This window comes from Paracoccus bogoriensis (genome assembly GCF_019431455.1).
GTDB classification, from domain to species: Bacteria; Pseudomonadota; Alphaproteobacteria; order Rhodobacterales; family Rhodobacteraceae; genus Paracoccus; species Paracoccus bogoriensis.
On record NZ_JAHYSR010000016.1, the window covers coordinates 1 to 55,294 of the forward strand.

The window sequence follows — 55,294 nt, forward strand, 5'->3', positions numbered from 1 at the left end:
ACAAATCGCATGGAGGGGCGCGACACGGCTTCACAGATCGCCTCGGCATCAGCGGCGTCCGTCTTGCCGCGCTTGACGTAACCCTTCACATGGCTGGGCTGCATCAAACGGACGTCATGCCCGAACCTGGTCAGCTCGCGCGCCCAATAGTGCGCGCTGGCGCAGGCTTCGATGCCGATCAGGCAGGGTGGCAGGCGCTGAAAAAACTCCAGCATCTGGCTGCGCCGCAACTGGCGCCGCAAGACAACCCGGCCCTCGGCGTCAACGCCGTGCAGCTGGAAAACAGACTTCGCCAGATCGATCCCGAGTGTGGTAATCCTGTTCATGGATGGCTCCCTTTGTTGGTGATGTTCACAGCACCCAACAGGGCACATTGCGATGCCGGAAGCGGGAGCCATCCACCTCATCAGGGGCGAACAATGGCTCGTTCCGGCAAGAATAGCTGGACCTCTACATCTTGAAACCATCAAGGAGGTGCAGCAGGTCGCCACCGAATGGCTGTGGATCTACAATAACGAACGCCTCAACATGGGCATTGGCAGTATCACACCCGCCATGAAGCTGAAAATGGCCGCGTGAGTTCTACGGTCGCGCCCCGTCGAAACGAGGAGGATTACCACGGTACAGGTGGGGACGCCGATGATAGTCCAAGGCAAAGCGCCCCGCCTTGTTTGAAGCGGGGCGTGAACTTTCTTTGCCTTGGAAAAATAACGGGGCGGAGTCCCGGAATGGGACGGGGGCAGCGCCCCCTTGCTGTTATTGCGGGATTTGCGCGGTGATGCCTTCGACGTAGAAGTTCATCGATTGCAGATCGGCATCCGAGGCCGTTTCGCCCTCGGCCAGCCAGACGGTGCCGTCGGCCTTGTTCAGCGGCCCCGTGAAAGGGTGATATTCGCCCGCGGCAATCGCGTCGCGAAGGGCCAGCGCCTCGGCCTTGACGTTTTCGGGGACCGCGTCGCTGATCTCTCCGATCACGACCTCGCCATCGCCGATCCCCGCCCAGCTTGAGCCGCTTTCCCAGGTGCCATCCAGCATCGCCTGCACGCGCTTGATGTAATAGGGCGACCAGTCGTCGATGATCGACGAGACGCGGGGTGTCGGCGCGAAGGCCGCCATGTCGCTGGCCTGGCCGAAGCCGATCGCGCCCGCGGCCTGGGCCTGGGCCAGCGGGGCGGTCGAATCGGTGTGCTGCATGATCACGTCAACGCCTTCGGCCAGCAGGGCGTTGGCGGCTTCGGCCTCTTTGGCGGGGTCGAACCAGCTATAGACCCAGACGATCCGCATCTCGACATCCGGGTTCACCTTGCGGGCATGGATGAAGGACGAGTTGATGCCCTGGATCACCTCGGGGATCGGGAATGACCCGATATAACCGATCTTGTTCGATTGCGTCATATGGCCGGCGATGGTGCCGATCACGGCGCGGCCTTCGTAGAAGCGCGCGTCATAAGTCGCAACATTCTCGGCGGTCTTGTAGCCGGTCGCGTGTTCGAACTTCACGTCGGGGAAGCGTTGGGCGACGTTGATCACCGGGTCCATAAAGCCGAAGCTCGTCGCGAAGATCAGCTTGTTGCCCGCCAGCGCCAGCTGGGTCAGGGCGCGTTCGGCATCAGCCCCCTCGGGGACGCTTTCGATGAAGGTGGTTTCCACCCGGTCGCCGAATTCGGCCTCGATGGCCAGGCGACCCTGGTCGTGCTGATAGGTCCAGCCGCCGTCGCCCACCGGGCCGACATAGATGAAGCCGACCTTCAGCGGCTCGTCCTGCGCCAGGACCGGGGCGGCCAGCGCCATCATCATGGCCGAGGCTGTTGCCAGAAGGGTTCTGCGTTGCATGGGTCTGTTCCTCTGTTGGAAGTGAAGGGCCGCGTTTCAGCGCAGCGCGTGGAAATTCGTGCCAAGCGATCCGGGCGCGCCTGTGCCGGCGCGCCTGCTGAATTTCTGCCGGGCCGAGATGGCGACCAGCACGATGATCGTGGCCAGATAGGGCGCCATGGACAGAAGCTGCACGGGCACCGCCACGCCCGCCGCCTGCAGGCGCAGTTGCAGCACCGTGACGCCGCCGAAGAGCCAAGCGCCCGCCAGCACGCCCGGCGCCGTCCAGTTGGAAAAGACCACGATGGCCAGCGCGATCCAGCCTGCGCCCGCGGTCATCCCTTCGGTCCATTGCAGGACCGTCGCGATCGAGATGAACGCACCGCCGACCCCTGCCATGGCGCCGCCAAAGGCGATCGCGGCCAGACGGGTCAGGCGGATGTTGTAGCCAAGCGCGTGCGCGGCCTCGTGGTTCTCGCCCACGGCGCGCAGGATCAGGCCGGACCGCGTGCGGTTCAGGAACCACCAGACCAGAGGCACCATGACCAGCCCCAGCCAGACGATCCAGTTGATCCGCAAGGGGCCTGCGGGCATCGACGGCGCGCGCACGCCCTCGAAGGGTTTGCCCAGCATGGCGGCAAGGCCCAGGCCGAACAGGGTCAGCGCCAGGCCGGATGCGACCTGATTGGCCAGAAAGACCTGCGTCAGCGCCGCGAACAGCATCGAGATCGCTGCCCCCGCGCAGGCCGCCACCAGAAAGCCCAGAAAGGGGTTGCCGGTCGAATAGGCCGCGCCGAAGCCCGCCAGCGCGCCGGTGATCATCATCCCCTCGACCCCGAGGTTCAGCACGCCCGCGCGCTCCACGACCAGTTCGCCCAAGGCCGCGAACAGGATCGGGGTCGAGGCGCCCAGCAGCAGCAGAAAGACGGAAAGCGGGTCGATCATCATGCCGTGATCCTCCGGCGGATCTGGTAGCGGGTCAGCAGGTCGAAACCCAGCAGGAAGAACAGCAGCATCCCCTGAAAGACCTGGACCGAGGCGGCGGGCAGGCCCATCGTCAGCTGCGCCAGCTCGCCGCCGATATAGGTCAGCGCCAGCAGCAGGCCCGCCAGCAGGATGCCGACGGGATGCAGGCGCCCCAGAAAGGCCACGATGATCGCGGTAAAACCGTAGCCCACGCCGATCCGGTCGGTGATCTGGCCCGCCGGGCCCGCGACCTCGAAAAGCCCCGCCGCCCCCGCCAGCGCGCCCGATAGCCCAAGGCAGAACGCGACCAGCACCGCAGGGCGAACGCCCGCGAAGCGCGCGGCACGGGGCGCGGTGCCTGCGGCGCGGATATGGAAGCCGCGGATATGGCGGCTCATCAGGAACCACGTCGCCAGCACGGCAAAGGCCGCCGCGACGACGCCCCAATGCGCGCCCGTTCCCGCGATCAGTTCCGGGTTCGAGGCCGAGGGATATTGCTGAAGGTTGCGCGAGCCGGGAAAGCCCATCCCCTGCGGGTTGCGCATCGGGCCGAATGCCATCCACGCCGCGATGCGCTGTGCCACATAGACCAGCATCAGCGAGACGAGAATTTCGGACGCGCCGAACCAGTTGCGCAGAAGCGCGGGGATCATCCCCCAGGCCCAGCCCCCCGCCAGACCCGCCGCGACCATGGCCGGGAACAGCCACCACGCCTCTAGCGGGTAAAGCGCCAGCGCGACGGCGGCGCCGGTGATGGCGCCCATGATATATTGTCCCTCGGCGCCGATATTCCAGATGCCGGCGCGAAAGCCGATGGCAAGGCCGCTGGCAATCAGGATCAGCGGCGCGGCCTTCACCAGAAGCTGCGGGCGCGAATAGCCCGAGGCCATGCCGAACAGTGGATCCCAGAAGATCGTGCGGATCGCCGCCACCGGATTGTGGCCCATCGTGGCGAACAGAAGACCGCCCGCGATCATCGTGGCCAGCACCGCCAGCAGGGGCGTGGCGATCTGCCATAAGTTCGAGGCGTTCTGACGCGGGACAAGCTGGATCATATCCGGGCCTCCTCCATGCCATGCGCGCCGCCCAGCATCAGGCCGATGCGGTCCAGCGTCAGGCCCTCGGTCGGGACGGGGGGCGACAGACGGCCTTCGTTCAGGGCGCAGAAACGGTCGGATAGTTCCAGAAGCTCATCCAGATCCTGAGAGATGACGATAACCCCCGCCCCTTGCCGCGCCAGATCCAACAGCGACTGGCGCACGGCAGCGGCCGCGCCTGCATCCACGCCCCATGTGGGCTGGTTCACGACCAGCACGCGGGGCGCCTGCATCACCTCGCGGCCGATGACGAATTTCTGAAGATTGCCGCCCGAGAGCGCGCGGGCCGCGACATGGGGGCCGGGGGTGCGGACATCGAAGTCGCGGATCACCGCCAGCGCGTAGTCGCGTGCCGCGCCATGGTCGATCAGCCCACGCCGGACCAGCCCCTTGCGGGCGCCCGCCGTCAGCAGCGTGTTCTCGATCAGGCTGAAATCGGGGACGGCGGCATGGCCCAGACGATCCTCGGGCGCGGCCAGAAGGCCCGCGACGCGGCGCGGCTCGGGGCCCTTGCCCGACAGGTCGGCGCCTTCCAGCGTGACGGTGCCGGGGCGGCTGGCGACCTCGCCCGACAGGGCGGCCAGCAATTCCTCCTGCCCGTTGCCGGCAACGCCGCCGATGCCCAGGATCTCGCCCGCGCGCAGGGTCAGGGCGATGTCCTTCAGCGCGGTCCCCTCGGCATCGGGGGCAGGCAGCGACAGGCCCTGCACCTCCAGCAGGACCTCGCCCGCCTGACGGCCCGAGCGGTCGATCTGGCGCATCTGGCCGCCGACCATCATCGCGGCCAGGTCGCGGGCCGAATGGGCGCGGGGATCGCAGCTCTCCACGACGCGGCCATGGCGCAGGATCGTGGCGCGGTCGCAATGGGCGCGGATTTCCTCGAGCTTGTGGCTGATGTAAAGGATCGCGGTCCCCTGTGCCGCCAGCTTGCGGAGGGTGGCGAACAGCAATTCGGCCTCTTGCGGGGTCAGCACGCTGGTCGGTTCGTCCATGATCAAGAGGCGCGGGTTCTGCAGCAGGCAGCGGATGATCTCGACCCGCTGACGCTCGCCCGCCGACAGGGTCACGACGCGGCGCGCGGGGTTCAGCGGCAGGCCGAAATCATGGCTGACCTGCGTGATCCGCGCGGCCAATTCGCGCCGGGGGGGCGGGTTCTCCATTCCCAGGGCGATGTTCTCGGCCACCGTCAGCGCGTCGAACAGGCTGAAATGCTGGAACACCATCGCAACACCCGCCGCCCGTGCCGCGCGCGGATCCTGGGGCGCGTGGGGCGCATCCAGCAGGAACATCCGCCCCTCATCCGGGCGCACGAGGCCATAGATCATCTTGACCAGCGTGGACTTGCCTGCGCCGTTCTCGCCCAGAAGGGCGTGGATCTCGCCCGGCCTGACGGCAAAGGAGATGTCGTCATTGGCCCGGACGCCGGGATAGGACTTGCCGATCCCCTCGGCGCGAAAGACGGTCGGCACGGCCAAATCTGTCCCCTTGGTCAAAACGTCACCTGCTTAAACCGCCAATCGCCCGACGCGCAATTGCGCTGTTCGGTCCGGCTGCGATAGTGTTGCGATCATGGCCGAGAAATCCCCCCGATTCATCCATCTTCGCACACATTCCGAGCATTCTTTGCTGGAAGGTGCCATTCCCGTAGGCAAATTGCCAAGCCTTGCCGCCGATGCGGGCATGCCGGCTGTGGCCCTGACCGACACGAACAACATGTTCGCCGCCCTGGAATTCAGCGTGAAGGCCCGTGACAAGGGGGTTCAACCGATCATCGGCTGTCAGGTGACGCTGGCGGCCGAGGCGACCGGCCCGGTTGTCCTGCTGGCGCAGAACCGCGATGGCTGGATGAACCTGATGGCGCTTTCGTCCTGTCTGTATCTGCGCGAAGGCGGCGCGCCGCCTCATGTCACGGTTGAGGAATTGTGCCGCCATGCCAAGGGGTTGATCTGTCTGACCGGCGGCGCGACCGGGCCTCTGGGCCAGTTGATCGCACAGGGGCAGGCCGCGCGGGCCGACGCGCTGGCCGCGCAACTGGCCGAGGCCTTTCCGACCCGGCTCTATATCGAACTCCAGCGCCATCCCGACGAGGACGGCGCCCTGATGCCCGCCGAGGCTGCCAGCGAGGGCGCGCTGATCGACATCGCCTATGCGCGTGACCTGCCGCTTGTGGCGACGAACGATGCCTATTTCCCCAGTCCAAGCATGTATGAGGCCCACGACGCCTTGATCTGCATAGCCGAAAAGGCCTATGTCGATCAGTCCCAGCCTCGCCGTCGTCTGACGCCGCAACATTACTTCAAGACGGCCGAGGAAATGGCAGTGCTGTTCGCCGATCTGCCCGAGGCGCTGGAAAATACCGTCGAGATCGCCCGCCGCTGCGCCTTCGCGGTGTCCAGGCACGCGCCCATCCTGCCGAAATTCGCCGATGATGAGGTGGCCGAATTGCGCCGTCAGGCCCGCGAGGGGCTTGAGGCGCGCCTGAAGGTCATCCCCCACGCCGTCAGCGTCCAGGAATACCACGCCCGTCTGGATTTCGAGTTGGGGATCATCGAACAGATGGGCTTTCCGGGTTATTTCCTGATCGTCGCGGATTTCATCGGCTGGGCCAAGGCGCAGGGCATCCCGGTCGGGCCGGGCCGCGGATCGGGGGCAGGTTCGCTGGTCGCCTATGCGCTGACCATCACCGACCTGGACCCGCTGCGCTATTCCCTGCTGTTCGAGCGCTTCCTGAACCCCGAGCGTGTCTCGATGCCGGATTTCGACATCGACTTCTGCATGGATCGCCGGGAAGAGGTGATCCGCTACGTTCAGCAAAAATACGGCAGGGACCGGGTGGGCCAGATCATCACCTTCGGCGCGCTTCTGTCCAAGGCCGCCATCCGGGATGTCGGTCGCGTGCTGCAACTGCCCTTTGGTCAGGTGGACCGCCTGTCCAAGATGATTCCGGTCGAGGGGGTCAAGCCTGTCAGCATTGCCAAGGCCCGCGCCGACGAACCCCGTCTGCGAGAGGCCGCCCGCGAAGAGGTCGTCGGCCGGCTTCTGGACTATGCCGAACAACTCGAAGGGCTTTATCGCAACGCCTCGACCCATGCAGCGGGCGTGGTGATCGGCGACCGGCCGCTGGACCAGCTTGTGCCGCTTTATCGCGATCCGTCGTCGGACATGCCCGCGACACAGTTCAACATGAAATGGGTGGAACAGGCTGGTCTGGTCAAGTTCGACTTCCTGGGACTCAAGACCCTGACGGTGATCCAGAACGCGGTGGACCTGATCAACGGGCAGGGCCGCCCGCTGCATGTGGCTGCGGACGGGCGGCAATTGTATCAGCCGAGACCGGGGACCGAGAACCAGATCAACCTGATTCCGCTGGACGACAAGGCCACCTATGATCTGTTCGCCAGCGCGCGCACGGTCGCGGTGTTCCAGGTCGAAAGCTCGGGCATGATGGACGCGCTGCGTCGCATGAAGCCCACCTGCATCGAGGATATCGTGGCGCTCGTGGCGCTCTACCGTCCCGGCCCGATGGAAAACATCCCGACCTATTGCGAGGTCAAGAACGGGCAGCGCCCGCTGGAATCGATCCATCCCAGCATCGACCATATCCTGGCCGAAACGCAGGGCATCATTGTCTATCAGGAACAGGTGATGCAGATCGCGCAGGTCATGGCGGGCTATTCGCTTGGCGGCGCGGACCTTCTTCGCCGCGCCATGGGCAAGAAGATCGCCGCCGAGATGGCTAGGGAACGCCCCAAATTCGTGCAGGGCGCGGTGGCCAATGGCGTGCCGGAAAAGAAGGCAGGCGAGGTCTTCGACCTGCTGGAGAAATTCGCCAATTACGGCTTCAACAAATCGCACGCGGCGGCCTATGCCGTGGTCAGTTACCAGACGGCATGGCTCAAGGCGAATCATCCGGTCGAATTCATGGCCGCGGTGATGAACTGCGATATCCACCTCACGGACAAGCTGGCCGTTTATAAACGCGAATGCGACCGCATGGGCATCGAGATCGTGCCGCCCTGCGTCAACCGCTCGGCGCCCACGTTCACCGTGGCGCAGGGGCGTATCCACTACGCGCTCGGGGCGCTCAAGGGGGTCGGGATCGAGGCGATGCGGCTGGTCCATGATGCACGCGGCGATACGCCGTTCAGGGACATCCACGACTTTGCCCGCCGCGTGGACATGAAACGGGTGGGCAAGCGCCCGCTTGAGATGCTGGCTCGCGCGGGCGCCTTCGATGTTCTGGACGAGAACCGCGCGCGCGTGATGAAGTCGCTCGACGGGCTCGTGGCCTGGTCGGCGGCGGTGCAGGAACAGGCGGCCTCCAGCCAGACATCGCTTTTCGGCGCGGGCGAGGATCTGCCGCCGCCACGCGCCCCTTTGGCGCAGGTCTGGCTGCCGACCGAGAAGCTGGGCGAGGAACACAAGGCCATCGGCTTCTATCTCTCGGGCCATCCGCTGGACGATTATCAGACTGCGTTGAAACGCAAGAAGGTGCAGACCCTGAGCGAGCTCTTGCGCGAGGCCGAGACGGGGCCGATGGTCGCCTTCATCGCCGGCACGGTCGCCGCGCGGATGGAGCGTAAATCGGCCAAGGGCACGGCCTACGCCTTTGTCAGCCTGTCCGACCCGACGGGCCTTTACGAAGTGACGTGCTTTTCCGATCTGCTGTCTGCTGCGCGCGACAAGCTGGAGCCGGGGCAGAACGTCGTCCTGCAGGTCAAGGTCGAGCCGTCGGGCGATCAGGTGAAGATGCTGGCCAATTCGGTCAGCCTGCTCGATGATTTTGTCGCCGATGCGGGGGCGGGCTGCCTCGCGGTTGAAATCCAGGGCGCCGACACGATCCCGCGCCTGGCCGAGGTTCTGCGCCGGGTCACGACCGAAATCGCCGCCCCTTCGCGTGCCCGCGGCCCCATCCGCCTGCGGCTGCGCCACGCGGACGAGATCATCGAGATCGAGGTCGCCAATGACGCCCCCCTTACCACGCCAGCCCGCCAAGCCCTGCGCGCCGTGCCGGGTGTGCTGGAGGTCATCGAGGAATGATGGGCTTCTTCGTTGTCCAAATACCCATCTTCGATTCATTCTTCCCCTGGCGCCATGGCCAGTTGTTCCCGCTTCGTGCTAGAGATTGAAAAAACGGAGGCAGCATGAAGGTCATGGGCATTGATCCCGGCTTGCGGAACATGGGCTGGGGTGTGATCGAGGTTGATGGCCTGCGCATCCGCCACGTGGCCAATGGCACAATCCAGTCTGACGGCGCGCAGGCATTGGGCGCGCGGCTGTCGATGCTGTTCCGGGGGCTATGCCAGGTGATTGCGGCCTATCGGCCCGACGAGGCGGCAGTGGAACAGACCTTCGTGAACAAGGATGCGACCGGCACTCTGAAACTGGGCCAGGCGCGCGGGATCGCGCTTCTGGCCCCGGCCGAGGCCGGGATCGCGGTGGGCGAATATGCGCCGAACGCGGTCAAGAAGACCGTGGTCGGTGTTGGTCATGCCGGCAAGGAACAGGTGCAGCATATGGTCCGCGTCCAGTTGCCGGGTGTGCGGTTTGCAAGCCCGGATGCGGCTGACGCGCTGGCCATCGCCATCTGCCACGCGCGCCATATTCAGGGGCGCAGCCTGCGCATGATCGCCGCCGGAAAAGGCGCGGCATGATCGGGCGGATCGCGGGGATCATCCTGCACCGTGCACGCGATCATGTGCTGATCGACGTGCGCGGCGTGGGCTACATCGTCCATGTGAGCGAAAGGACGGCGGCGATGCTGCCTCCGGTCGGACAGGGCGCCGCACTCTATACCGAACTGGTGGTGCGCGAGGATCTGCTGCAACTCTTCGGTTTTCCGACGATGCTGGAAAAGGAATGGCACCGGTTGCTGACCTCTGTTCAGGGGGTCGGCGCCAAGGTGTCGCTGGCGATCCTCGGCACGCTTGGGCCAGAGGGGCTGGGCCGGGCGATCGCGCTGGGCGACTGGTCTTCGGTCCGCAAGGCAAACGGGGTCGGGCCGAAGCTCGCGCAGCGGATCGTGCTGGAGCTGAAGGACAAGGCGCCCTCGGTCATGGCCTTGGGCGGTGCGCTGACCGTCGATGCGGGGGATGTTGCCGGGGGCGGTGGCGCGGAGGCGTCGGGCATCGAACCCGACGCCTCCGCCGCCGCGGCGCCGGGCGCCACGGCGCCCCCTCCGCCAGCCGCAGCCAAAAGGGCCGACGGAAGCTTGAACGCCAGTCAGGCCATGGCCGACGCATTGTCGGCGCTGGCCAATCTGGGCTATGGTCCTGCGGAGGCGGCGGCAGCGGTGGCCGAGGCTCAGGCGGGGGAACCGCGCGCCTCGACCCCCGTTCTGATCCGGGCGGCGCTGCGTCTGTTGGCGCCGAAGGACTAGCGGAGGCTGACGGATGGAAGCGAATATCAGGGTTTTCATGCTCATGGCCGCGCTGACGGCGCTGGTCATGGTTCTTGGCTGGATGCTGGGCGGCGGCGGGGGCGCGGTTCTGGCGCTGCTGATCGCGGGGGGCATGAACTTCTTCGCCTACTGGAACAGCGACAAGATGGTCCTGCGCCAGCAGGGCGCGGTTGAATTGTCGCCCAATCAGGGGGCCGAGCTTTACGCCCTGACCGCCGACCTCGCCCGCCGCGCCGACATGCCGATGCCCAAGCTCTACCTGCTGCCGACCGAACAGCCCAATGCCTTCGCCACAGGCCGCAACCCCGAGAATGCCGCCGTTGCGGTGACGCAGGGCCTTTTGCGCATGTTGAACAGGGACGAGATCGCCGGTGTGATCGCGCATGAGTTGGCCCATATCAAGCATCGTGACACGCTGACCATGACCGTCACCGCCACCATGGCGGGGGCGATCGCCATGATGGGCAACATGATGCTGTTCGCGGGCGGCCGCGACGGGCGCGGTGGCGGGATCGGGGCCATTCTGGCCATGATTCTGGCACCCCTGGCCGCGGCGATGGTGCAGATGGCCATTTCGCGCACCCGCGAATACGAGGCCGACGCGACCGGTGCCGCGATCTGCGGGCAGCCGCGTGCGCTGGCCTCGGCCTTGCAGCGGATCAGCGCGGCGGCGGGCCGCAGCGTGAATGTCCCCGCCGAAAAGAACCCTGCCGCCGCGGCCATGTTCATCATCAACCCGCTTCACGCGCTGAGGGCCGACCGGCTGTTCGCCACGCATCCCCCCACCGAGGAACGAATCGCCCGCCTGATGGCGCTGGAGGGGCGCGCCGCGCCCGTGCGCCCGACCACTTCCAGCCGCATTCCGCGCGCGGGCCGCAACGACCCCTGGTCGCGCGGATGAGCCAACCCGATCCCGTCTTGCGCGCCGACCGGATGGAGGGCGATTCCGAGGATCGCGCTCTGCGACCTCAGGCACTGTCGGAGTTTGTCGGTCAGGCCGAGGCGCGGGCCAACCTGAAGGTCTTCATCGAAAGCGCCAGGATCCGCGGCAAGGCGATGGACCACACGTTATTCTACGGGCCGCCGGGGCTGGGCAAGACGACGCTTGCTCAGATCATGGCGCGTGAACTGGGCGTGAATTTCCGCATGACCTCAGGGCCGGTGATTGCGCGGGCCGGGGATCTGGCGGCGATCCTGACCAATCTGGAAGCCCGCGACGTGCTGTTCATTGACGAGATCCACCGGATGAACCCCGCCGTCGAGGAGGTGCTCTATCCTGCAATGGAGGATTTCGAACTGGATCTGGTCATCGGCGAGGGCCCTGCCGCCCGCACCGTTCGGATCGAATTGCAGCCCTTCACGCTGGTCGGTGCGACGACCCGGCTGGGGTTGCTGACCACGCCCTTGCGCGACCGGTTCGGTATTCCGACCCGCCTGCAATTCTACGAGATTGCCGAACTTGACCTGATCGTGCAGCGCGGGGCCCGGCTGATGGGGATTGACGCCGATCCCGAGGGCACGCTGGAGATCGCCCGCCGTGCCCGTGGCACGCCGCGTATCGCCGGGCGGCTTCTGCGGCGTGTGGTCGATTTTGCTCTGGTCGAAGGCAATGGTCGCCTGACGCGCGCGATTGCCGATCTGGCGCTGACGCGGCTGGGGGTTGACGATCTGGGCCTTGACGGCGCAGACCGGCGCTATCTGACGCTGATGGCGCAGCATTATGGCGGCGGTCCGGTCGGGGTCGAGACGCTGGCCGCGGCCCTGTCGGAAAGCCGCGACGCCATCGAGGAGGTGATCGAGCCCTATCTGCTGCAACAGGGCCTGATCGCCCGCACGCCGCGCGGCCGCCAGCTTGCGCCGCGTGCGTGGCGTCATCTGGGGATCGACGCGCCCCGAATCCCGGCGCAGACGGACCTCTTCGACCCCGAGGACTGAGCACGGCGCCTGGATCCTCGGAAAAGCCGCGCCTGCGTCACGGTATCGGATCGGTCTGATGCAAATTCGTTAATTGCGCGGGTCGTCATTGCCCCATAGACAGACCAAATGAACGATTCGTTTCACCTTTCACTGGACACGATGCTCTGCTTCGATGTCTATGCTGCCAATCTGGCCTTTGGTCGGCTTTACAAGCCGATGCTGGATGAATTGGGCGTGACCTATCCTCAGTTTCTGGTGCTGATCTCGCTGTGGCGCGAGGACGGTCAGAGTGTGGGCACCATCAGCACGGCTCTGGGCCTGGACAGCAGCACCCTGACACCGATGCTCAAGCGGCTTGAACAGGCCGGGCTGCTCAATCGCAAGCGCGACGCCGATGACGAACGCCGCGTCCGCGTCAGCTTGACCAAGGCCGGGCGCGCATTGCAGGGCCACGCGCGCGGCGTGCTGAACCGTATCGAAGAATCGCACGGCCTGAGCCAGGCCGAAGTCCAGAGCCTCCAGTCAGTTCTGAGGCGCCTGCGCCGCGCACTGGCTTCTGCGGCAGGCTGACCCTTGCGTATTCCCGTGCGCCGTTGCATGGGACAGACATGAAGCCCACCGACCAGATCCCGGATATGCAGGCCCTGCGGGCCGAGATCGACGCGCTGGACCGCGACCTGGTGCGCCTGCTGGCGCGCCGCCGTGATCTGATCGACCGCGCGGCTCAACTCAAGGCGGTGAATGGCTGGCCCGCTCGCATCGACGCCCGTGTCGAAGAGGTCGTGGCCAATGCCCGCCGCCATGCGACGGCAGCGGGGCTGGACGCCGACCTGATCGAAACGATCTGGCGGCAGCTGATCGAGGCCGCCATCGCCCAGGAAGAACGCCAGCTTGAACGCAAGGAGCAGCCATGACCGCAGCGATCATCGACGGAAAGGCCTTTGCGGCCGGGTTGCGCGCCCGGATCGCCACCGAGGTCGCCGCCCTCGCGGATCGTGGAATCAAGCCCGGGCTTGCCGTGGTGTTGGTCGGCGAGGATCCGGCCAGCCAGGTCTATGTGCGCTCCAAGGGGCGCATGACGGTCGAGGTGGGCATGGCTTCGTTCGAACATCGCCTGCCCGCGACGACGCCCGAGGTCGAGTTGCTGGCCCTGATCGCCCGGCTTAACGCTGATCCTGCGGTGAATGGCATCCTCGTGCAACTTCCGCTGCCGCGCCATCTGAACGAAGCCGCAGTGATCAATGCGATCGCGCCCGAAAAGGACGTGGACGGGTTCCATATCCTGAATGTCGGGCGTCTGGCCACGGGGCAAAGGGCCATGGTGCCCTGCACTCCGCTTGGCTGCCTGATGCTGCTGCGCGACCGGCTGGGCGATCTGGCGGGCAAACGCGCGGTGGTCATCGGTCGCAGCAACATCGTCGGCAAGCCGATGGCGCAGCTTCTGCTGCGTGACAACGCGACGGTCACGGTTGCGCATTCGCGCACGGCCGATCTGCCCGCGCTCTGCCGCGAGGCCGATATTCTGGTCGCCGCTGTGGGGCGTGCCGAATTCGTCAAGGGCAACTGGATCAGGCCGGGCGCGACCGTGATCGACGTGGGCATCAACCGGACCGAGGCGGGTCTGGTCGGGGATGTCGATTTCACAAGCGCCCTGCCGGTGGCGGGCGCGATCACGCCGGTTCCGGGCGGCGTGGGGCCGATGACGATTGCATGCCTGCTGGCCAATACGCTGACTGCGACAGCTCGCGCAAACGGCCTGCCGGACCCCGAGGGGCTGACCCCCTGATTCCGCCTTAGGGCGCGCATGAAAAAGCCCCGGTCCGGCCGGGGCTTCGTTGTTTCATTGCCGGATCAGGCCGGGGCGGGGTCTCCGCCCTGCACGGGCTTGCCCGTCCTGGGGATCGCCGTCACCGAGGGGATCACGCTGCCCGGCCCGCTGTCATCGCCACCGTCAAGCGGCTCGCCGCGCAGGATCTTGCCGATCTCCTCGCCGGTGAGAGTCTCGTATTCCAGCAGACCCTTGGCCAGACGCTCGAACTCGACCTCTTTCTCGATCAGGATGCGGCGGGCTTCCTGGTAGCCCTCTTCGATCAGGGCGCGGACCTCTTGTTCGATCAGCTCCTTGGTCGCGGCCGAGACCGAGAAGCCGCCGGTGCTGCCGCTATAGCCTTCATGCGCCTCGGAATAGTCCACGGCCCCAACCTTGTCGGACATGCCCCACCGCATCACCATCGCACGGGCCAGCGCGCTGGCCTGCTGGATGTCGCCGGCAGGACCGTTCGACACGCCTTCCTCGCCATACTTGATGATCTCGGCAGCCTTGCCCGCCATGGTCATGGCAATCTTCTGCTTGGCCTCGTCCTTGTGGAAGTTCAGCCGGTCCATCTCGGGCAGGCTGACCACCATTCCCAAGGCACCCCCGCGCGGGATGATCGTTGCCTTGTAAACCGGGTCGCATTTCGGCAGCGACAGGCCCACGATGGCGTGACCGGCCTCGTGATAGGCGGTCTTTTCCTTCTGCTCGGGCGTCAGGACCAGGCTGCGGCGCTCGACACCCAGCATGACCTTGTCCTTGGCGTTCTCGAAGTCCTCCATCGAGACGAAGCGGCGGCCGATCCGGGCGGCCATCAGGGCGGCCTCGTTCACCAGGTTCATCAGGTCCGCGCCCGAGAATCCTGGCGTGCCGCGCGCGATGATGCGCAAATCCACATCGGGGCCGACCGGCACCTTGCGGGCATGGACCGACAGGATCCGCTCGCGGCCCTTGATGTCGGGATTGGGCACATAGATCTGGCGGTCGAAGCGGCCGGGGCGCAGCAGAGCGGGGTCCAGCACGTCCTTGCGGTTGGTCGCGGCGACGATGATGATGCCCTCGTTCGCCTCGAACCCGTCCATCTCGACCAGAAGCTGGTTCAGCGTCTGCTCGCGTTCATCATTGCCGCCGCCAATGCCGACCCCGCGGGCGCGGCCCACCGCGTCGATCTCGTCGATGAAGAGGATGCAGGGCGCGGATTTCTTGGCCTGTTCGAACATGTCGCGCACGCGGGATGCGCCCACGCCCACGAACATCTCGACGAAGTCCGAGCCCGAGATGGTAAAGAACGGCACACCCGCCTCTCCCGCGATGGCGCGGGCCAAGAGCGTCTTGCCGGTCCCCGGAGGGCCGACCAGCAGCGCACCCTTGGGGATCTTGCCGCCCAAACGGCTGAACTTCTGCGGGTTGCGCAGGAATTCGACGATCTCTTCCAGCTCTTCCTTGGCCTCGTCGATGCCGGCCACGTCGTCAAAGGTCACACGGCCGGATTTCTCGGTCAAGAGCTTGGCGCGCGACTTGCCGAAGCCCATCGCCCCGCCGCGACCGCCGCCCTGCATCCGGTTCATGAAGAAGATCCAGACGCCGATCAGAAGCAGGAAGGGCAGCCAGACGCCCAGCATCGACATGAAGCCCGAACTTTGCTGGCGCACGACGCGCACGTCGATGCCGCGATCGACCAGATTGCCGGCCAGTTCCTCGCCCAGGGGGCGGATCGTGGCATATTGCTGGCCGTCCGTGCCGGTGATGGTGACGGTCTCGCCGTCGATAACCACGGCACTGACCTGGTCGTTCTGCACCCGCTGGATGAACTCGGAATAGCTGATCTGGCGGCTGTTGGCGGTGCCGGCCCCGTCGCTGAACATGTTGAACAGCGCCAGGATCATCAGAAACAGAACCACCCAAAAGGCGAAGTTGCGTGCGTTGCCCAAAGTCGGTCCTCCGGCGGGATAAGGTTGGCTTGAAAATAGGGATTATGGGCAAAGGTTCAATGCGCCTTTACCAAGCTGCGGAAATCTGCCGCGCCGCGCAGCGGGGTGACGCGCCATGGTCCTCGTCGCAACAGGATGGGGGCGACCAGCGTTTCGCCCTGCCAGATGGCGGGGCTGGCGGCTGCCTCGTCGCGGGCAAGCCCCGCCTCGCGCCAGGGCAGACGATTCAGGTGCGTCACACCAAGCGCCGCGACATGCTGACCCGGCGCCAACCCCTCGACCAGCCAGCGCCGATCCCAAGGCCCTGAAATCACCGGCAGGGCGCGCCCGGCTGCCGCCGCCTCGCGCGTGATGCGCAGATCGGCGCCTGTGGGCGCGATCAGAGTGCCGTCCAGCGTGACGCGCGCGCCCAGTTCGATCGAGCGCAGGGCGTGCAGAAGCGTCGCGCGGCGCGGCGGGTAGTCGGCACCGGTGATCCAACGGCACGAGGCGACCAGCAGGCGGCGCCTGATCTCGGGCGGGGCCTCGTCGAAGGCGCCGCGTGAAAGGATCAGACGGCCCTGCGCGATCTGCGCGTCCCGCGCCACAAGGGCTGCGAAATCGCACAAGGCATCGCGCGCTTCGGCGATGTGGCGGGCGGCCTGGGCCAGCGGGGCCGCGTCCAGGCCAAGCGTGGCCATCGCGCGGCGGATGCGGACGCGCTCGAAATCGGTGTTCTCATTGCTGGGATCGTCGATCCACGAGACGCCACGCGCCGTCAGCCAGTCGCGCAATTCCTGCCGATGCGTGCCCAGAGCCGGGCGCAGCCAGCGCATCCCGAAGGCATCGCGCCATTCGGCCATGCCCGCCAGCCCGTCGATCCCGGCGCTGCGAACCAGGCGCATCAGCAAGGTTTCGGCCATGTCGTCAGCCGTATGGCCAAGCGCCACGGCGGGCAGATCGTTTCGCTGTGCCCAGCCTGCCAGCAGCCGCAGCCTTGCGTCGCGGGCCTGCGCCATCAGGTTGCCGGTGCGGGTCTCGCGCTGCCAGCGCAAGGTTGCGTGGGACAGACCCAGGGCGCGGGCGGCGCGGCCGACCTCGGCGGCCTCCAGCGCGCTGCCGGGGCGCAGGTCGTGATCGACCGTGGCAACCATGATCCGGCGACCTCGCGCCCATTCCGCCGCGACCTGCATCAGCGCGATCGAATCGCCGCCCCCCGACACGGCCAGGCCAAGCGCGGGCAGATCACCCGCGAGACGGTCCAGCGCGGCCATGATCCGCGCGGCTGGGTCGCCCCCCGGGACGGTCACGCCCCGGCCCTATTCGTGTTCTGCCAGATCGGCCAGCGCCTCGGCGTCAAGCGCAGGGTCCAGCAGCGGGTCCAGCACCCCCAGATCCGCGCTGCCGCAGCCCAGCCGGACCAGCGCGGCCTCGGCCTCTTGCGCGGGGGCGCTACCGGGGAAACGGGCCGGGATCTCGGCCAGGTAGAGGCAGGCGGCGGTGGCGTCGCCCTGAGACTCGATCACGCGGGCGATGCCCAGCAGGCTTTCGCCCGCCCGGCGGCCGTCGGGATCGGCGGCGAAGCCCTCAAGCCAGGTGGTCGCGGCCGCGCGAGGGTCGCCCCCCCGCTCCAGGGCCAGGCCGCGCAGGAACAGCGCCTCGGCGGTCAGGGGGCCTCCGGCATGAGCTTCGGCAACCTGTGCGAAAAGGCGCGCGGCTTCCGACGTGTCTCCGGCCTCGAGCGCGGCGCGGGCGCGATCGAAATCGGCCTGTTCGGCGGCCGTGGCCACGCCGGCGGGACGATCATCCATGCCGGGTGCAGGGGCCGAGGGCGCCAGTTCCGGCGCCAGCCCGCCCATGCCCGAAGGCACGGTCAGCGCGCTGAGATCGCAGGTTTCGTCCAGTTCGCACAGGCGAAATTCCAGATCGGCCAGACGCCTTTCATTGTCGGCGGCGACCCGGTTGATACGGTTCTGCAGCCGTTCGGCCTGATCGGTCAGGCGCATCAGCTGCGCCTCCATCGCGTTCATGCGGTCGATGGCCGATTCTCCGCCCGCCGCCTGGAACCCCTGGGCGCCCGAGGCCACAAGCTCTGCCCGAAGCCGCTGCAGATCGGCACGCAATTCCGCCAGGCTTGTCCGCATATCGGCCAGGTTGGCCTCGCGCTCGGGGCTCTGGGCCGCGGGCGCATCGGCCGCAGGCGCATCGGCCTGCTGGGCCAGCGCGGGGCTGGCCATCGCAAGAAGCAGGGCAACAGGCCAGAGGCGCATCACAGGCCCACCCCGCCATCGCTGACCACCGTCACCGCGCGGCGATTGCGGGCATAGCAGCTTTCATCCGAACAGACCTCGGCCGGCCTCTCCTTGCCGAAGGACAGCGTGCGGATACGCCCCGGGGCAACCCCTTGCGCCACCAGATATTCCTGCACCGCGCTGGCACGGCGGGCGCCAAGCGCAAGGTTGTATTCGCGGGTGCCGGTTTCCTCGGCATGGCCCTGGATGATCGCGGTGAAGTTTCCGTGTCGGTTCAGCCATGCGGCCTGGCGGGACAGGATCGCACGGGCCTCGGGTGTCAGCGTGGTCTGGTCGGCGGGAAACAGCACCGTGTCGCCCACCTGCGCGCGGAAGAACTCGGCGCTGCCCTCGACGCCGATCACACCGCCGGGCAGGTTGCCCTGAAAGACCGCGCCCGCCGCAGTCTGGGCATAGGGGTCGATCACCGGTGGCGCAGGCGGGGCAGGCTGGGCGCAGGCGGCCAGCGCCAGAAGACAGGCGATCAGGGCAGGCTTGGTCGCGGCGTGGGTCATCTTGGCCCTCATGGCAGCAGCGGTCCCCAGGACGGGTCCGAGGCGGCAAAATCCAGTTCGATCGGTCGCATGTTTCGTCCGGTGATGTCCACAGAATGCAACCGAGGCTCGCCGGTTCCCCCGGGGGTGACGCGCGTGAACATCACCACCCGCCCGTTCGGAGCCCAGGTCGGCCCCTCGTCCAGGAAGGACTCGGTCAGCATCTTCTCGCCCGAGCCGTCGGTGCGCATCACGCCGATATGAAACCGGTCGCCGATCCGCTTGGTGAAGGCGATCATGTCGCCGCGTGGAGACCAGGCCGGGGTGCCATAGCGGCCGTCACCGAAGCTGATCCGCTGCGGCTCGCCGCCATCGAGGCCCATGATGTAAAGCTGCGGAGTCCCCGAGCGATCGCTTTCAAAGACGATGCGGCTGCCATCCGGGCTGAAGCTGGGCGAGGTCTCGATCGAGGGTGCGTTGGTCAGCGGCCGCTGTCCACCCGTTGCAACATCCATCAGCCAGATGTCGGAATTGCCGCCCTGTTCGCGCGAATAGGCGATGCGGCGGCCATCAGGGCTGAAGGCGGGGGCAAAGGCCATGGCGCCCGGATCCTGCGTCAGCGGGCGCGAGGTCACGCTGGCCACGTCCAGCAGGCGGATCTGCGGAAAGCCGCTGTCATAGCTGGTAAACAGGATCTGCCGCCCGTCGGGCGAGAATTTCGGCGCCAGAACCAGCGAGGCGCCGTCGGTCATCCAGCGGATGTTCGCGCCGTCGTAATCCATCACCCCGATGCGCTTGATGCGGGCATTCTTGGGGCCGGTCTCCTGCACGAAGGCCACGCGGCTGTCGAAATAGGGCCTTTCGCCGGTCAGGCGGGTATAGATCTGATCGGCGATCTTGTGGGCGGCGCGGCGCCAATCGGCGGCGCGGGCGTCGAACTGCATCCCGTCGCCCTGGGGCTGGCCCGTGAACACGTCGAACAGCCGGAAGCGGACGCTGATATCCTCGCCCGCCTGCGTCACCTCGGCGGTGACCAGAGCCTGGGCATTCACCGCGCGCCATTCCTCGTAGCTGATTGCGTCGGAAAAACCGGCGGGGCGGGCGGGATGGGCCTCGGCGGGGATCTCGCGGAAGAGACCCGTCCCGGTCAGGTTGTCGGCCACCACCTGACGCACCCGCGCGGCCAGTTCGGCATCGCCGTGAAAGGCCGGGATGGCGATGGACATGGGCTCGATCACGCCGTCGGTGATCTCGATCCGCAAGGGGGCGGTCTGGCCCATCGCAGGCAGGGCGGGTGCGCCGACGGCCAGGATCGCCGCAAGGGCAGGGGCAAGGGTCAGCTTGTGGAACATGGCGTCCTCATACCGTGATCGGGCGGCAGGCTGACACCTGACGCCAGGGGTCGTCAGAATTCAACGCCTCCGGGGCGAAAACTTACCTCGACATCGCGCCAGCGGGCGTATTTTTCTGCGGGCAGGGCATATCCGGCGCGCCCGCACATCAGGATCGCGCGCCGCGCCACATCGAAGGCCTGCTGCGCGGCGTTGGGCGAACCCCCATGGAAATCGGCTATTCTCATGCTGGCCGGCTCGGGAACGCCGTCCGGCCCAAGCGAGAAGGCAACTGTCACGCTGGTCTGCGCGGCCTCGACCGACAGCGCTCCGACGTTCCAGCACCGCTCGATGGCCATGCGCAGCCCTTCGCGCTCGGCCAGCGAAAGGGGCGCGCCGACGGGCAGACCGCCAAGGGAAGCATCGTTCTGCGGCTCGGGCAGGGGAGTGGCGCTGATCCCTGAGGGCGCGAACTGCATCGCGTCGGGTGCGGGCGCCTCGCCACCATTGCCCGACAATGCGCCTGCAAGGGCCGCAGCCAGCGGGTCCAGCCCGGCCGAAGCGCCGTCGCCGCCCTCGATCCGCTGGCGGTCGCCCCCAAAGGCATCCCCGGTCGAGGCCGTATCGGTCCCGCCAGCGCCTGCGTTATCCTGTTGGGCCTCGCGCAGCGCATCCTCAAGCGCGCGACGGTCGGCCGCTTCACGCTCGGCAGCGGCGCGGCGTTCGGCCTCGGCGGCTTCGGCGCGGCGGCGTTCCTCGGCCTCGCGTTCGGCTGCGGCGCGGCGTTCGGCTTCGGCGGCTTCGGCGCGGCGGCGTTCCTCGGCCTCGCGTTCGGCAGCGGCGCGGCGTTCGGCCTCGGCGGCCTCGGCACGGCGGCGTTCCTCGGCCTCGCGTTCGGCAGCGGCCTGACGCGCGGCGGCCTCTGCCGCCTCACGCTCGGCCAGGCGGCGGTTGAAGGCCTCGACCAGATCGTCCGGACGCTGCTGAGGGCGGGGCGAGACAGCCAGCGCCAGCGCAGAGCGCGGCGGCGCAGGGGCCTCGAGCGACGGCGTGGCGCCCGGCCGGGGCGCGGTCTCGGCGGCGGCAGGAACCGAGGGGCTTTCGGCGGGCGACTCGGTCTGCACGGCAGGAGGCTGGGCCAGATCGCTCGCCACCGCGACCGGCTCTCGCGCGGCGAAATCGCCGAGGTCAGGGGCCGGCTCGGCGGCGTCGGGCTGGGCCAGTTCGGCGACATCCCGAGCCTCGGGCGCGGTCGAGCTTGCGGGCGCCTCGGCCCCTTCGTCGCCCGTTGGCGTGGGCAGGCTGGCCACCGCCGTCGCATCCGGCGCGACAGGTCCGGCCCCGCGGGATGCGGCAGCCAGCGCCTCGAACTCGGAGCCGCTGATGGTCGAGACCTGCGTGCTGCGTATCGGCGGCAAGCTCTGCGGCCGGAACAACGCACCGCCCAGCACCGCCCAGAGGATCAGCGCACCATGCGCCACCCCCGAGACCCACCGACCGATGCGTTCTTCCCGTTCGCTCATGGCTCAGCCGTCCATTCGTGGGCCGCCGGTCTCGGTGACCAGGACGATATCGGTGATGCCCGCCGAATTCAGCGCGCCCATGATCTGGACCACGCGCGCATAGGGGATTGCGCCATCCGCGCGCAGGAAGACCCGGCCCGATTGCCGATCGGCCAGGATCGCCCGCAGCCTTGCGACAACTTCGTTATCGGCGACCGGCAGATCCATTACCAGGATCTGACCATCCGCCGGAACGGATATGACCAGCGGCTCTTCCTGCTCGGTCGGGACGGCATTGGCAGCAGTCTGGGGCAGGTTCAGCGGCACCCCCGCCGTCAGCAGCGGGGCGGCCACCATGAAGATGATCAGCAGGACCAGCATGACATCCACAAAGGGAGTCACGTTGATGTCCGACATTGGCGCGTTGCGCCGCCTGCCACGCCCCTTGCGGGCCTCGCGCTTGACGACCGAGGCGCTCATGCGGCGGGCTCTTCGATCTGGCGCGACAGCAGGCTGGCGAATTCGTCGGCGAAATTCTCCCAGTTGCCGGTGATGCGATCGGCGTCGCCTGACAGCTTGTTGTAGAAGATGACCGCCGGAATCGCCGCGACAAGGCCAAGCGCGGTCGCCAGCAGCGCCTCGGCGATGCCGGGGGCAACGACGGCAAGGCTGGTATCCTGGCTCAGCGCGATGCCCTCGAAGGCGGTCTTGATCCCCCAGACCGTCCCGAACAGCCCGATGAAGGGCGATGTCGAGCCGACCGTCGCCAGGAAGGACAGGCCCTTGAACAGGCGGGCTTCCTCGCGCTGGATGGCGATGTTCATGGCGCGGTCGATGCGTGCCAGAGAACCGGGGATCAGATCACCGCTGTCGCGCTGGCTGCGATTCCATTCCGTCATGCCCGCGGCAAAGATGCGCTCGGGCGCGCTGCGCGGGCGGTCTCCGATCCGGTCGAACAGGTCGTCCAGCGGCTCGCCCGACCAGAAGGCGCGATCGAAGGCTGCCATATCGCGGCGCGCGCGCGCAAAGACCAGGTATTTCTGGATGATGATCGCCCAGGCCCAGAACGAAGCCAAAAGCAGAATGATCATCACGACCTGCACCGTCAGCGAGGACTGAAGGAACAGCCCCACGGCCGAAAAGTCGATGGCCTCGCCGGCCTGAATGGTTTCCATCTTCACTGCCTCGTCGTCATGGACCTGCGGCATATCCTGCCGGGTTGGTCGCCTTTTACTCCGTATTCGCGGCGGGTTTCATCCCCTTCGGCAACACAAAGGTGTCACCTTGCTGCCGATCCGGGCAGGCTGTGTCGCTGTCGCTTCTCAGGCAAGGGGCCGGGAATGCGCCAGCCTCTCCTGCGCCGGGGTCAGGCAGCCAGAACGCTGCATAATGCGTCGGGCAGGCGGACAGCTCGGCCCGAAGCATCCAGGCAGGCGATGGTCACGATGGCCCGAAACAGCACCAGATCGTCGCGCAACACCTCCTGCGTCAGCACCAGCCGTGCGGGCCGCATTTCGGTCAGCGCAGTGGTGATCTCCAGCACGTCATCGAACCGTGCGGGAGACAGATAATCGGCCTCGACCCGGCGGACGGCAAAGACGAGTCCGCGATCCTCCTTCAGCGCGCGCTGGTCCAGCCCCAGATCCCGCAGCCAGTCCGACCGGCCGCGTTCGATGAATTTCAGGTAATTGGCGTAATAGACGATACCGGCCAGGTCGGTATCCTCGTAATAGACGCGCAGCCGGATGCGGTGGCTCATGACCGGGCCGCCGCCATCCGGGCCGCCAGCCTCAAGGCATGGCTCGGGTCGCGGCTGGCCACCGGCAGGACTGGATCATAGGCCGCCCGAATCAACGCCGCCAAAGAGACCGAAGGCTGAACGTCGCGCGCGAAATTCAGCGCCGACCGCATCATGACCGCCTCGGCCAGCTGGGCCGGATGGGCCTCGGCCAGTGCACCGGACATGCGCAGAAATCCCAGACAGGCCCGGATGCCGCCATCCGCATCGAACCGGAAGATACGATAATGATCCGCGCCGCGGCCGCCCGATGCCGCCGCCAGCCGCGCAGGCAATCCCGCCTGCCCGGTCAGGGCATCCAGATCCGGCACATCCTCCAGTTCCTGCCAGTCGCGCAGGAAGAACAGCATCAGATTGGCCCCCATCTCGGGGTCCGTCTCGGCCAGCGGATGCCTGGCATGGGCAAAGCCAGCCCTTATGGCGCCGCGAAAGATGTCCAGGCTCTGATCGGCCAGACCAAAGATCACCGGTGCCACGGGTCGTCCCCACCGGGCGCAGGAAAACTGCCCGTCCTGGCCGGTAAACAACCGCTCGATCTCGTCTGCGTCCATCATTCATTCCGCTCAGCGGGCCTGCTTTGCCTTGGCTCCAAATATCCGGGGGCCGTCCGCAGGATGGCGGGGGCAGAGCCCCCTCCGCACCCTCGGCATCGCGCAGACCTTGGCGCCTCAGGCGACGATCGTCGCCTCGGTCGCGGCGCGCAGTTCGGCCTCGGTCACGCCATCGGCCAGTTCCACGATTCGCAGCCCGCCCGGCACAACGTCCAGAACGCCGAGATTGGTGATGATACGGTTCACCACAGCCTTGCCCGTCAGAGGCAGCGTGCAGGCCCGCAGCACCTTCGATTGGCCCGCCTTGTTCGTGTGGTCCATCACCACGATCACCCGGCCCACGCCCGCGACCAGGTCCATCGCGCCGCCCATTCCCTTGACCAGCTTGCCGGGAATCATCCAGTTCGCCAGGTCGCCCTCTTCTGAGACTTCCATCGCGCCAAGGATCGCTGCCGCGATCTTGCCGCCCCGGATCATCCCGAAGCTGGTCGCGCTGTCGAAATACGCGGTGTGAGGCAATTCGGTAATCGTCTGCTTGCCCGCATTGATGAGGTCGGGATCCTCCTCGCCCTCATAGGGGAAGGGGCCCATGCCCAGCATTCCGTTTTCGGATTGCAGTGTGATGTCCTTGTCGCCCACGTGGTTGGCCACCAGCGTCGGGATGCCGATGCCGAGGTTGACATACATGCCGTCCTGAAGCTCCTCTGCGGCCCGCGCCGCCATCTGGTCGCGATTCCAAGGCATCATGCGGTCTCCTTCTTGCGAGTGGTGCGCTGCTCGATGCGCTTCTCGTGCTGGCCTGCGATGATCCGGTGAACATAGATGCCGGGCAGGTGGATGTGGTCGGGGTCGAGACTGCCGCGCGGGACGATCTCTTCCACCTCGGCCACGCAGACGCGGCCGCACATCGCCGCAGGAGGGTTGAAGTTCCGCGCCGTCTTGCGAAACACCAGATTGCCCGTGTCATCGGCCTTCCACGCCTTGACGATCGAGAGATCCGCCACGATCCCGCGTTCGAGGATGTAATCCTGGCCGTCGAAGGTCTTGACCTCCTTGCCTTCGGCGATGACCGTGCCGACGCCGGTCCTGGTGTAGAAACCCGGAATGCCCGCGCCGCCCGCGCGCATCCGTTCAGCCAAGGTGCCCTGCGGGTTGAATTCCAGCTCGATCTCGCCCGAGAGATATTGCCGCATGAATTCGGCATTCTCGCCGACATAGGAGCTGATCATCTTCCGGATCTGGCGCGTTTCCAGAAGCTTGCCCAGCCCGAACCCGTCCACGCCGCAGTTGTTGCTGGCAATCGTCAGATCCTTCACGCCCGAGCGCACCAGCGCGTCGATCAGCAATTCCGGGATCCCGCAGAGCCCGAACCCCCCCGCCGCAATGAACATCCCGTCATGCAGCAGCCCGTCCAGCGCCGCATCCGCAGTCGCATAAACCTTTTTCATGGGCCTCCCCCTGTCTGTGTTTCTGCACCTGCACACTAGACGCGGTGCACTCGCTGTCAATCGGCGGCCTGCGCGGACGTGGTCTTCGCGCCTTTCGGCTTGGCCGCCGTCCTGGTCCCGGCGCGCGACTTGGGTTTGGCAGCCTTCGTTGCGGCGGCTTTCTTCGCGGCTTTCGCGGGCGACCTGGCCACTTTCGCCGCGATCAGCTCCAACGCCTGCTCGAGGGTCAGATCCTCGGGCGTCGTGTCGCGGGGCAGGGTGGCGTTGACCTTTGCCCATTTGACATAGGGACCGTAGCGGCCGTCCATCACCTGGATCGGGCCGCCTTCGGGATGATCGCCCAATTCGCGCAAGGGCGCGGCGGCGGCTGTGCGGCCGCGTGTCTGCTTGGCCGCCAGAAGTTCGACCGCGCGGTTCATGCCGATGGTAAAGACCTCGTCCACATCGGCGATATTGGCATATTTCGAGCCGTGTTTCACATAGGGGCCGAAACGTCCGATGCCGGCTTCGATGGGCACGCCATCTTCGGGATGCGGGCCGACCACGCGCGGCAGCGACAAGAGCTGCACCGCACGATCCAGATCCAGCGACGCGGCGTCCCAGCCTTTCGGGACCGAGGCGCGGGCCGGTTTCGGGTTCGATTCGGTCGCCTCGCCGCGCTGGACATAGGGGCCGAAACGTCCGGTCCTGAGCATGATCGGATCGCCCTGATATTCGCCCAGCAGGCGGTCGCCGACCGGGGCGTCCTCATCTGGCGCCGAAAGCGGACGGGTATAGCGACATTCGGGATAGTTCGTGCAGCCAATGAAGGCTCCGCCCGATCGCGCGGTCTTGAGGCTCAGCCGTCCCGCCCCGCAGAGCGGGCAGGCGCGCGGATCGCCGCCATCGGCGCGCGGGGGATAGAGATGTGGGGCCAGCGCGTCGTCGATTTCACTGAGAACCTCGCTGATGCGAAGGTCGGATGTGCCCTCTATCGCTTTTGAAAAATCCTTCCAGAAGCGCGCCAGAACGTCGCGCCAGGCCCGCTCACCCGCGCTGATCTCGTCCAGTTCATTTTCAAGATCGGCAGTGAAATCGTAACTGACATAACGCGGGAAGTATTTCAGCAGGAAAATCGTGACCAGCCGGCCCTTGTCCTCGGGGATGAGGCGGTTCTTGTCCTTGCGGACATAGTTGCGGTCCTGGATCGTGGTCACGATGCTGGCATAGGTCGAAGGGCGACCGATGCCCAGTTCCTCCATTCGTTTTACAAGCGTGGCCTCGGTATAGCGAGGGGGTGGCTGGGTGAAGTGCTGCCGCGCGGCAACGGCGGCGTTCTCGTCGGTCAGCAAGCCGGGCGCAGCTTTCTGGCCCGCGGGCGCGGACAATGTTTCGCCGCCCTTGTCACGGGCCTTGTCCAGTTCCGCGGCGAAGGCCGAGCCGACCAGGCGCGCGGCCTCGCCCTCGGTGATGGCGGGCAGACGAGCGCCGTCCTCGCCTTCGTCATCGTCGCGGCCCTGGTCATAGACGCGCAGGAAGCCGTCGAACAGCATCACCTGACCTGTCGCGCGCAGGCCGACCTGGTTGTCGGGGCTGGCGATCTCGACGGTGGTCCGCTCCAACCGGGCGGCTTCCATCTGGCTGGCGATGGTGCGCTTCCAGATCAGGTCGTAGAGTTTCCGCTGGTCCTCCGCGCTGACCGTCAGCCGGTCGGGCGACATCATCATGTCGGTGGGCCGGATGCATTCATGCGCCTCTTGCGCGTTTCTGGCCTTGTTCTTGTACATGCGCGGCGATTTCGGCAGGTAATTCTCGCCGAACTTCGCCCTGATCGCGTCGCGCGCCGACATGACCGCCTCGGGGGCCATGTCGATGCCATCGGTTCGCATATAGGTGATCAACCCGGCTTCGTAGAGCCGCTGCGCCGCCGACATGCAGGCCTTGGCGCCCATGCCCAGCTTGCGGCTGGCCTCTTGCTGGAGGGTCGAGGTCATGAAGGGCGGCCACGGATTGCGGCTGGCGGGTTTCGCCGCGACGCTGACGACCTGCAGATCGCGGCTGGCCACTGCGCTCAGCGCCATCGCGGCCCGATCCTGATCGGTCAGATCGAAGCGTTCCAGCTTGCGTCCTGCCAGCGAAACCAGCGTGGCGTCGTATTCCTCGCCGGCCGGTGTCGCCAAGCGGGCATGGACGGACCAGTATTCACGGGCCTTGAAGGCCTCGATCTCCATCTCGCGGTCCACGATCAGGCGCAGGCAGACCGACTGCACCCGACCCGCCGACCTGGCGCCCGGCAGCTTGCGCCACAGCACCGGCGAGAGGTTGAAGCCCACCAGATAATCCAGCGCCCGGCGGGCCAGATAGGCATCGACCAGCGGCTGGTCGATCTGGCGCGGGCGGGCCATCGCCTCGGTCACGGCGGACTTGGTGATCGCGTTGAAGGTCACACGGTTGACCTCGGCGCCCTTCTTCAGGGCAGGGGCCAGCGCTTCCAGCAGGTGCCAGCTGATCGCCTCGCCCTCGCGGTCGGGGTCGGTGGCCAGGATCAGCGATTGATCGTCCCTGAGCGCGTCCTTGATCGCCTTGATATGCTTCTTGCTATCCGCCGCGATTTCCCATTTCATCTCGAAATCATGTCCGGGATCGACGCTGCCATCCTTGGGGGGCAGGTCGCGGACATGCCCGAAACTGGCCAGAACACGGTAATCCCCGCCCAGATATTTCTCGATCGTTTTGGCCTTGGCCGGAGATTCGACGACGACGACGGGCATGGATTCCTCGGGCAACTGCGATGGGGCGGCAACATGGGTGCGAGGCGCGGTGCTGTCAACGGCTCTTGGCCGCCCGCCCTTGGCCCGTCAGCAGAGGGCGATCCGCCCGCCCGGCACCCGTGTCACCCGTCCCTCCAGTTCCAGCGCCACGATTGCGGCATTGGCAACCGATACCGGGACGCCGAGGTCGCGGATCAGATCGTTCTCGTCCGTGGGCGAGGGCGACAGGCGCGAAAGGATGCGCCTTTCCAGATGCACAGGGCCCCCACGATCGCGTCCGGAGGGGGCAACCGCCGGACCGCCGGTCGCCCGAGCTTGCCTTGCGGCTTGGGCCGGAACGTCCGCGCTGATCGCAGGCGGCTGCGGGGGGCGCCGCCCAGGATGCGCAGATTCTCGGGCTTGCGTTACCTGGGCAAGCGCCTCTGCGACATCCGCCGCGCCGCGCACAAGAAGCGCGCCGTCACGAATCAGCGCGTTGCAGCCGGCTGCGCGCGCATCCATCGGGTGACCCGGCACCGCCATCACCTCGCGCCCCTGATCCAGAGCGTTCTTCGCGGTGATCAGCGTGCCCGAGCGATGCGCGGCCTCGATCACCACGACTGCGCGCGATAACCCCGAGACGATGCGGTTGCGCGGCGGGAAATGACGCGCTGCCGGTTCCGTCCCGGGCGGCTGTTCCGAGATCAGCGCGCCCTTCTCGGCGATTTGCGCGGCCAGAACAGCGTTCTCGGCGGGATAGATGACATCGACGCCGCCTGCCATCACGGCGATGGTTCCGGTGGGCAGGGCGGCGTTGTGGGCGGCCGTGTCGATCCCCCGCGCCAGCCCCGCCGCCACGACCAGGCCCTGTTCGCCAAGCCCCGCCGCCATGCCCCGTGCCATCCGCAGCCCCAGCGACGACGCATTGCGTGCCCCGATCACCGCCACGACATCGCGCGCCAGACATGCGGGATCGCCGCGCAACCACAAGATCGGGGGCGCCCCCTCGATCTGGCGCAGGGCAGGCGGGTAAAGCGGCGAATCGCAACGGATCAGCCGTGCTCCTGCACGGCGGCCGGCCGACAATTCGGCGGCGGCGACACCCTCGGGGCACGTGTTGTAATCCTCGATCCCGGCGGCGGCGGCGATTTCGGGCAGGGCGCGGAGGGCCTCGGACGCGCTGCCATGTTCGGCGATCAGGCGGTGAAACGTCGCAGGCCCCACCTTGCGCGAGCGGATGAGCCGCAAGACCGTCAGATCGTCATCCCGCATGGTCGCGGGTTCCTGGGGGATTGCGTGCAATGCGGACCCGTTCATCAAGCTGCCTCCGACTCATCCGCTCTCACTTCTAGCGCGGAGGTCGTTAACAACCCGTTACCGGCGCCGCGCGGTTCAGGCGGCCGAGCCGCCCACCGTCAGCCCTCCGATCAGCAGCGTCGGCTGGCCCACGCCCACCGGCACCCATTGACCCTGTTTGCCGCAATTGCCGATGCCGGGGTCCAGGGCCATGTCATTACCGATGGCGCGCACATGCCGAAGCGCCGTCGCCCCGTCTCCGATCAGCGTCGCGCCGCGCACCGGGTCTCCGACCACGCCGTTCTTCACGCGATAGGCCTCGGTGCAGGAAAAGACGAACTTGCCGTTGGTGATATCCACCTGACCGCCGCCGAAGCCCACCGCATAGATGCCGTCCTTCAGATCGGCCAGGATCGCGGCCGGATCGGCGTCGCCGCCCGGCATGTAGGTGTTGGTCATGCGCGGCATCGGCGCATGGGCGAAACTTTCGCGCCGGCCATTGCCGGTTGGTTCCACGCCCATCAGGCGGGCGCTCTGGCGGTCCTGCATGTAGCTTACGAGGATGCCATCCTCGATCAGCACGTTGCGCGCGGGGGGCGTGCCCTCGTCGTCGATGTTGATGCTGCCGCGTCGGTCCGGGATGGTGCCGTCATCGACCACGGTCACGCCCGGAGCCGCGACACGCTGGCCTAGCAGGCCGGCAAAGGCGCTGGCCTTCTTGCGGTTGAAATCGCCCTCGAGCCCGTGGCCGACGGCCTCGTGCAACAGGATGCCCGGCCAGCCCGGCCCGAGAACCACGTCCATCACCCCCGCCGGCGCCGCGACCGAGCGCAGGTTGACCAAAGCGATGCGCAGCGCCTCGTGCACCTGGGCGCGCCAGTGGGCGGGCTCCATCAGACCCGCCAGCGAGACACGCCCGCCGCCGCCTGAACTGCCGGTTTCGCGCCGGTCATTGTTTTCGACGATCACTGCGACATTCAGTCGCGCCATGGGGCGGATGTCGCGCACAAGGCTCCCCTCGGGGCGCAGGATCATGACCTCTTGCAGGGCGCTGGCAATGCTTGCGGTGACCTGCACGACGCGCGGGTCAAGGCTGCGGGCATAGTCGTCGATCTCGCGCAGCAGCGCGATGCGCGCGGCGATGCCGATGCCCTCGGCCGGGTCGATCGCGGGATAGAGCGCGACCGGACGCATCGGCGCAGGGTCGGCCAGCATGCCGCCGCCCGCGCCCACCGCCAGACGCGCCGTTTCTGCGGCACGCCGCAGCGAAGCCTCGGAGATGTCGGTCGAATGCGCGTATCCCGTGACTTCGCCGCGCACGGCGCGCAGACCGAAGCCCTGGCCCGCCGTCGCGCTGGAATGACGCAGCCTGCCATCGTCGAAGGTCAGTGCCTCGCTGTGGCTGCGTTCCAGAAACAATTCGCCATCCTCGGCGCCGGCCACCGCCTCGCGCAGGATCGACAGCGCGCGGTCGCGGTCCAGCAGTTCGGCAAAGGGGTCGAAGGTCGCTTCTTTCATGTGGACTCCTTGCCGGGTCATGGTGCGCGGCAGCGCGTCGCGTTTCCAAAATCGCCGGTTTTCCGTAGGTATCACTTGCCCGAGAGGGCGATATATGGTCATAGAACGGCCATTGTGAAAGGAAAAGGGGCAGCCTTGCGGCCGCCCCTGCGGCTGTTCAGGCCGGGCCAATGCAACGGGATGGAACGATGGCAAGAGCGATGATTCGCGGGGCAGTCGCGGCAGCTACGGGTTTTGCGACTGCGGGCATGTTGACCGGCGCGGCGCTGGCGCAGGACGTGTTGGGCGAGTTGCCCTCGATCGGCAAGCCAGTGGCGCGCGGAACCGGGTTCCACCCGGCTGCGACCGAACTGGCGCGTGACCAGCAATGGCTGGACAACTTCGTGCTGTATATCATCACGGGGATCACGCTTTTCGTCTGTGTGCTGCTGCTGATCGTGATCTTCCGCTTCAACGCGCGTGCGAACCCGGTTCCGGCGAAATTCACCCACAATACGCCGCTGGAAATCGCTTGGACGCTGATTCCGGTGCTGATTCTGGTCGCGATCGGCGCCTTTTCGCTGCCGATCCTGTTCCGCAGCCAGGAAATGCCGGAAAATCCGGATGTGGTCGTCAAGATCATCGGTCACCAGTGGTATTGGTCCTACGAATATCCTGACAATGGCATCGCCTTCGATTCGCTGATGCTGGCCGAGGATGAGCTTGCCGATTACGGCTATGCGCCCGACGAATACCTGCTGGCGACCGATACGGCGATGGTTGTTCCGGTCGGGCAGAACGTGCTGGTCCAGATCACCGCCAGCGACGTGATCCATTCCTGGACGATCCCGGCCTTTGCTGTGAAGCAGGATGCCGTTCCGGGGCGCATCGGCCAAGCCTGGTTCAATGTCGAGAAGGAGGGCGTCTATTTCGGCCAGTGCAGCGAGCTTTGCGGCATCAACCATGCCTATATGCCCATTGTCGTGAAGGCGGTCAGCCCCGAAGTCTATGCCGCGTGGATTGTCGAACAGGGCGGCACGCTTGGCGACGAGGCTCCTCAGACCGCCTCGCTGGACACCGCCGCCGAGATCACTCTGGCTCGCGCCGAGTGATCTGACGACCCAGGTCGGGGCTGATGCCCCGGCCAAGGAAGGATGTGGACGCGCGATGACCGACATCAACGCCTGCCAGGCCGCCCCCGAGGCCGAGTTCAACGACTACATCGCCCTGCTGAAGCCGCGGGTGATGTCGCTTGTGGTGTTCACAGCCTTCGTGGGCCTGTGGGTTGCGCCGGTGGACGTGCATCCGTTTCTGGCGTTCTGCTCGGTTCTGTTCATCGCGCTGGGCGGCGGGGCCTCGGGCGCGCTGAACATGTGGTACGACAGCGACATCGACGCGGTGATGCGCCGCACACAATCGCGCCCCATCCCCGCCGGCCGGGTCCAGCGCGGCGAGGCGCTGGCGGTCGGGCTGGCCCTGGCGGGCCTCTCGGTCATGATGCTGGGGCTGGTGGCAAACTGGTTTGCAGCCCTGTTCCTGGCCTTCACGATCTTCTTCTACGCTGTCGTCTATACGATCTGGCTCAAGCGCTGGACGCCGCAGAATATCGTCATCGGCGGCGCGGCGGGCGCCTTTCCCCCGATGATCGGCTGGGCCTGCGCGACGGGCGGCGTCTCGATCGAGTCGCTGCTGATGTTTGCGCTGATCTTCTTCTGGACGCCGCCGCATTTCTGGGCCCTCGCATTGTTCATGCGCGATGACTACAAGGAGGCCGGCGTCCCGATGCTGACGGTGACGCATGGCCGCCCGGTGACGCGCCGCCATATCTTTGCCTATACGCTGGTCCTGGCGCCCTTTTCTTTGTGGCTGGGCTTCACCTCGGTTGGGGGGGCGCTTTATCTGGCGGTGGCGGTGGTGCTGAACGCGGCGTTCGTTCGGGGTGGCTGGCAGATTCTGCGGCGCAGCGAAGAGGCGGCGCGCGCGGATGACTTCGCTGTGGAAAAGCGCGTCTTCAAGCTGTCTCTGACCTATCTCTTCCTTCATTTCCTGGCGCTGCTGGGACAAAACTGGTTGGGGGCGTGGTGATGCAACTTAGGGTGGAGCACGAACTGCATGGCCGACGCCGGTCGCGCAATGTCGGATTGGGCATCGTTCTGATCGCCTTTGTTGCGCTGGTCTTTGCGCTGACCGTGGTCAAGGTCCGGCAGGGACACATGCTGGAGGCTTTCGACCACCAGCCCCGTCTTAGCCTGCTGCCTGCAGAGGAACCTGCCGAACCTGCCCCGAACCCGTCACAGGAGGCGGCAGAATGATGAAACGCATGAGCCCCGAAGGGCGCACCGCGACCAGGCTCGTCGGCGTCGTCATCACCATGGGCGCCCTGTCATGGGCCGCAGTTCCATTCTACGACTGGTTCTGCCGCGTCACCGGCTTTGGCGGGACCACGCAGGTTTCGGTGGCGGTGCCTGATCAGGTGCTGGACGAAATCGTGCGCGTGCGCTTCGATTCCAATACCGACCCGAACCTGCCCTGGACCTTCCGCCCGTTGCAGAACCGCATGGATGTCCGCATCGGCGAGAACGGCTTGGCCTTCTACGAGGCGATCAACAATTCCGACGTGCCGATCACCGGCACGGCCAGCTATAACGTCGCGCCAGAGATTTCGGGCTACTACTTCAGCAAGATCGAATGTTTCTGCTTTACCGAGCAGACCCTTCAGCCGGGCGAGCGGATCGAGATGCCGGTCAGCTTTTTCGTGGACCCCGACATCGTGAAGGACCGCGACGCAAGCTGGGTGCGCGACATCACGCTGTCCTATACCTTCCACCGGACCGAGCCCCGGCGCGCCGCGCTTGACACGGACAGGGCCGAGACCATCAACTGAGACAAGACTTCGAGGGAGCCGACGGGGATCCGCCATGGCGCATACCAAGAACCACGATTACCATATTCTTCCGGCCTCGATCTGGCCATTTCTCGCTTCGGTGGCCGTTTTCGTCATGCTGTTCGGCGCCGTCGCCTGGATGACGGGCGAGGTGACGCTGTTCGGCGCGCCGATCACCGGTCCCTGGATGTTCCTGATTGGCCTAGTCGCCACGACCTATGTCAGCTTTGCCTGGTGGGCCGACGTGATCCGCGAGGGCGAGGCCGGCGACCACACCCCCGTCGTGCGTCTGGGGCTGCAATACGGCTTTATCCTATTCGTGATTTCCGAGGCGATGCTGTTCGTGTCGCTGTTCTGGAACTTCATCAAGAACGCGCTGTATCCGATGGGCCCCGAAAGTCCGCTGCGGGACGGCGTCTGGCCGCCCGAAGGCATCGTGACCTTCGACCCCTGGCACCTGCCCTTTATCAACACGCTGGTCCTGCTGTTGTCGGGCGTCGCCGTGACCTGGGCGCACCATGCCTGGGCGCATGAGGGCGATCGCAAGGTGGCAATCAACGGCCTGGCTGTCGCCGTGGCCCTGGGCGTGATCTTCACCGGGCTTCAGGCCTACGAATACAGCCACGCGGCCTTTGGCCTGGCCGATACGGCCTATGCCTCGGCCTTCTACATCGCGACCGGCTTCCACGGCTTGCACGTCATCATCGGCACGATCTTCCTGGCTGTCTGCCTGTGGCGCTTCATGAAGGGCCAGATGACGCAGCATCAGCATGTCGGCTTCGAGGCCGCCGCATGGTATTGGCACTTCGTTGACGTGATCTGGCTGATCCTGTTCGCCGTGATCTACGTCTGGGGCAGCTGATCCTCGCCATCAGAGAAACGGGCGCGCGGGGAACAGCCCCGCGCGTTTTTCGTTGTCCAAGATCGGAAATGCCATGCGCCGCTATCTCGCACCGCTCGTTGTGGGTATCCTGGGTTGTGCCGTCCTGATCCAGCTTGGCCTGTGGCAGCTTGATCGGCGCGATTGGAAAGAGGGCCTTCTGGCCGAGATCGTCGAAGGCATCAATGCGCCCCCCGTGCCTCTTCCCGACCAGATCGACCCGTCGATGAAATACCTGCCGGTCATGGTCAGCGGCACCACCACCGGCGCCGAGATCGATGTGCTGTCCCATACCCGCGAACAGGGCGCGGGTTATCAGATCGTCTCGCGCTTCATCACCGATGACGGGCGCGCGATCCTCGTGGACAGGGGCTTCGTTCCGCAGCAGATGCGCCGCGTCGAACGTCCGCCGGTCCGGTTGCAGATCACCGGAAATCTGCATTGGCCGCAAGATGCCAGCGCCTCGACCCCTGCGCCGAACCTGGACGAGAACATCTGGTTCGCCCGCGATGTCGAGCAGATGGCCGCAACGCTGGACACACTGCCGGTGCTGGTCGTGGCCAGTTTCGTGCAGGGCGACAATCAGGGCGCGCGCCCGATCCCCGTCGCGGTCGAGGGGATTCCGAACAATCATCTGTCCTATGCCATTCAATGGTTCCTGATCGCGGCGACCTGGGCGGTGATGACACTGGCGTTGATCTGGCGTATCAGGCAGCGCAAATACTGAAGGACGAATGATGCGTTACGTTTCGACCCGCGGGCAGGCCCCGGTTCTGAACTTCCAAGAGGCGATGTTGTCGGGGCTGGCGCGCGATGGCGGTCTTTACCTGCCCGAAACCGTCCCCGCCCTGGACGGGATCGAGTCGCTGGACGGCCTGTCCTATGAAGAGGTCGCCTTCCGCGTGATCCGTCCCTTCACCGGCGACAGCTTCACCGATGAGGAATTGCGCGGCGCCATCGACCGGGCCTATGCGCGCATCAGTCATGCCGCCCGTGCGCCGCTGGTCCAGCTGGCCCCCGGTCATCACCTGCTGGAGCTGTTCCACGGGCCGACCCTGGCCTTCAAGGATTTCGCGATGCAGCTGATCGCGCAGCTCTTCCAGATCGCGCTGAGGCGGTCAGGGGAGCGCATCACGATTGTCGGCGCGACCTCGGGCGATACCGGCAGCGCCGCTATCGAGGCATTCCGCGGCATCGACAATGTGGATGTATTCATCATGTATCCGCATGGCCGCGTCAGCGAGGTGCAGCGCCGTCAGATGACGACGCCCGCTGCTGAAAACGTGCACGCGCTGGCCGTGACCGGGCATTTCGACGATTGCCAGGCGCGGCTGAAGGATCTGTTCAACGATCATGTCTTTCGCGACGAGGTCGGTCTGGCCGGGGTGAACAGCATCAACTGGGCACGCGTCGTGGCGCAGATCGTCTATTACGTCACGGCCTGCGCCTCGCTGGGGATGCGGCAGACGGATTTCTGCGTGCCGACCGGTAATTTCGGGGACATCTTCGCGGGGTCTGTCGCGCGCCGCATGGGCCTGCCGGTACGCCGCCTGATCGTGGCCACGAATCAGAACGACATCCTGCATCGTGCCCTGACGACCGGCGATTATCGCGTGGGCGAGGTCGTGCCTTCGATCAGCCCGTCCATGGATATCCAGGTCAGCTCGAATTTCGAGCGTGCGCTATATCTGGCCTATGGCCAGGACGCGGGCGCGATCCGGCAACTGATGGAGGAACTGAAGGCGGGCGGCTTCTCGATCAGCCAAGGCGCGCTGGAGACGCTGCGCGAGGAATTCCGTTCGGGCCGCGTCTGCGAGGACGAGACGCTGGCGACGATCGCCCGCATCCGCAACACGACGGGCGAGGTTCTCTGCCCGCACAGCGCCATCGGTGTGGCCGTGGCCGAGAGGCATCTTGAACCGGGCGTCCCGATGGTCACGCTGGCCACCGCGCATCCGGCCAAGTTCCCCGACGCGGTCGCGCGCGCCACCGGACTGCGCCCCCCCCTTCCGCCGCATATGGAAGGCCTGTTTGACCTGCCCGAGCGCGTGACACGGGTCGAAAACGATGTCGATGCGCTCAAGTCGCTGATTCGCGAACGGAGAACCCGGTGAACGACGCCATCATCACGACCCTGTCCAACGGGTTGCGCGTGGCGACGCTTGCCATGCCAGGCCTGCATTCCGCCGCGCTCGGCATCTGGGTGACTGCGGGCGGCCGCAACGAGCGGGCCGAACAGAACGGTATCGCGCATTTTCTGGAACACATGGCCTTCAAGGGCACGACGCGCCGCAGCGCCTTGCAGATCGCCGAGGCGATCGAGGATGTGGGCGGTTACATCAATGCCTATACCTCGCGCGATGTGACCGCCTACTACGTCCGCGTGTTGGAGGACGGTGTCGATCTGGCCTTCGACGTGATCAGCGACATCGTTCTGAACCCGGTCTTTGATCCGCGCGAGATCGAGGTCGAACGCGGCGTGATCCTGCAGGAAATCGGGCAATGTCTGGACACGCCCGACGACATCATCTTTGACTGGCTGCAAGAGGCCGCCTATCCCGACCAGCCGATGGGCCGCACGATTCTTGGGCCGGCGGAATGCGTCAGCCGCTTCGGGCGCGCCGATCTGGCACGTTTCGTGGCCGAGAATTACGGGCCTGGCCAGATGGTCATATCGGCTGCGGGCGCGGTTTCGCATGATCGCATCCTGGCTCTGGCCGAGGCCGCGTTCGGCCACCTGAAGCCCGTGGCCCAGGCCCCGCGCGAGGCGGCGCGCTGGCAGGGCCGCGAGACGCGCCACGTCAAGCCGTTGGAACAGGCCCATTTCGCGCTGGCCTTCGAGGGGCCGAGCTATCTGGCGCCCGATTTCTATGCGGCGCAGATCTTTTCCTCGGTGCTTGGCGGGGGCATGTCCTCGCGCCTGTTTCAGAAGATCCGCGAGGAACGCGGGCTCTGCTACACGATCTTTGCGCAGTCCGGGTTCCACGACGATACCGGTATGTTGACCATCTATGCCGGGACTGGCGCCGACGATCTGGCCGATCTGGCGAACCTGACCATCGACGAAATCAAGCGTGCTGCCGAGGACATGACCGAGGCCGAACTGGCTCGCGCCCGTGCCCAGTTGCGCGCCAGCCTGCTGATGGGGCTGGAAAGCCCCTCGGCTCAGGCGGAACGCATGGCGCGGTCCTTGGCGGTCTGGGGCCGCGTGCCCAACGCCGCCGAGGTGGCTGATCGTATTGCCAGCGTCAGCCTGGCCGATATCCGCGACCATGCCATCGGGCTGATCGGCTCTGCGCGGCCTGCCTTGGCGCTATATGGCCCGGTTGATGCCGCGCCGACGCGCGAGGATCTGCTGCGAAGGCTGGCCGCATGATGCTGCTGAGGCGTCGCCCGATCCGGCTGGAGGCCGAGCGGATCGTGCTGCGCCTGCCCATGCATTCCGATTTCAATGCCTGGACCGCGCTGCGGGCCGAAAGCCGCGATTTCCTGACCCCGTGGGAGCCCGTCTGGTCGCGCGATCACCTGTCCCGTAAAAGCTTCACCAACCGCGTCCACTGGGCAGCGCGGGCGGCGCGGGCAGGGACCGGCTTTCCCTTCTTCATCACGCGCCGCGCGGATGGTGCACTGCTGGGCGCGGTGACGCTGGACAATGTCCGGCGCGGTCCAGCGCAATCGGCGACGGTGGGATACTGGATCGGTCAGCCCCATGCGCGACAGGGCTACATGCGCGAGGCCCTGGGCGTGCTGGTCCATTACGCCTTCACCACGCTGGATCTCAGCCGGATCGAGGCCGCCTGTCTGCCCGAGAATGCCGCCTCGCGCGGGGTGCTTGAACAATCGGGCTTCAAATACGAAGGCGTCGCGCAGAGCTATCTGCAGATCGACGGGCGCTGGCGTAACCATGTGCTCTACGCCAATCTGCGCAGCGACCGGAGGGGTCGCACCGATGTCCGCTGACCTGAACCCAGCCGATGAACGCCTGGCCGCCCGCCTGCCTGCGGGGGTGCTGCGCGAACCCTCGCCCGCCTATACCGAGGAACCGCGCGGCCGCTTTCACGGGCAGGCAGGACTGGTCGCCGCCCCCCGCGATGCCGAGGAATGTGCCGCCATCATTCGTGCTTGCGCGGCAGCGCGCGTGCCGGTCGTGCCGCGCGGCGGCGGCACCGGGCTGGTCGGCGGTCAGGTCATGCCTGACGGGCCTGCACCGTTGATCCTGTCTCTGGAACGCATGGCCGCGATCCGCGCCACCCACCCCGACGAGGGCGTGATGATCGCGGAAGCGGGCGTCACGCTGCAAGCCGCGCGGGATGCGGCGGCGGCTGTCGGGCGGCAGTTTCCGCTGTCTCTGGCCTCGCAGGGCAGCGCCCGGATCGGCGGGGTGCTGTCCACCAATGCGGGCGGGGTGAACGTGCTGCGCTACGGCAATGCACGCGCGTTGTGTCTGGGGGTCGAGGCCGTGCTTCCCTCGGGGCAGGTCATGCGCGACCTCAAGCGGCTGCGAAAGGATAATACCGGCTACGACCTGCGTGACCTGCTGATCGGCGCAGAAGGCACGCTTGGCATCATCACCGCCGCCGCGCTGGTCCTGGCCCCGATCCCGGCCGAGACGGGCGTGGCGCTGATGGTCGTGGACAGTCCCGAAGCCGCGCTGTCCCTGCTGGCGCAGGCGCAGGCGCGCCTGGCGGGCGGCGTGACCGCGTTCGAGTTGATCTCGGGTCAGGGGCTGCATTTCCTGGCCGAGGCCTTTCCGCAGATGCGCCAGCCCTTTGCGCCCATCCCCGACTGGATGGCCCTGATCGAGGTCGGCCTGCCCGCCGGCCTGTCCTCGGCCCGCGCACTGGAAGGGCTGTTCGATGCCGGTCTTGCCGCCGGTCTGGTCCATGACGGCACCATCGCGCAATCGGGCCGGCAGGCCGCCGATCTGTGGGCGCTGCGCGAGCATATCCCGCTGGCCAACCGCCATGTCGGCGCGATTGCCAGCCACGACATCAGCCTGCCCTTGTCCGAGATCGCGGCCTTCCTGCGTGACGCGGGCGCCATGATCGCGGCCGAGGGCGACATGCGCATCAACTGTTTCGGACATCTCGGCGACGGCAATCTGCATTACAACCTGTTCCCCGCGAAGGGCCGCAAACGCGAGGAATACGACGGGCAGCGCCGCGCGCTGTCGCACAGCATTCATCAGATGGTGGTGGAACGCGGCGGCTCGTTTTCGGCCGAACACGGGGTTGGGCGGCTCAAGACGACCGAACTGGCGGCATGGGCGGACCCGGCTCGCCTGGCCGCGATGCGCGCCATCAAGCAGGCGCTGGACCCGGCGGGCATCATGAACCCCGGCGCCGTTCTGATCTAGGCCCCCTCGAAGGCGCAGAGCGTATGGACGGGCATTCCCAATGCCTCCAGCGCCTTGCGCCCGCCGAGGTCCGGCAGGTCGATGACGAAGGCGCAGCCCATCACCTCGGCCCCTAGCCGCTGGCACAGCTTGATTCCCGCCGCCGCCGTGCCGCCCGTGGCCAGCAGGTCATCGACGATCAGCACCCGCTCGCCCGCGCGCAGGGCGTCGTCGTGGATCTCCATGATCGCCTCGCCATATTCCAGCTGATAGGCTTCGCTGATGACGGTGCCGGGCAGCTTGCCCTTCTTGCGGATCGGCACGAAACCAACCGACAGCTGATGCGCCACCGCGCCGCCCAGGATGAAGCCCCGCGCCTCGAGGCCCACGACCTTGTCGATGCGCTGCCCGGCATAGGCGTGCAGCAACTGGTCCACCGCCATCCGGAACCCGCGCGCATCCGAAAACAGCGTTGTCACGTCGCGGAAAATAATTCCCTCATGCGGGAAATCATGGATGCTGCGGATGTAATCCTTGACCTCGCGGTTCATGCGGGGCGCTCCATTTCGTAGATTTCGGTGACAGCGGTGTAGTCCTTGTAACCCAGCCGTGCCAACCAGCCCCCGGCAGGGCGTGGATCGAAGCGGCCATCGACGATGCAATCCTCGCGCAGGTGAATCCCGGTGACCACTCCGAAGACCGCAAGATTGCTTTCGCCCGCCAAGGGCAGGATCTGCGTCAGGCGACACTCCAGCGCGGCCACGGCCTGCGCGATACGTGGGCAGTCGATGGTCTCGCAAGGAAGGCTTTCCACGCCCGCAACCTCGAATTCGTTCATCCCTGCTGGCAGGGGGGCCGAACTGGCATTCATCGCAGCTTCGGTGTCCCGGCTGGCGATGTTGATGCAGAATACCCCGCTTTCGATGATCTGCGCGACGCTGTCCTTGGTGCCGGGGCGGTCGGGCTTGGCCCCGGTCGAGGCGAACATGACCTGCGGCGGCACATAGGCGACCGCGTTGAAGAAGGAATAGGGCGCCAGATTGTCACCCAGCTTGCCTCGGGTCGAGATCCAGCCGATTGGCCGCGGTGCCACGATGGCGTTGAACGGGTTGTGGGGCAGGCCGTGTCCGGCTTCGGGTCGATAGAACATGGGCGGCCTCCTGTCGCGTTTGGACGCCAAACTGCCACTGCTTTTCCCGCTGTGCAATGTTCCGCCTGCGCCCCAGCCGTGATAAGGGGCCTCCCCGAACCCAGGAGGCGCGGCAATGTATCAGATCAGCCCCGAGACCAGTGCCGACTCGCCCGAGGTCGAGGCGCTCTATGATCTGTGCTTCGCGCCCGGACGCAAGGCGTTGTCCTCGTATCGGCTGCGCGACGGTGTGCCGCCGGTGGCTGAACTCTGCCTTCTGCTGCGTCAGTCCGGGGTGCTGATGGCGGCGATCCGGCACTGGCCGGTCCGGGTCTCGGATCAGCCGGTTCTGCTGCTGGGTCCGATCGCGGTCCATCCGACGGCACAGGGTGAGGGGCTGGGTGGGCTGCTGATGCGCAGCAGCCTGTCCCGGGCACGCGATCTGGGTTGGAGCCGCGTTCTGTTGGTGGGCGACGCGCCCTATTACAGCCGCTTCGGCTTTTCGCGCCTCGACGGGGTCGTGATGCCGCCGCCCACCAACCCCGAGCGCGTCCTGGGGCTGGAACTTCAGCCCGGCGCATGGGTTGGTATCACCGGAGAGGTCACGCGCGACCTCTCAGGCCAGCCCTGCCCATGAACCCAACCCACTGTGCCGATGAGTGACCGCTCGCCTCAGGACCGCTCGCCTCAGATCGCAGCCCAGATCCTGCCGCCGATCACCGATCCGTCGATCCATGCGCAGATCGCACGGCTTGCGCAAAGCCGCCGGCAGGCCGGTGGGCCGCTGATCCGGCTTATTGCGCGGATCGGTCAGGGGGGCGAGACGGCCGCAACGCATTTGCCGCCCCGCCTTGCGCTCAGGCTTGAAAAAGCGACAGAACAGGCACTGATCCGCGCCTTCCGCGTGGCAAGGGCCAGCCGCACGACACTTCGTCCCCGCAGCGACCGCTTCAACCGCATCGGCGCAACGCTGATCGGCGGCGCCGCGGGCGCGGCCGGCATCACCGGGGCGCTTCTGGAACTGCCGGTCACGGTGACGCTGCTGATGCGTTCGATCCTGGACATCGCCGACGAACACGGTCTTGACCCCGAGGACGGGGATCTGCGTCGCGAGGCCCTGCTGATCCTCGCGGCCCGCCCGCCTTCGCGCGACCTGGCACACTCGCCGCTTTCCGGTCTTGCCATCCCGCTGGCAGGGCAATCCAGCCAGGCCCTGATCGCGGCTGCTGCCCCGCGCCTGGCCGCGATGCTTGGGCAGAAGCTTGCCCTGCAATCGGCCCCGGTCATCGGTGCGGTGGCGGGCGCTTCGATCAATCACGCCTTTCTGGGCTATTATCAAAGCCTTGCGCGCGTCCATTTCGGGCTGCTTCGCCTTTCGCGAGAGACCGGCCTCCCACCCGAGGCGCTGGAAGACGCCTTCATCGCCGCATATTGTCCCTGATCTTTGCCTTGGTCCAAATATCCCGGGGGCCGGGGTCTGGCCCCCGGCGGCGGCGGGCCGCAGCTAGGTATCGACGTCTGTGGTGTTCAGCGTCAGGGCGCTGACAGGCGCCTCCAGATCAGCGGTGCTCAGCGCGGCGGCAGGTCGCGCCAGACGCGCCTTGGTCACCCAGAACAGCCGCTCCTGCGCGCGGGTAATGGCCACATAGGTCAGCCGCTTCCACAACGGCACCCCGGCCTCGTTCCGGTTCGACCATGCGGCCGCGGCGATGTCGGGCGCAAAGACCTGCACCTGCGGCCATTGGCTTCCCTGCGCCTTGTGGATGGTGACGGCGGCGCCGTGCAGGAAGGTGGCTCCCATCCGCGCGGCATAGGGAATGAAGGGTTCCTCGGCATCCGGCATCTCGATCTTCACGATCGAGGCCGCCGACAGGCGCGGATCCTCGGCGCCGATCACATGCAGCCGCGAAAAGCCGGGCTTGCGACCGGGGCCCAGATAGACGACCTGCGCGCCCTTGATCAGCCCCCGCGCCTCCAGATCGATGCGCTTCTTGCGGTGCTTGAGCGGCAATTCCAGCCCGTCGCAGATCAGCGGCTCGCCCGGCAGCAGCGCGTCGCCCGGCGCGCCATAGGCGCTGCGGAAGGCGTGGATCAGCCGGATGCGCGTCGCGTTGCGCCAGACAAGGACCGGGCTGCGCGCCATCAGGTCACTCTCGACCCGCTCGGCCCAGACCACGCGATCGTCGCGCCGCGCCGCGTCCCGCACCAGGCTTTCAAACGCGTCGAACCCCAGTTTCTCATCCGCCAAGGCATGGGCCAGATCCAGGATCGGGTTGTCGTCAGACTGGCGGTGGATGCGGTTCAGGTAAAGCCGTTGCCGGGGTGCCAGCCGGTCAAAGACCATCTCGCCCGATTGCCCGACCGGAGCCAGTTGCGCGGGGTCGCCGAACAGGACCAGCACGGGAAAGATCTCGCGCAGATCCTCGAACTGGCGTTCGTCCAGCATCGAGGCCTCGTCGATCAGGCCGACATCCAGGCCCTCCTCGCGGCGTTTCCAGCCGCGGATGAAATCCGAGCCGCGCAGACCTGCCGCGGCCAGCGCGCCGGGGATCGAGCCGTGCTGGTCGTGGAAGGCGCGGATGCGGTCCAGAGCGGCATCGTCCAGCCCCTCGATCTGGGGCTTCACGCCGGATTCGGTCAGCCATTCGGCGATCTTCTCGTATTCGGGGTCATAGACGGGGGTATAAAGAATACGGTGAATGGTCGTCGCCGGAACGCCACGCATCCGTAGCACGAAGGCCGCCTTGTTCGTCGGCGCCAGGATTGCCACACTGCGGCGGTCCTTGCGGCGCCGCCCCTCCCAATCGGGACGGATCAGCTCCACCCCGGCCTGTAGCAGGGCCTTGGTCAGCTGCGACAGCAGCAGCGTCTTGCCGGACCCGGCCTTGCCGATCACGGCCACGACACGCCCCTTGTCCTGGGTCGCGGGCTGCAATTCCTCGGCGGTGATGTCGATGCCCGCCGCGCCGAAGGTCTCGGCCAGCATGTCCCAGGCTTCGGCCTGATCGGGCGACAGGGTCGGGGCGGGCACGGTCTTTCTCATGGCGAAAGCCTTATCCAAGCGGGGCGGAAAAGCGAAGGGGCTGCGCCGCGCATGGCTCTGAAACGCAAGACGCCGCCCCAAGGGGCGGCGCCGCGGAAGCCGTGAGGCGTCGGATCAGAAGCCGAGGCCCGCGTATTTCGACTTGAACTTGGACACGCGGCCACCGGTATCCATCAGGCGCGACGAGCCGCCGGTCCAGGCCGGGTGCGAGGTCGGATCAATGTCCAGCGACATCGTCTCGCCTTCCTTGCCCCAGGTCGAGCGGGTCTGATAGACCGTGCCGTCCGTCATCTTGACTTCGATCATGTGGTAATCGGGGTGAATGTCTTTTTTCATCGGATGACCTCGATTCAGGCTTGGTCGCCGGACAGGGGGCGATAGTTGCTCTTTTCGGCGATACGGGCCGACTTGCCGCGGCGGTCGCGCAGGTAATACAGCTTGGCGCGACGGACCTTGCCGCGACGCACGACCTCGATCGAATCGATGTTGGTCGAATAGAGCGGGAACACGCGCTCCACGCCTTCGCCGAAGCTGATCTTGCGGACCGTGAAGCTGGCGCCGATGCCGCTGCCGCCTTTGCGCGAGATGCAGACGCCTTCGTAGTTCTGCACGCGGGTCCGGGTGCCTTCGGTCACCTTGTAGCCGACGCGGATCGTGTCGCCGGCCTTGAAATCGGGGATGGTCTTGCCAAGCTCCTTGATCTGCTCGGCTTCGAGTTGTGCGATCAGGTTCATCGCCGGGGTTCCTCTTGATGCTCGCGGTGAGCCCGCGATTGGTCTGATGCGCCCGAGAGCTGTCGGTCCTTTGCCGGGTCCATACCGTCCTGGTATGCCCGCCACAGGTCGGGGCGGCGTTCCTTGGTCAGCCGTTCGGCCTCACTGGCCCGCCATGCAGCGATGGCCGCGTGATTTCCCGACAGCAGAACCGGCGGAATGTCGCGACCTTCCCAACGGGCGGGCTTCGTGAACTGGGGGGCTTCCAGAAGGCCCCTGTTGCCGATGGAAAAGGATTCCTCGGCCAGCGAATCCTGATTCCCCAGCACGCGCGGTATAAGTCGGACCGTCGCGTCGATCAAGACCTGAGCGGCGATCTCACCACCGGTCAGGATGTAATCGCCAATGCTGACCTCCTCGATGTCGTGGGCGTCCAGCACGCGCTGGTCGATCCCCTCGAACCGGCCGCAGATCAGCGTGACGCCCGGCCCTTGCGCCAGGGCGCGTGCGCGGGCCTGCGTCAAGGGCTTGCCGCGCGGCGACATGTAGATGACCGGCAGGCCGGGGCCCGCCTCGCGCAGCGCCGCGTCCAGCACGTCGGGGCGGATCACCATGCCCGCCCCGCCGCCCGCGGGCGTGTCATCCACATTGCGGTGCTTGCCGATCCCGAATTCGCGCAGGGGAATGGTCTCAAGGTTCCACAGACCCTGCGCCAGCGCCTTGCCGGTCAGCGACAGGCCCAGAATGCCGGGGAAGGCCTCGGGGAACAGGGTGATGATGCGGGCGGTCCAGGCGCCACGCACCTGCGGCTCGGCCATCAATTCGCGGGGGCGCAGACTGGGGCGGATCGTCAGCCGCCCGTGGGATTTCGGCGTCTCGGTCATTCTGGGCCGTCATCATCCGAGGCGCCGGGCGGATCGGCGACGATGCGGCCCGCCGCCAGATCGACCGTCGGCACGATGGCCCGCGTGAAGGGCAACAGCAGCACCTGCGCGCCGCCCACGATTTCCAGGATATCGCCTGCGCCGTGATCATAGATAGCGCGCACGCGGCCCAGGGGCGCGCCGCCGGTATCCACGACCTGAAGTCCGATCAGGTCGGCATGATAGAATTCGTCATCGGGCAGCGAGGGCAAGGCCGCGCGCGGGGCCCAGAGTGTCGTGCCCTTCAGCGCCTCGGCATCCTCGCGGCTGGCCACGCCGGACAGGCGCGCGCCAAGGCCGCCGGTGACGGGCCGCGTCAGGGTCACGGTGAAGCTGCGGCTGCCGTTCTCGGTCGTCAGCGGACCATAAGAGGCGATGTCAGAGGGTTCGGCGCAGAAACTTTTCAGGCGCACCTCGCCACGGACCCCGAAGGCCCCGGCGATCGCGCCGACGCAGATCTTGTCGCTCATGGCAGGGCGGTTCCCTTGGGGGGCGAAAAGGACGGCCCGGCGCGGGGCCGGGCCGTCACGGGATCATTCGGCGTCGGCGGTCGCCGCGGCGGCCTTCTTGGCGCGCTCTTCGGCGCGGGCCTTGGCTTTATTGCCGGGCTCGGCCTTCTTCATGTTCTTGCGCTCGGTCTTTTCGGTGACGCCGGCGGCTTCCAGGAAGCGGGCCACGCGGTCGGTCGGCTGCGCGCCTTCGCCCAGCCAGTATTTCACGCGCTCGACGTTCATCTTGACGCGGTCTTCGCTGTCTTTCGCCAGAAGCGGATTGTAGGTGCCCAGCTTCTCGATGAAACGGCCGTCGCGCGGCATACGCGAATCCGAGGCGACGATCGCGTAATGGGGACGTTTCTTGCTGCCACCACGGGCAAGGCGGATCTTCATGGCCATCGGTAGTCTCCTTTGAATGGCGGTCGGGCGAATGCCCTCAGGACTGGTATTGTTCGTGGTGCCGGATCACTTCGGCGATCACGAAGTTCAGGAATTTGCGCGCGAATTCCGGGTCTAGATCGGCCTCGCGCGCGAGGCGTTCCAGCCGTTCGATCTGGGCGGCTTCGCGCGCGGGATCGGACGGAGGAAGGTCGTGTTCGGCCTTGAGGCGGCCGACGGATTGGGTGTGCTTGAACCGCTCGGCCAGAGTATAGACGAGGATCGCGTCCAGCCGGTCGATGCTGGCGCGGTGTTCCTTGAGCAGGGTCGCGGCGCGGGTGGCTGTGTCCGTCACGCGATCTCTCCAAGCCGTTCATGTCGTCCAAGTCCCGCAGGAACGACTCGTGCATCGGTCGGGCGCGGCCCTCGCATGGGGCGGCATAAGGAAATCAGGGTCATGGGCGCGTCACTTCTTGCCGAACAATCCGCCGAGGCCGCCGGGTAGGCCCGCCCGGCCCAATTGCCCGCCAAGACCCTTGGGGTCGGCCAGCATCTTCTGCGCCTCGGCCATCTTGGCGGGGTCGAGATTGTCCAAGTCAGGCAGCCCGCCGCCCTTGCCGGTCATCGCGCGCATGGCCTGCTTCATCAGCCCGCCCTTGCCCATCTTGCCCAGCTTCTTCATCGTGTCGGCCATCTGCTTCTGCATCTTGAGAAGCTTGTTCAGGTCGGCCACCTCCAGCCCCGCGCCGGCCGCGATCCGCTTCTTGCGGCTGGCCTGAAGCATGTCGGGATTGGCGCGTTCCTTCTTGGTCATCGAATTGATCAGCGCGATCTGGCGGCGGATGACGCTGTCGTCATAGCCCGCGGCCTCGGCCTGTTTGGCCATCTTGGCCATGCCGGGCATCATTCCCATGACCGAGGACATCCCGCCCATCTTCTGCATCTGCTCAAGCTGGCCGCGCAGGTCGTTCATGTTGAACAGACCCTTCTGGAAGCGCTTCATCATGCGCTCGGCCTGTTCGACCTCCAGCACCTGCTGGGCCTTTTCGACCAGGGCCACAATATCGCCCATGCCAAGGATGCGGCCCGCGACGCGCTGCGCGTCGAAGGTTTCCAGCGCGTCCATCTTTTCGCCCAGACCCACGAAGCGGATCGGCTTGCCGGTGATGGCGCGCATCGACAAAGCCGCACCGCCGCGCCCGTCACCATCCATCCGGGTCAGAACGACGCCGGTGATGCCCACCTTGCCGTCGAATTCGGTCGCCACGTTCACGGCGTCCTGACCGGTCAGGCCATCGACGACCAGCAACGTCTCGCGTGGCTGGGCGATGTCACGGACCTGCTGGACCTCGGCCATCAGGGCCTCGTCGATGTGCAGGCGGCCGGCCGTGTCCAGAAGCACCACGTCATAGCCGCCAAGCCCGGCCTGGGTCTTGGCGCGCTGCGCGATCTGGGGCGCGGTCTGGCCCGGCAGGATGGGCAGCGTGTCCACCCCGATCTGCTGGCCCAGAATCGCAAGCTGGTCCATCGCCGCCGGGCGGTTCGTGTCCAGCGAGGCCATCAGGACGCGCTTCTTCTCGCGCTCTTTCAGGCGCAGGGCCAGTTTCGCGGTGGTGGTGGTCTTGCCCGAGCCCTGCAGGCCAACCATCAGGATCGTGGCGGGAGGGTTGTCGATCCGCAGCGCCTCGGGGGCGTCGTCGCCCTGCAAAACCTTGATCAGTTCGTCATGGACGATCTTGACGACCTGCTGGCCTGGCGTGATCGACCTGGTAACAGCCGCGCCCGTCGCCTTGGCCGTCACGGCCTTGACGAAGCTGCGCGCCACCGGCAGCGAGACATCCGCCTCGAGCAGGGCGACGCGCACCTCGCGCATGGCGGCGGTGACATCCTCCTCGGACAGCGCGCCCTGCTTGGTCAGCCGGTCGAAGACGCCGCCTAGACGGTCGGATAGGGTCTCGAACATGGCCGGGCCTCCTTCGGTCCAAAACGATATTGCCCCCGTGGGCGCGACGCGCTGACGGGGGGCGATCCCCGCCTTGCGCGGGGACCGGAAGGGCAGTCCTTCCGGGAATCCGTGTCCCCTTACGAAAAAACCCGGCCCGAGTCAACGCAAGGGCGTCGAACCGGGCCGGGTGCGTTTCGTGAGAGGGGTGGCCGGCGATCAGGCGGCGATCTGTTCCAGCGCCTCGGCGGCGCGGGCCATGCCGGCATCACGGTCGAGGGCCAGGCCGTCAGCGGGCACGAACGTCACGTCGGTGATGCCAAGGAAGCCCAGCATGTGGCGCAGATAGCCCGAAGCGTGGTCGTAATCCGAGCCGAACGGTGTGCCCGCGGCGGTATAGGCCACGAAGGCGCGCTTGTTCTTCAGCAGGCCCTCGGGGCCTTCGGCGGTGTAGCGAAAGCTGATCCCGGCGCGGGCGATCTGGTCCAGCCAGTTCTTGAGTTGCGCGGGTAGCGAGAAATTATAGACCGGCAAACCGATCACCAGCGTATCGGCGGCCTGCACTTCGGCCAGAAGCGCGTCCGAGGTGGCCACGATCGCCTGCTGTTCGGGGGTCGGGTTCTCGATGCCCACGCGGACGGCCTGGAACCAGGCGGTGTCAATGGCCGGCACGCCCTCGTTCAGGTCGCGATAGGTCACGGTCGCGCCGGGATTGGCCGCTTTCAGCCGCGCGACGATGTCGGCGGTCAGTTGGCGCGACACCGACGCATCGCCGGTAATCGCGCTGTCGAGGTGGAGGATATGCATGAAGGGCCTCGTCACTTTGCTGTCAGATGCTGCGTCGCGGCACATATGAGGCTATGAACCAGCGAACAGAAGTCGGATTATCGCGCAGGAACTGTGCAGGAGCGCACAATATGCGGATCGAGACTTGGGACGACATCCGGGTGGCCCTGGCCGTGGCGCGGGCGGGCACGGTCAGCGGCGCGGCGGCAGAACTCGGGGTTCATCATGCCACCGTGATCCGGCGGATCGACATGCTGGAAAAGGCGCTCAAGGCGCGGCTGTTCCAGCGTCATTCGCGCGGCTACACCCTGACCGAGGCCGGGCGCGTCATGCTGGCCGCCGCCGTGGCCGCCGATGAACGATTTTCCCAGATGGCCGCGCAGATCGCCGGATCGGTCCAGCGGATCGAGGGCGATCTTCTGGTCACGTCGCTGCCCGAACTGGCCGAGCGGATCATGCCGCGCCTGACCGATCTGATGCGCGCCCATCCCGATCTGCGGATCAGCTATGTCACCGATGTGCGGCTGTTCCGGCTGGATGTCGGCGAGGCGCATGTGGCGATCCGCGCGGGCGCCAGCCCGACCGAGCCCGATTACATCGTCCGGCCCCTGGGGCAGATGCAGCACGTCCTTTACGGCAGCCCCGAATACGTCGCCCACCACGGCACCACCGACGATCCGCGCGCGCATCGCTATGCGCTGCCGGGCGTTGAGGGTGCGGGGGCGCCCTTCATGCGCTGGCTGACGGCGCGGATCGGGCCCGAAAATATCGTGCTGACCAGCAATGACGGCGCCGCGCGCGAAGCGGTCATCCGCGCGGGGCTGGCCATCGGCGCGGTCGCGCCGGGCCAGGAACGGGGGCTGGTGCCGGTGATGAGCCACCCGGAATGGGTTTCGTCTCTATGGTTGGTCACGCATGTCGATCTGCACCGCACACCCAAGGTCCAGGCCGCGCTGACGGCGCTGCGCGGCGCCTTCGACTGAGGCCTGCGGCATTCGCGCCGCATTGGCCGCGCGGGATGCGCCAGACGGCTTTTCATCACCTCACGCGGTCGTTAGGGTCCGCTGCAGCAAGGGGACAAGAGGCGGCCTGTGGCGCATATCATCGTTGTCGGCAACGAAAAGGGGGGCTCGGGGAAGTCCACGACCTCGATGCATGTGGCGACGGCGCTGGCACGCATGGGCTACCGGGTGGGCGCGCTGGATCTGGACGTGCGCCAGCGCAGCTTTGCCCGATATCTGGAAAACCGCGCCGCCTTTGCCGCGCGCGAGGGGCTGCGCCTGCCCACCCCGGCCATCGGCACGATCGGTGGCGGCCCGGACCCGCTGACCCCGGCGCTGGAGGCGCTGGAGAAGGAATGCGACTTCATCCTGCTGGACTGCCCCGGCTCGCATACCAGGCTGAGCCAGATGGCGCATACGCTGGCCGACACGCTGATCACGCCGCTGAATGACAGTTTCATCGACTTCGACCTGCTGGCCCGCATGTCCCCCGAGGGTGAGATCCTGGGGCCGTCGATCTATTCCGAGATGGTCTGGAACGCGCGGCAATTGCGCGGGCAGGCGGGCGCGCGGCCCATCGACTGGCTGGTGCTGCGCAACCGGCTGGGCACGCAGCAGATGAACAACAAGCGCCGCGTCGGCGGCGCGCTGGCGCAGCTGTCGCGCCGGATCGGCTTTCGCGTCGCGCCCGGCTTTTCCGAACGCGTCATCTTCCGCGAATTGTTCCCGCGCGGTCTGACGCTGCTGGACCTGAAGGATATCGGCGTCGAAAGCCTGAGCATGTCGCATGTCGCCGCGCGCCAGGAATTACGCGACCTGATCAACGAATTGCGCCTGCCCGAGGTTACGGTCAGCTTCTAGCGCGCACCCCAAAAAACAATATGCAAGAGATCCCGCACTGCAAGGCAGGAGGCCGGCCTGTGATCGGCTGTCCGGGCGGCGTCGGGGGCGCCACGACAGGCGGATCAGAGCGCGGCGGGCGTGGTGACGGTGCCGCCGGCCTTGCGCGCCATGCCTTCCCGGCGGCAGATCGAGATGGCTTCCTCGCGGGTCATGCCCTCGGGGAAGGACACGGGCTCGTCCCACATCACGATCTGCGGCAGGTAGAGCTGGCACACGACCGGACCCCTATCGGAATTCACCGTGACGGGAGGACGCTCGAACTGGGTGGGCGAGCAGGCGCCGAGCAGAACGCTCAGGCCGAGAACGGGTGCAAACTTGTACATCATAACCTTGATAACCTTGGTCCATGTGAGGGCGATCAGGAAAGTCGTGGCCGATTCCGGCGTCCCGACGACAAGGTCACGAAACGGCCATCGGCGGCAAGCCCAGCCAGACTTGCCGCCGATGTCGAGAAGTGTCTGAATTGTCACAACTTATGCGGTAGTGCGCTGCCCATCATGCCAGCATCGCGACCGGATTTTCCAGATGTTTTACGATCGCATCAAGCAATTGCGCACCAAGCGCGCCGTCGATCACGCGGTGATCGACCGACAGGGTCATCGACATGACGGTGCGGATGACGACCTGCCCATTCTCGACCACAGGGGTCTGGATGCCCGCGCCGACCGCCAGGATCGCGCCATGCGGCGGATTGATGACGGCGTCGAAATTCTCGATCCCGAACATGCCCAGGTTGCTGATTGCGAAGCTGCCGCCCTGGTATTCGTGGGGGGCAAGCTTCTTCGATCTGGCGCGCTGGGCCAGATCCTTCATCTCGCCCGACAGGGCCGAGAGCGATTTCGATTCGGCGTCCTTCAGGACCGGCGTGAAGAGCCCGCCCTCGATCGCGACGGCCACCGCCACATCCGAGGGCTTCAGCTTGAGGATGCGGTCGCCTGCCCAGACGGCATTGGCGTCCGGCACCTCTTGCAGCGCCAGCGCGCAGGCCTTGATGATGAAGTCGTTGACCGACAGCTTGACGCCGCGGGATTCGAGCTTCCTGTTCAGGGTCGCGCGGAACTCCATCAGCTCGTCCAGCTTGGCCGAGCGGCGCAGGTAGAAATGCGGGATCGTCTGCTTGGCTTCGCCCAGACGGGCGGCAATGGTGCGGCGCATCCCGTCCAGCGCGACCTCGGTCGTCTCGCGGTCGGCATAGATCTTGAGGATCGCGTCGGCCGAGGGGCCCTTGGGCGCCGGGGCGGCAGGGGCGGGGGCCGCCTGTGCGGCGGGGGGGGCCGCAGCGGGGGCGGGGGCAGCGCCGGGTTTGGCGCTTTCGACATCGGCCTTGACGATCCGGCCGCGCGGGCCAGAGCCCTTGATCTGCGACAGGTCCAGCCCCTTGTCGGCGGCGATGCGGCGGGCCAGGGGCGAGGCGAAGATGCGCCCGCCCTGATCGGCCTTGCCCTTGTCGCCGCCGGCGACCGGCGCGCCGATCGGGCCGCCATAGCCCTTTTCGGCGGGGGCGGGTTCGGCATCGGCGGCAAGTGCCGGGGCCTCGGCCACCTTGATGTCGCCCGCCGTTTCACCCTCGTCCAGGAGCACCGCGATGGGAGTGTTCACCTTCACCCCGGCGCTGCCCTCGGCGATCAGGATCTTGCCGATCCGGCCTTCATCGACGGCCTCGAATTCCATCGTGGCCTTGTCGGTCTCGATCTCGGCGATGATGTCGCCGGATTTCACCTCGTCGCCTTCCTTGACCAGCCATTTGGCCAGGGTGCCTTCCTCCATCGTGGGGGACAGCGCGGGCATCAGGATTTCCGTGGGCATCGCGTGGCTCCCTTAGCGGTAGGTGACTTTTTTCACCGCCTCGACCACTTCGGCCGGGGTGATGAGGGCGTGCTTTTCCAGATTGGCCGCATAGGGCATCGGCACGTCCTTGCCGGTGCAGTTGATGACGGGCGCATCCAGATAATCGAAGGCGTTTTCCATCACATAGGCCGAGATGTGGTTCCCGATCGAGGCGACGGGGAAGCCCTCTTCCACGGTCACGAGACGGTTGGTCTTTTTCACCGAGGCGATGATCGAGCCGTAATCCAGCGGGCGCAGGGTGCGCAGGTCGATCACCTCGGCCTCGATCCCCTCGGCGGCCAGTTTGTCGGCGGCTTCCAGCGCATGGGCCATGCCGATGCCGAAGCTGACGATGGTCACGTCGCTGCCCGCACGGGCGATGCGCGCCTTGCCGAAGGGGATGGTGAAGTCGGGCAGGTCCGGCACCTCGAACGAGCGGCCATAAAGGATCTCGTTTTCGAGAAACACGACCGGGTTCGGGTCGCGGATCGCCTGCTTCATCAGACCTTTGGCGTCGGCGGCGCTGTAGGGCATCACGACCTTGAGTCCGGGGATCTGCGCATACCAGGCGGCGTAATCCTGGCTGTGCTGGGCGGCCACGCGGGCGGCGGCGCCGTTCGGGCCGCGGAACACGATCGGGCAGCCCATCTGGCCGCCGGACATATACAGCGTCTTGGCGGCCGAGTTGATGATATGGTCGATGGCCTGCATGGCGAAGTTGAAGGTCATGAACTCGACGATGGGGCGCAGACCGGCCAGCGCGGCGCCGGTGCCGATGCCCGCAAAGCCGATCTCGGAGATGGGCGTGTCCACGACGCGGCGGGGGCCGAACCTGTCCAGCAGGCCCTGGCTGACCTTGTAGGCGCCCTGATATTCGCCGACTTCCTCGCCCATCAGGAACACGGTCTCGTCGCGCTCCATCTCTTCGGCCATGGCCTCGCGCAGGGCTTCCCGCACGGTCATGGTCTTCATCTTCGTGCCCTCGGGCCAGTCGGGGCTGTGATCGGGTTCGGGGGTCTTGACCTGCTCGACGGCCGAGGCGCCGGGTTGATCGTCGGCCTTGGCCTCTTCGTCGCTGGATCTTGCCTGCGCGGGGGCAGAGGCAGGGGCCTTGATGTCCTCGGCGCTTTCGCCTTCCTCGACCAGCACGGCGATGGGGGTGTTCACGGCTACGCCCTGTGTGCCTTCGGCGATCAGGATCTTGCCCAGGATGCCCTCATCCACGGCCTCGAATTCCATCGTGGCCTTGTCGGTCTCGATCTCGGCGATGATGTCGCCGGCTTTCACGACATCGCCTTCCTTTTTCAGCCATTTCGCCAGAGTTCCCTCTTCCATGGTCGGAGACAGGGCGGGCATCAGAATTTCGGTTGCCATCTTGCGTCCCCCCTCAGGCGTTCTGTTCGGCGCTGCCCTGCGGCAGGTCGTCGGCGTAGATGTCGGTCCAGAGCTCGTCCAGCGACGGTTCCGGGCTTTCCTTGGCGAATTCGGCGGAATCGTTGACGATGTCCTTGATTTCCTTGTCGATCGCCTTCAGCTCGTCCTCGGTCGCGTGGCCGCCGGTCAGCAGCAGGTCGCGCACGTTCTCGATGGCATCGCGTTCGTCGCGCATCTTCTGCACTTCCTCGCGCGAGCGATACTTGGCCGGGTCCGACATGGAATGGCCGCGATAGCGGTAGGTCATGACCTCGAGGATGTAGGGGCCCTTGCCCGCACGGCAATGTGCCACGGCCTTTTCGCCCGCCGCCTTGACCGCCAGAACATCCATGCCATCAACCTGTTCGCCGGGAATGCCGAAAGCCTCGCCCCGACCGAACAGCGTCGTCGATTTCGTCGAGCGCCTGACCGAGGTGCCCATGGCATACTGGTTGTTCTCGATCACGAAGATCACCGGCAGATCCCAGAGTTCCGCCATGTTGTAGGTCTCGTAAACCTGGCCCTGGTTCGCGGCGCCGTCGCCGAAATAGGTGAAGGTGACGTTGTCGTTGCCCAGATACTTGTCGGCAAAGGCAAGGCCCGCGCCAAGCGGCACCTGCGCCGCCACGATGCCGTGGCCACCATAGAAATGCTTTTCGCGGCTGAACATGTGCATCGAGCCGCCCTTGCCCTTGGAATAGCCGCCCTCGCGCCCGGTCAGTTCGGCCATGACGCCGCGCGGGGTCATGCCGCAGGCCAGCATGTGCCCGTGGTCGCGATAGCTGGTGATG

The 55,294-nt window shown here is 66.5% G+C and carries 57 protein-coding genes and 1 pseudogene (1 of these 58 cut by a window edge); 23 read left to right on the plus strand and 35 right to left on the minus strand.

Features of this window, described 5'->3' with window-relative positions:
- A partial coding sequence (locus KY389_RS09175) for an IS110 family transposase (RefSeq protein WP_219830626.1) occupies positions 1–326 on the minus strand: 326 nt, incomplete at its 3' end.
- A 130-nt stretch (positions 327–456) separates the two neighbouring features.
- Between KY389_RS09175 and KY389_RS09180 the strand changes: the two are divergent.
- A pseudogene (locus tag KY389_RS09180) lies at positions 457–579 on the plus strand (IS3 family transposase); the annotation flags it as partial.
- A gap of 177 nt (positions 580–756) precedes the next feature.
- On the opposite strand, the gene KY389_RS09185 reads toward KY389_RS09180, so the two are convergent.
- The 4 genes from KY389_RS09185 to KY389_RS09200 are packed head-to-tail and all read right to left on the minus strand — an operon-like array spanning position 757 to position 5,344.
- The gene (locus KY389_RS09185) at positions 757–1,833 is read right to left on the minus strand and encodes a BMP family ABC transporter substrate-binding protein (protein WP_219830627.1); all 1,077 of its coding nucleotides are present in this window, start codon (positions 1,831–1,833) and stop codon (positions 757–759) included.
- 36 nt (positions 1,834–1,869) lie between these two features.
- Complete coding sequence (locus KY389_RS09190; protein WP_219830628.1) at positions 1,870–2,760, minus strand: ABC transporter permease; 891 nt, start codon at positions 2,758–2,760, stop codon at positions 1,870–1,872.
- Positions 2,757–3,833, minus strand: a complete 1,077-nt coding sequence (locus tag KY389_RS09195; RefSeq protein ID WP_219830629.1) for an ABC transporter permease — start codon at positions 3,831–3,833, stop codon at positions 2,757–2,759. The genes KY389_RS09190 and KY389_RS09195 overlap by 4 nt, the downstream gene beginning before the upstream one ends.
- Positions 3,830–5,344, minus strand: coding sequence for an ABC transporter ATP-binding protein (locus KY389_RS09200; RefSeq protein ID WP_219830695.1), 1,515 nt, complete (start codon positions 5,342–5,344; stop codon positions 3,830–3,832). The genes KY389_RS09195 and KY389_RS09200 overlap by 4 nt, the downstream gene beginning before the upstream one ends.
- A gap of 100 nt (positions 5,345–5,444) precedes the next feature.
- On the opposite strand from KY389_RS09200, the gene dnaE reads away from it, so the two are divergent.
- The 8 genes from dnaE to folD all read left to right on the plus strand — a co-directional run bounded on the left by dnaE (position 5,445) and on the right by folD (position 13,978).
- Complete coding sequence (gene dnaE, locus KY389_RS09205; RefSeq protein WP_219830630.1) at positions 5,445–8,915, plus strand: DNA polymerase III subunit alpha; 3,471 nt, start codon at positions 5,445–5,447, stop codon at positions 8,913–8,915.
- Between the two features lie 104 nt (positions 8,916–9,019).
- Positions 9,020–9,529, plus strand: coding sequence for a crossover junction endodeoxyribonuclease RuvC (ruvC, locus tag KY389_RS09210; protein ID WP_219830631.1), 510 nt, complete (start codon positions 9,020–9,022; stop codon positions 9,527–9,529).
- Complete coding sequence (gene ruvA, locus KY389_RS09215; RefSeq protein ID WP_219830632.1) at positions 9,526–10,254, plus strand: Holliday junction branch migration protein RuvA; 729 nt, start codon at positions 9,526–9,528, stop codon at positions 10,252–10,254. Before ruvC ends, ruvA begins: the two co-directional genes overlap by 4 nt.
- Before the next feature lie 13 nt (positions 10,255–10,267).
- Positions 10,268–11,176, plus strand: a complete 909-nt coding sequence (gene htpX / locus KY389_RS09220) for a zinc metalloprotease HtpX (RefSeq protein WP_219830633.1) — start codon at positions 10,268–10,270, stop codon at positions 11,174–11,176.
- The gene (gene ruvB / locus KY389_RS09225) at positions 11,173–12,210 is read left to right on the plus strand and encodes a Holliday junction branch migration DNA helicase RuvB (RefSeq protein WP_219830634.1); all 1,038 of its coding nucleotides are present in this window, start codon (positions 11,173–11,175) and stop codon (positions 12,208–12,210) included. The genes htpX and ruvB overlap by 4 nt, the downstream gene beginning before the upstream one ends.
- A gap of 108 nt (positions 12,211–12,318) precedes the next feature.
- The gene (locus KY389_RS09230) at positions 12,319–12,762 is read left to right on the plus strand and encodes a MarR family winged helix-turn-helix transcriptional regulator (protein WP_219830635.1); all 444 of its coding nucleotides are present in this window, start codon (positions 12,319–12,321) and stop codon (positions 12,760–12,762) included.
- A 38-nt stretch (positions 12,763–12,800) separates the two neighbouring features.
- Positions 12,801–13,106, plus strand: coding sequence for a chorismate mutase (locus tag KY389_RS09235; RefSeq protein WP_219830636.1), 306 nt, complete (start codon positions 12,801–12,803; stop codon positions 13,104–13,106).
- Complete coding sequence (folD, locus tag KY389_RS09240; protein ID WP_219830637.1) at positions 13,103–13,978, plus strand: bifunctional methylenetetrahydrofolate dehydrogenase/methenyltetrahydrofolate cyclohydrolase FolD; 876 nt, start codon at positions 13,103–13,105, stop codon at positions 13,976–13,978. Before KY389_RS09235 ends, folD begins: the two co-directional genes overlap by 4 nt.
- A 65-nt stretch (positions 13,979–14,043) precedes the next feature.
- Here the strand turns inward: folD and ftsH are convergent, their stop codons facing one another.
- From ftsH to tldD, 15 genes are all read right to left on the minus strand, one after another.
- Complete coding sequence (ftsH, locus tag KY389_RS09245; RefSeq protein WP_219830638.1) at positions 14,044–15,936, minus strand: ATP-dependent zinc metalloprotease FtsH; 1,893 nt, start codon at positions 15,934–15,936, stop codon at positions 14,044–14,046.
- 56 nt (positions 15,937–15,992) lie between these two features.
- Positions 15,993–17,225, minus strand: coding sequence for a tRNA lysidine(34) synthetase TilS (gene tilS / locus KY389_RS09250; RefSeq protein WP_343222936.1), 1,233 nt, complete (start codon positions 17,223–17,225; stop codon positions 15,993–15,995).
- A 9-nt stretch (positions 17,226–17,234) separates the two neighbouring features.
- Complete coding sequence (locus tag KY389_RS09255) at positions 17,235–18,185, minus strand: tetratricopeptide repeat protein (RefSeq protein ID WP_219830639.1); 951 nt, start codon at positions 18,183–18,185, stop codon at positions 17,235–17,237.
- Positions 18,185–18,721, minus strand: a complete 537-nt coding sequence (pal, locus tag KY389_RS09260) for a peptidoglycan-associated lipoprotein Pal (RefSeq protein WP_219830640.1) — start codon at positions 18,719–18,721, stop codon at positions 18,185–18,187. The genes KY389_RS09255 and pal overlap by 1 nt, the downstream gene beginning before the upstream one ends.
- Before the next feature lie 8 nt (positions 18,722–18,729).
- The gene (gene tolB, locus KY389_RS09265; protein WP_219830641.1) at positions 18,730–20,052 is read right to left on the minus strand and encodes a Tol-Pal system beta propeller repeat protein TolB; all 1,323 of its coding nucleotides are present in this window, start codon (positions 20,050–20,052) and stop codon (positions 18,730–18,732) included.
- 53 nt (positions 20,053–20,105) lie between these two features.
- Positions 20,106–21,554 carry a flagellar biosynthesis protein FlhF gene (locus KY389_RS09270; RefSeq protein ID WP_219830642.1) on the minus strand — a complete coding sequence of 483 codons (1,449 nt, stop codon included), beginning with the start codon at positions 21,552–21,554 and terminating at the stop codon, positions 20,106–20,108.
- A 3-nt stretch (positions 21,555–21,557) separates the two neighbouring features.
- A complete protein-coding gene (locus KY389_RS09275) occupies positions 21,558–22,013 on the minus strand; it encodes an ExbD/TolR family protein (protein ID WP_219830643.1) in 456 nt (151 codons plus the stop codon).
- Complete coding sequence (gene tolQ / locus KY389_RS09280) at positions 22,010–22,714, minus strand: protein TolQ (protein ID WP_425517175.1); 705 nt, start codon at positions 22,712–22,714, stop codon at positions 22,010–22,012. The genes KY389_RS09275 and tolQ overlap by 4 nt, the downstream gene beginning before the upstream one ends.
- Positions 22,715–22,899: 185 nt before the next feature.
- Positions 22,900–23,292, minus strand: a complete 393-nt coding sequence (ybgC, locus tag KY389_RS09285; RefSeq protein WP_219830645.1) for a tol-pal system-associated acyl-CoA thioesterase — start codon at positions 23,290–23,292, stop codon at positions 22,900–22,902.
- A complete protein-coding gene (locus tag KY389_RS09290) occupies positions 23,289–23,885 on the minus strand; it encodes a hypothetical protein (RefSeq protein ID WP_219830646.1) in 597 nt (198 codons plus the stop codon). Before KY389_RS09290 ends, ybgC begins: the two co-directional genes overlap by 4 nt.
- A 114-nt stretch (positions 23,886–23,999) precedes the next feature.
- Entirely contained in the window at positions 24,000–24,626 is a 627-nt protein-coding gene (locus KY389_RS09295; RefSeq protein WP_219830697.1) for a CoA transferase subunit B, read from the minus strand.
- Positions 24,626–25,330, minus strand: coding sequence for a CoA transferase subunit A (locus tag KY389_RS09300; protein ID WP_219830647.1), 705 nt, complete (start codon positions 25,328–25,330; stop codon positions 24,626–24,628). Before KY389_RS09300 ends, KY389_RS09295 begins: the two co-directional genes overlap by 1 nt.
- Positions 25,331–25,386: 56 nt before the next feature.
- Positions 25,387–28,080, minus strand: coding sequence for a type I DNA topoisomerase (gene topA, locus KY389_RS09305; RefSeq protein WP_219830648.1), 2,694 nt, complete (start codon positions 28,078–28,080; stop codon positions 25,387–25,389).
- Positions 28,081–28,167: 87 nt separating this feature from the next.
- Positions 28,168–29,331, minus strand: a complete 1,164-nt coding sequence (dprA, locus tag KY389_RS09310) for a DNA-processing protein DprA (RefSeq protein ID WP_246588050.1) — start codon at positions 29,329–29,331, stop codon at positions 28,168–28,170.
- A gap of 120 nt (positions 29,332–29,451) precedes the next feature.
- Positions 29,452–30,873 carry a metalloprotease TldD gene (gene tldD, locus KY389_RS09315; RefSeq protein ID WP_219830650.1) on the minus strand — a complete coding sequence of 474 codons (1,422 nt, stop codon included), beginning with the start codon at positions 30,871–30,873 and terminating at the stop codon, positions 29,452–29,454.
- A 188-nt stretch (positions 30,874–31,061) separates the two neighbouring features.
- On the opposite strand from tldD, the gene coxB reads away from it, so the two are divergent.
- From coxB to KY389_RS09365, 10 genes are all read left to right on the plus strand, one after another.
- Positions 31,062–31,964 carry a cytochrome c oxidase subunit II gene (gene coxB, locus KY389_RS09320; RefSeq protein ID WP_219830651.1) on the plus strand — a complete coding sequence of 301 codons (903 nt, stop codon included), beginning with the start codon at positions 31,062–31,064 and terminating at the stop codon, positions 31,962–31,964.
- A 55-nt stretch (positions 31,965–32,019) separates the two neighbouring features.
- Positions 32,020–32,937 (plus strand): heme o synthase, encoded by a 918-nt coding sequence (cyoE, locus tag KY389_RS09325; RefSeq protein WP_219830652.1) that lies wholly within the window; start codon positions 32,020–32,022, stop codon positions 32,935–32,937.
- Positions 32,937–33,164, plus strand: coding sequence for a hypothetical protein (locus tag KY389_RS09330; protein WP_219830653.1), 228 nt, complete (start codon positions 32,937–32,939; stop codon positions 33,162–33,164). The genes cyoE and KY389_RS09330 overlap by 1 nt, the downstream gene beginning before the upstream one ends.
- Entirely contained in the window at positions 33,161–33,736 is a 576-nt protein-coding gene (locus KY389_RS09335) for a cytochrome c oxidase assembly protein (protein WP_246588051.1), read from the plus strand. Before KY389_RS09330 ends, KY389_RS09335 begins: the two co-directional genes overlap by 4 nt.
- A 34-nt stretch (positions 33,737–33,770) precedes the next feature.
- Positions 33,771–34,598: a cytochrome c oxidase subunit 3 gene (locus KY389_RS09340; RefSeq protein ID WP_219830654.1), complete on the plus strand. Its 828-nt coding sequence runs from the start codon at positions 33,771–33,773 to the stop codon at positions 34,596–34,598.
- A 73-nt stretch (positions 34,599–34,671) separates the two neighbouring features.
- Complete coding sequence (locus KY389_RS09345; RefSeq protein WP_219830655.1) at positions 34,672–35,343, plus strand: SURF1 family protein; 672 nt, start codon at positions 34,672–34,674, stop codon at positions 35,341–35,343.
- Between the two features lie 10 nt (positions 35,344–35,353).
- Entirely contained in the window at positions 35,354–36,730 is a 1,377-nt protein-coding gene (thrC, locus tag KY389_RS09350; protein ID WP_219830656.1) for a threonine synthase, read from the plus strand.
- Positions 36,727–37,992 (plus strand): M16 family metallopeptidase, encoded by a 1,266-nt coding sequence (locus KY389_RS09355; protein ID WP_219830657.1) that lies wholly within the window; start codon positions 36,727–36,729, stop codon positions 37,990–37,992. The genes thrC and KY389_RS09355 overlap by 4 nt, the downstream gene beginning before the upstream one ends.
- The gene (locus KY389_RS09360) at positions 37,992–38,576 is read left to right on the plus strand and encodes a GNAT family N-acetyltransferase (RefSeq protein ID WP_219830699.1); all 585 of its coding nucleotides are present in this window, start codon (positions 37,992–37,994) and stop codon (positions 38,574–38,576) included. Before KY389_RS09355 ends, KY389_RS09360 begins: the two co-directional genes overlap by 1 nt.
- Positions 38,566–39,972 carry an FAD-binding oxidoreductase gene (locus KY389_RS09365; RefSeq protein WP_219830658.1) on the plus strand — a complete coding sequence of 469 codons (1,407 nt, stop codon included), beginning with the start codon at positions 38,566–38,568 and terminating at the stop codon, positions 39,970–39,972. Before KY389_RS09360 ends, KY389_RS09365 begins: the two co-directional genes overlap by 11 nt.
- Here KY389_RS09365 and KY389_RS09370 read toward each other — a convergent pair.
- Both KY389_RS09370 and KY389_RS09375 read right to left on the minus strand, forming a co-directional pair.
- A complete protein-coding gene (locus KY389_RS09370; protein WP_219830659.1) occupies positions 39,969–40,502 on the minus strand; it encodes an adenine phosphoribosyltransferase in 534 nt (177 codons plus the stop codon). The two genes, KY389_RS09365 and KY389_RS09370, sit on opposite strands and share 4 nt — an antisense overlap.
- Positions 40,499–41,101, minus strand: coding sequence for a flavin reductase family protein (locus tag KY389_RS09375; protein ID WP_219830660.1), 603 nt, complete (start codon positions 41,099–41,101; stop codon positions 40,499–40,501). Before KY389_RS09375 ends, KY389_RS09370 begins: the two co-directional genes overlap by 4 nt.
- 115 nt (positions 41,102–41,216) lie before the next feature.
- Between KY389_RS09375 and KY389_RS09380 the strand changes: the two genes are divergently transcribed.
- The gene (locus KY389_RS09380) at positions 41,217–41,717 is read left to right on the plus strand and encodes a GNAT family N-acetyltransferase (RefSeq protein ID WP_219830661.1); all 501 of its coding nucleotides are present in this window, start codon (positions 41,217–41,219) and stop codon (positions 41,715–41,717) included.
- An 18-nt stretch (positions 41,718–41,735) separates the two neighbouring features.
- Positions 41,736–42,521: an EcsC family protein gene (locus KY389_RS09385; RefSeq protein WP_219830662.1), complete on the plus strand. Its 786-nt coding sequence runs from the start codon at positions 41,736–41,738 to the stop codon at positions 42,519–42,521.
- A 63-nt stretch (positions 42,522–42,584) separates the two neighbouring features.
- Here the strand turns inward: KY389_RS09385 and KY389_RS09390 are convergent, their stop codons facing one another.
- From KY389_RS09390 to KY389_RS09430, 9 genes are all read right to left on the minus strand, one after another.
- A complete protein-coding gene (locus tag KY389_RS09390) occupies positions 42,585–44,123 on the minus strand; it encodes an ATP-dependent DNA helicase (RefSeq protein WP_219830663.1) in 1,539 nt (512 codons plus the stop codon).
- Positions 44,124–44,237: 114 nt separating this feature from the next.
- On the minus strand, positions 44,238–44,459 hold the full coding sequence (gene rpmE / locus KY389_RS09395) for a 50S ribosomal protein L31 (RefSeq protein WP_219830664.1): 222 nt from the start codon (positions 44,457–44,459) through the stop codon (positions 44,238–44,240).
- 14 nt (positions 44,460–44,473) lie between these two features.
- Entirely contained in the window at positions 44,474–44,857 is a 384-nt protein-coding gene (gene rplS, locus KY389_RS09400; RefSeq protein WP_219830665.1) for a 50S ribosomal protein L19, read from the minus strand.
- Positions 44,854–45,720, minus strand: a complete 867-nt coding sequence (gene trmD, locus KY389_RS09405; RefSeq protein ID WP_219830666.1) for a tRNA (guanosine(37)-N1)-methyltransferase TrmD — start codon at positions 45,718–45,720, stop codon at positions 44,854–44,856. The genes rplS and trmD overlap by 4 nt, the downstream gene beginning before the upstream one ends.
- Positions 45,717–46,229, minus strand: a complete 513-nt coding sequence (gene rimM / locus KY389_RS09410; protein ID WP_219830667.1) for a ribosome maturation factor RimM — start codon at positions 46,227–46,229, stop codon at positions 45,717–45,719. The genes trmD and rimM overlap by 4 nt, the downstream gene beginning before the upstream one ends.
- Positions 46,230–46,292: 63 nt before the next feature.
- Positions 46,293–46,652 carry a 30S ribosomal protein S16 gene (gene rpsP, locus KY389_RS09415; protein WP_219830668.1) on the minus strand — a complete coding sequence of 120 codons (360 nt, stop codon included), beginning with the start codon at positions 46,650–46,652 and terminating at the stop codon, positions 46,293–46,295.
- Between the two features lie 37 nt (positions 46,653–46,689).
- Positions 46,690–46,986 (minus strand): chorismate mutase, encoded by a 297-nt coding sequence (locus tag KY389_RS09420; RefSeq protein ID WP_219830669.1) that lies wholly within the window; start codon positions 46,984–46,986, stop codon positions 46,690–46,692.
- Positions 46,987–47,097: 111 nt separating this feature from the next.
- Complete coding sequence (ffh, locus tag KY389_RS09425) at positions 47,098–48,594, minus strand: signal recognition particle protein (RefSeq protein WP_219830670.1); 1,497 nt, start codon at positions 48,592–48,594, stop codon at positions 47,098–47,100.
- Positions 48,595–48,792: 198 nt separating this feature from the next.
- On the minus strand, positions 48,793–49,380 hold the full coding sequence (locus KY389_RS09430; protein ID WP_219830671.1) for an FMN-dependent NADH-azoreductase: 588 nt from the start codon (positions 49,378–49,380) through the stop codon (positions 48,793–48,795).
- A 110-nt stretch (positions 49,381–49,490) separates the two neighbouring features.
- Between KY389_RS09430 and KY389_RS09435 the strand changes: the two genes are divergently transcribed.
- A complete protein-coding gene (locus tag KY389_RS09435) occupies positions 49,491–50,342 on the plus strand; it encodes a LysR family transcriptional regulator (RefSeq protein WP_219830672.1) in 852 nt (283 codons plus the stop codon).
- Between the two features lie 108 nt (positions 50,343–50,450).
- Positions 50,451–51,221, plus strand: coding sequence for a division plane positioning ATPase MipZ (locus KY389_RS09440; protein ID WP_219830673.1), 771 nt, complete (start codon positions 50,451–50,453; stop codon positions 51,219–51,221).
- A 104-nt stretch (positions 51,222–51,325) separates the two neighbouring features.
- Here KY389_RS09440 and KY389_RS09445 read toward each other — a convergent pair whose 3' ends face one another.
- From KY389_RS09445 to pdhA, 4 genes are all read right to left on the minus strand, one after another.
- Positions 51,326–51,586 carry a hypothetical protein gene (locus tag KY389_RS09445; protein WP_219830674.1) on the minus strand — a complete coding sequence of 87 codons (261 nt, stop codon included), beginning with the start codon at positions 51,584–51,586 and terminating at the stop codon, positions 51,326–51,328.
- 172 nt (positions 51,587–51,758) lie between these two features.
- On the minus strand, positions 51,759–53,069 hold the full coding sequence (locus KY389_RS09450) for a pyruvate dehydrogenase complex dihydrolipoamide acetyltransferase (RefSeq protein WP_219830675.1): 1,311 nt from the start codon (positions 53,067–53,069) through the stop codon (positions 51,759–51,761).
- A 12-nt stretch (positions 53,070–53,081) separates the two neighbouring features.
- Entirely contained in the window at positions 53,082–54,464 is a 1,383-nt protein-coding gene (locus KY389_RS09455) for a pyruvate dehydrogenase complex E1 component subunit beta (protein WP_219830676.1), read from the minus strand.
- 13 nt (positions 54,465–54,477) lie between these two features.
- Positions 54,478–55,294, minus strand: partial view of a pyruvate dehydrogenase (acetyl-transferring) E1 component subunit alpha gene (gene pdhA / locus KY389_RS09460; RefSeq protein WP_219830677.1) — the 3' portion only. The gene runs 218 nt beyond the window's last position; only the last 817 of its 1,035 coding nucleotides appear in the window; its start codon lies beyond the right edge, outside the window; its stop codon occupies positions 54,478–54,480.

Bases quoted from the DNA above. Each gene is read 5' to 3' on its own strand.
- KY389_RS09450 (WP_219830675.1), bottom strand. From the start codon at position 53,069: ATGCCCACGGAAATCCTGATGCCCGCGCTGTCCCCCACGATGGAGGAA.
- KY389_RS09190 (WP_219830628.1), bottom strand. From the start codon at position 2,760: ATGATGATCGACCCGCTTTCCGTCTTTCTGCTGCTGCTGGGCGCCTCG.
- KY389_RS09195 (WP_219830629.1), bottom strand. From the start codon at position 3,833: ATGATCCAGCTTGTCCCGCGTCAGAACGCCTCGAACTTATGGCAGATC.
- KY389_RS09345 (WP_219830655.1), top strand. From the start codon at position 34,672: ATGCGCCGCTATCTCGCACCGCTCGTTGTGGGTATCCTGGGTTGTGCC.
- KY389_RS09185 (WP_219830627.1), bottom strand. From the start codon at position 1,833: ATGCAACGCAGAACCCTTCTGGCAACAGCCTCGGCCATGATGATGGCG.
- KY389_RS09255 (WP_219830639.1), bottom strand. From the start codon at position 18,185: ATGCGCCTCTGGCCTGTTGCCCTGCTTCTTGCGATGGCCAGCCCCGCG.
- ruvA (WP_219830632.1), top strand. From the start codon at position 9,526: ATGATCGGGCGGATCGCGGGGATCATCCTGCACCGTGCACGCGATCAT.
- dnaE (WP_219830630.1), top strand. From the start codon at position 5,445: ATGGCCGAGAAATCCCCCCGATTCATCCATCTTCGCACACATTCCGAG.
- KY389_RS09235 (WP_219830636.1), top strand. From the start codon at position 12,801: ATGAAGCCCACCGACCAGATCCCGGATATGCAGGCCCTGCGGGCCGAG.
- KY389_RS09365 (WP_219830658.1), top strand. From the start codon at position 38,566: ATGTCCGCTGACCTGAACCCAGCCGATGAACGCCTGGCCGCCCGCCTG.
- rpsP (WP_219830668.1), bottom strand. From the start codon at position 46,652: ATGGCCATGAAGATCCGCCTTGCCCGTGGTGGCAGCAAGAAACGTCCC.
- KY389_RS09380 (WP_219830661.1), top strand. From the start codon at position 41,217: ATGTATCAGATCAGCCCCGAGACCAGTGCCGACTCGCCCGAGGTCGAG.
- KY389_RS09230 (WP_219830635.1), top strand. From the start codon at position 12,319: ATGAACGATTCGTTTCACCTTTCACTGGACACGATGCTCTGCTTCGAT.
- KY389_RS09455 (WP_219830676.1), bottom strand. From the start codon at position 54,464: ATGGCAACCGAAATTCTGATGCCCGCCCTGTCTCCGACCATGGAAGAG.
- pal (WP_219830640.1), bottom strand. From the start codon at position 18,721: ATGACCCACGCCGCGACCAAGCCTGCCCTGATCGCCTGTCTTCTGGCG.
- folD (WP_219830637.1), top strand. From the start codon at position 13,103: ATGACCGCAGCGATCATCGACGGAAAGGCCTTTGCGGCCGGGTTGCGC.
- KY389_RS09375 (WP_219830660.1), bottom strand. From the start codon at position 41,101: ATGTTCTATCGACCCGAAGCCGGACACGGCCTGCCCCACAACCCGTTC.
- ruvC (WP_219830631.1), top strand. From the start codon at position 9,020: ATGAAGGTCATGGGCATTGATCCCGGCTTGCGGAACATGGGCTGGGGT.
- KY389_RS09275 (WP_219830643.1), bottom strand. From the start codon at position 22,013: ATGAGCGCCTCGGTCGTCAAGCGCGAGGCCCGCAAGGGGCGTGGCAGG.
- cyoE (WP_219830652.1), top strand. From the start codon at position 32,020: ATGACCGACATCAACGCCTGCCAGGCCGCCCCCGAGGCCGAGTTCAAC.
- KY389_RS09360 (WP_219830699.1), top strand. From the start codon at position 37,992: ATGCTGCTGAGGCGTCGCCCGATCCGGCTGGAGGCCGAGCGGATCGTG.
- rplS (WP_219830665.1), bottom strand. From the start codon at position 44,857: ATGAACCTGATCGCACAACTCGAAGCCGAGCAGATCAAGGAGCTTGGC.
- ffh (WP_219830670.1), bottom strand. From the start codon at position 48,594: ATGTTCGAGACCCTATCCGACCGTCTAGGCGGCGTCTTCGACCGGCTG.
- rpmE (WP_219830664.1), bottom strand. From the start codon at position 44,459: ATGAAAAAAGACATTCACCCCGATTACCACATGATCGAAGTCAAGATG.
- trmD (WP_219830666.1), bottom strand. From the start codon at position 45,720: ATGACCGAGACGCCGAAATCCCACGGGCGGCTGACGATCCGCCCCAGT.
- KY389_RS09340 (WP_219830654.1), top strand. From the start codon at position 33,771: ATGGCGCATACCAAGAACCACGATTACCATATTCTTCCGGCCTCGATC.
- KY389_RS09385 (WP_219830662.1), top strand. From the start codon at position 41,736: ATGAGTGACCGCTCGCCTCAGGACCGCTCGCCTCAGATCGCAGCCCAG.
- KY389_RS09330 (WP_219830653.1), top strand. From the start codon at position 32,937: ATGCAACTTAGGGTGGAGCACGAACTGCATGGCCGACGCCGGTCGCGC.
- tldD (WP_219830650.1), bottom strand. From the start codon at position 30,873: ATGAAAGAAGCGACCTTCGACCCCTTTGCCGAACTGCTGGACCGCGAC.
- dprA (WP_246588050.1), bottom strand. From the start codon at position 29,331: ATGCGGGATGACGATCTGACGGTCTTGCGGCTCATCCGCTCGCGCAAG.
- ruvB (WP_219830634.1), top strand. From the start codon at position 11,173: ATGAGCCAACCCGATCCCGTCTTGCGCGCCGACCGGATGGAGGGCGAT.
- ybgC (WP_219830645.1), bottom strand. From the start codon at position 23,292: ATGAGCCACCGCATCCGGCTGCGCGTCTATTACGAGGATACCGACCTG.
- htpX (WP_219830633.1), top strand. From the start codon at position 10,268: ATGGAAGCGAATATCAGGGTTTTCATGCTCATGGCCGCGCTGACGGCG.
- KY389_RS09295 (WP_219830697.1), bottom strand. From the start codon at position 24,626: ATGCCTTGGAATCGCGACCAGATGGCGGCGCGGGCCGCAGAGGAGCTT.
- thrC (WP_219830656.1), top strand. From the start codon at position 35,354: ATGCGTTACGTTTCGACCCGCGGGCAGGCCCCGGTTCTGAACTTCCAA.
- KY389_RS09430 (WP_219830671.1), bottom strand. From the start codon at position 49,380: ATGCATATCCTCCACCTCGACAGCGCGATTACCGGCGATGCGTCGGTG.
- coxB (WP_219830651.1), top strand. From the start codon at position 31,062: ATGGCAAGAGCGATGATTCGCGGGGCAGTCGCGGCAGCTACGGGTTTT.
- KY389_RS09445 (WP_219830674.1), bottom strand. From the start codon at position 51,586: ATGTACAAGTTTGCACCCGTTCTCGGCCTGAGCGTTCTGCTCGGCGCC.
- KY389_RS09290 (WP_219830646.1), bottom strand. From the start codon at position 23,885: ATGATGGACGCAGACGAGATCGAGCGGTTGTTTACCGGCCAGGACGGG.
- KY389_RS09300 (WP_219830647.1), bottom strand. From the start codon at position 25,330: ATGAAAAAGGTTTATGCGACTGCGGATGCGGCGCTGGACGGGCTGCTG.
- topA (WP_219830648.1), bottom strand. From the start codon at position 28,080: ATGCCCGTCGTCGTCGTCGAATCTCCGGCCAAGGCCAAAACGATCGAG.
- KY389_RS09270 (WP_219830642.1), bottom strand. From the start codon at position 21,554: ATGAGCGAACGGGAAGAACGCATCGGTCGGTGGGTCTCGGGGGTGGCG.
- KY389_RS09335 (WP_246588051.1), top strand. From the start codon at position 33,161: ATGATGAAACGCATGAGCCCCGAAGGGCGCACCGCGACCAGGCTCGTC.
- KY389_RS09370 (WP_219830659.1), bottom strand. From the start codon at position 40,502: ATGAACCGCGAGGTCAAGGATTACATCCGCAGCATCCATGATTTCCCG.
- KY389_RS09390 (WP_219830663.1), bottom strand. From the start codon at position 44,123: ATGAGAAAGACCGTGCCCGCCCCGACCCTGTCGCCCGATCAGGCCGAA.
- KY389_RS09435 (WP_219830672.1), top strand. From the start codon at position 49,491: ATGCGGATCGAGACTTGGGACGACATCCGGGTGGCCCTGGCCGTGGCG.
- tolB (WP_219830641.1), bottom strand. From the start codon at position 20,052: ATGTTCCACAAGCTGACCCTTGCCCCTGCCCTTGCGGCGATCCTGGCC.
- rimM (WP_219830667.1), bottom strand. From the start codon at position 46,229: ATGAGCGACAAGATCTGCGTCGGCGCGATCGCCGGGGCCTTCGGGGTC.